This window comes from Chryseobacterium lineare, from assembly GCF_977014045.1.
Window position 1 is genome coordinate 3,712,672 of sequence record NZ_CDRNIQ010000001.1, and the last position, 57,260, is coordinate 3,769,931.

General features: G+C 35.5%; 60 protein-coding genes and 1 tRNA gene (1 of these 61 running past the window's edge). 27 read left to right on the plus strand and 34 right to left on the minus strand.

The genetic code is table 11. The features are described from left to right. The 10 genes from ACWNCI_RS16640 to pdxA form a co-directional block, all read right to left on the minus strand. Window positions 1-712, minus strand: the 5' portion of a protein-coding gene (locus ACWNCI_RS16640; RefSeq protein ID WP_449389148.1) for a glycosyltransferase. The gene continues 536 nt to the left of window position 1, outside the view; 712 of the gene's 1,248 nt are visible here — the first part of the coding sequence; its start codon is at window positions 710-712; its stop codon lies off the left edge, out of view. Window positions 713-714: 2 nt separating this feature from the next. Then, window positions 715-1,902, minus strand: coding sequence for a glycosyltransferase (locus ACWNCI_RS16645; protein ID WP_449389149.1), 1,188 nt, complete (start codon window positions 1,900-1,902; stop codon window positions 715-717). Between the two features lie 2 nt (window positions 1,903-1,904). Next, on the minus strand, window positions 1,905-2,894 hold the full coding sequence (locus tag ACWNCI_RS16650) for a glycosyltransferase family protein (protein ID WP_449389150.1): 990 nt from the start codon (window positions 2,892-2,894) through the stop codon (window positions 1,905-1,907). A gap of 4 nt (window positions 2,895-2,898) precedes the next feature. After that, complete coding sequence (locus ACWNCI_RS16655; RefSeq protein ID WP_449389151.1) at window positions 2,899-3,645, minus strand: glycosyltransferase family 2 protein; 747 nt, start codon at window positions 3,643-3,645, stop codon at window positions 2,899-2,901. Between the two features lie 191 nt (window positions 3,646-3,836). After that, window positions 3,837-5,084, minus strand: a complete 1,248-nt coding sequence (gene rocD / locus ACWNCI_RS16660; RefSeq protein WP_449389152.1) for an ornithine--oxo-acid transaminase — start codon at window positions 5,082-5,084, stop codon at window positions 3,837-3,839. Between the two features lie 288 nt (window positions 5,085-5,372). Further along, window positions 5,373-6,728, minus strand: coding sequence for an acetyl-CoA carboxylase biotin carboxylase subunit (accC, locus tag ACWNCI_RS16665; RefSeq protein WP_346983309.1), 1,356 nt, complete (start codon window positions 6,726-6,728; stop codon window positions 5,373-5,375). 104 nt (window positions 6,729-6,832) lie between these two features. Continuing rightward, complete coding sequence (gene accB, locus ACWNCI_RS16670) at window positions 6,833-7,315, minus strand: acetyl-CoA carboxylase biotin carboxyl carrier protein (RefSeq protein WP_449389153.1); 483 nt, start codon at window positions 7,313-7,315, stop codon at window positions 6,833-6,835. A gap of 127 nt (window positions 7,316-7,442) precedes the next feature. Further along, entirely contained in the window at window positions 7,443-7,646 is a 204-nt protein-coding gene (rpmF, locus tag ACWNCI_RS16675) for a 50S ribosomal protein L32 (protein WP_007843326.1), read from the minus strand. 59 nt (window positions 7,647-7,705) lie between these two features. Continuing rightward, window positions 7,706-8,230 (minus strand): YceD family protein, encoded by a 525-nt coding sequence (locus tag ACWNCI_RS16680; protein ID WP_449389154.1) that lies wholly within the window; start codon window positions 8,228-8,230, stop codon window positions 7,706-7,708. A gap of 72 nt (window positions 8,231-8,302) precedes the next feature. Next, entirely contained in the window at window positions 8,303-9,394 is a 1,092-nt protein-coding gene (pdxA, locus tag ACWNCI_RS16685; protein WP_042722584.1) for a 4-hydroxythreonine-4-phosphate dehydrogenase PdxA, read from the minus strand. Window positions 9,395-9,443: 49 nt separating this feature from the next. Here pdxA and ACWNCI_RS16690 point away from each other — a divergent pair, with 49 nt between their 5' ends. The 3 genes from ACWNCI_RS16690 to ACWNCI_RS16700 are packed head-to-tail and all read left to right on the plus strand — an operon-like array spanning window position 9,444 to window position 12,200. Beyond that, window positions 9,444-10,040, plus strand: a complete 597-nt coding sequence (locus ACWNCI_RS16690; protein WP_449389155.1) for a riboflavin synthase — start codon at window positions 9,444-9,446, stop codon at window positions 10,038-10,040. Then, window positions 10,030-11,484, plus strand: a complete 1,455-nt coding sequence (locus ACWNCI_RS16695) for a HAMP domain-containing sensor histidine kinase (protein ID WP_346983305.1) — start codon at window positions 10,030-10,032, stop codon at window positions 11,482-11,484. The genes ACWNCI_RS16690 and ACWNCI_RS16695 overlap by 11 nt, the downstream gene beginning before the upstream one ends. Beyond that, window positions 11,484-12,200 carry a tRNA1(Val) (adenine(37)-N6)-methyltransferase gene (locus ACWNCI_RS16700; protein ID WP_449389156.1) on the plus strand — a complete coding sequence of 239 codons (717 nt, stop codon included), beginning with the start codon at window positions 11,484-11,486 and terminating at the stop codon, window positions 12,198-12,200. The genes ACWNCI_RS16695 and ACWNCI_RS16700 overlap by 1 nt, the downstream gene beginning before the upstream one ends. Before the next feature lie 78 nt (window positions 12,201-12,278). Here the strand turns inward: ACWNCI_RS16700 and ACWNCI_RS16705 are convergent, their stop codons facing one another. Both ACWNCI_RS16705 and rpmH read right to left on the minus strand, forming a co-directional pair. After that, window positions 12,279-12,989, minus strand: coding sequence for a cell division ATP-binding protein FtsE (locus ACWNCI_RS16705; protein WP_346983303.1), 711 nt, complete (start codon window positions 12,987-12,989; stop codon window positions 12,279-12,281). A 154-nt stretch (window positions 12,990-13,143) separates the two neighbouring features. Then, window positions 13,144-13,302, minus strand: coding sequence for a 50S ribosomal protein L34 (gene rpmH / locus ACWNCI_RS16710; RefSeq protein ID WP_007843334.1), 159 nt, complete (start codon window positions 13,300-13,302; stop codon window positions 13,144-13,146). A 233-nt stretch (window positions 13,303-13,535) separates the two neighbouring features. Between rpmH and ACWNCI_RS16715 the strand changes: the two genes are divergently transcribed. After that, window positions 13,536-14,543 carry a DHH family phosphoesterase gene (locus ACWNCI_RS16715; RefSeq protein WP_449389157.1) on the plus strand — a complete coding sequence of 336 codons (1,008 nt, stop codon included), beginning with the start codon at window positions 13,536-13,538 and terminating at the stop codon, window positions 14,541-14,543. A 14-nt stretch (window positions 14,544-14,557) separates the two neighbouring features. Here the strand turns inward: ACWNCI_RS16715 and ACWNCI_RS16720 are convergent, their stop codons facing one another. From ACWNCI_RS16720 to tilS, 6 genes are all read right to left on the minus strand, one after another. Further along, a complete protein-coding gene (locus ACWNCI_RS16720) occupies window positions 14,558-15,349 on the minus strand; it encodes a patatin-like phospholipase family protein (RefSeq protein WP_449389158.1) in 792 nt (263 codons plus the stop codon). 1 nt (window position 15,350) lies between these two features. Beyond that, a complete protein-coding gene (locus ACWNCI_RS16725) occupies window positions 15,351-16,133 on the minus strand; it encodes an alpha/beta fold hydrolase (protein WP_449389159.1) in 783 nt (260 codons plus the stop codon). Between the two features lie 11 nt (window positions 16,134-16,144). Then, window positions 16,145-16,654: a hypothetical protein gene (locus tag ACWNCI_RS16730; RefSeq protein WP_449389160.1), complete on the minus strand. Its 510-nt coding sequence runs from the start codon at window positions 16,652-16,654 to the stop codon at window positions 16,145-16,147. Between the two features lie 60 nt (window positions 16,655-16,714). After that, complete coding sequence (locus ACWNCI_RS16735; RefSeq protein WP_449389161.1) at window positions 16,715-17,242, minus strand: biopolymer transporter ExbD; 528 nt, start codon at window positions 17,240-17,242, stop codon at window positions 16,715-16,717. A 214-nt stretch (window positions 17,243-17,456) separates the two neighbouring features. Continuing rightward, entirely contained in the window at window positions 17,457-19,520 is a 2,064-nt protein-coding gene (locus ACWNCI_RS16740) for a cytochrome c biogenesis protein CcdA (protein WP_449389162.1), read from the minus strand. 2 nt (window positions 19,521-19,522) lie between these two features. Further along, entirely contained in the window at window positions 19,523-20,851 is a 1,329-nt protein-coding gene (gene tilS / locus ACWNCI_RS16745; RefSeq protein WP_449389163.1) for a tRNA lysidine(34) synthetase TilS, read from the minus strand. An 85-nt stretch (window positions 20,852-20,936) separates the two neighbouring features. Between tilS and ACWNCI_RS16750 the strand changes: the two genes are divergently transcribed. Then, window positions 20,937-21,770, plus strand: a complete 834-nt coding sequence (locus ACWNCI_RS16750) for an OmpA family protein (RefSeq protein WP_346983295.1) — start codon at window positions 20,937-20,939, stop codon at window positions 21,768-21,770. 57 nt (window positions 21,771-21,827) lie between these two features. Here ACWNCI_RS16750 and ACWNCI_RS16755 read toward each other — a convergent pair whose 3' ends face one another. After that, window positions 21,828-21,980 carry a hypothetical protein gene (locus ACWNCI_RS16755; RefSeq protein ID WP_449389164.1) on the minus strand — a complete coding sequence of 51 codons (153 nt, stop codon included), beginning with the start codon at window positions 21,978-21,980 and terminating at the stop codon, window positions 21,828-21,830. A gap of 166 nt (window positions 21,981-22,146) precedes the next feature. On the opposite strand from ACWNCI_RS16755, the gene ACWNCI_RS16760 reads away from it, so the two are divergent. From ACWNCI_RS16760 to ACWNCI_RS16775, 4 genes are all read left to right on the plus strand, one after another. Beyond that, the gene (locus ACWNCI_RS16760; RefSeq protein WP_449389165.1) at window positions 22,147-22,794 is read left to right on the plus strand and encodes an O-methyltransferase; all 648 of its coding nucleotides are present in this window, start codon (window positions 22,147-22,149) and stop codon (window positions 22,792-22,794) included. A 90-nt stretch (window positions 22,795-22,884) separates the two neighbouring features. After that, window positions 22,885-23,601: a C40 family peptidase gene (locus ACWNCI_RS16765; RefSeq protein WP_449389166.1), complete on the plus strand. Its 717-nt coding sequence runs from the start codon at window positions 22,885-22,887 to the stop codon at window positions 23,599-23,601. A 16-nt stretch (window positions 23,602-23,617) separates the two neighbouring features. Beyond that, window positions 23,618-24,085: a DUF1648 domain-containing protein gene (locus ACWNCI_RS16770; protein ID WP_449389167.1), complete on the plus strand. Its 468-nt coding sequence runs from the start codon at window positions 23,618-23,620 to the stop codon at window positions 24,083-24,085. A gap of 25 nt (window positions 24,086-24,110) precedes the next feature. After that, on the plus strand, window positions 24,111-25,340 hold the full coding sequence (locus ACWNCI_RS16775; RefSeq protein WP_449389168.1) for a 3-deoxy-D-manno-octulosonic acid transferase: 1,230 nt from the start codon (window positions 24,111-24,113) through the stop codon (window positions 25,338-25,340). Here ACWNCI_RS16775 and ACWNCI_RS16780 read toward each other — a convergent pair. Genes ACWNCI_RS16780 through ACWNCI_RS16790 form a run of 3 tightly spaced genes read right to left on the minus strand, consistent with a single transcriptional unit; the run spans window position 25,332 to window position 27,715 of the window. Then, window positions 25,332-25,958 carry a deoxyuridine 5'-triphosphate nucleotidohydrolase gene (locus ACWNCI_RS16780; RefSeq protein WP_449389169.1) on the minus strand — a complete coding sequence of 209 codons (627 nt, stop codon included), beginning with the start codon at window positions 25,956-25,958 and terminating at the stop codon, window positions 25,332-25,334. The genes ACWNCI_RS16775 and ACWNCI_RS16780 overlap by 9 nt on opposite strands. A 9-nt stretch (window positions 25,959-25,967) precedes the next feature. Further along, window positions 25,968-26,726 (minus strand): glycosyltransferase family 2 protein, encoded by a 759-nt coding sequence (locus ACWNCI_RS16785; RefSeq protein ID WP_449389170.1) that lies wholly within the window; start codon window positions 26,724-26,726, stop codon window positions 25,968-25,970. 11 nt (window positions 26,727-26,737) lie between these two features. Next, window positions 26,738-27,715, minus strand: coding sequence for an acyltransferase family protein (locus ACWNCI_RS16790; RefSeq protein ID WP_449389171.1), 978 nt, complete (start codon window positions 27,713-27,715; stop codon window positions 26,738-26,740). Between the two features lie 198 nt (window positions 27,716-27,913). Between ACWNCI_RS16790 and ACWNCI_RS16795 the strand changes: the two genes are divergently transcribed. The 11 genes from ACWNCI_RS16795 (at window position 27,914) to ACWNCI_RS16845 (ending at window position 39,054) form a co-directional block, all read left to right on the plus strand. Next, a complete protein-coding gene (locus tag ACWNCI_RS16795; protein WP_346983290.1) occupies window positions 27,914-28,387 on the plus strand; it encodes a lipocalin-like domain-containing protein in 474 nt (157 codons plus the stop codon). 190 nt (window positions 28,388-28,577) lie between these two features. Beyond that, window positions 28,578-32,039, plus strand: a complete 3,462-nt coding sequence (locus tag ACWNCI_RS16800; protein ID WP_449389172.1) for a leucine--tRNA ligase — start codon at window positions 28,578-28,580, stop codon at window positions 32,037-32,039. 241 nt (window positions 32,040-32,280) lie between these two features. After that, the gene (locus ACWNCI_RS16805; protein WP_346983288.1) at window positions 32,281-33,144 is read left to right on the plus strand and encodes a MotA/TolQ/ExbB proton channel family protein; all 864 of its coding nucleotides are present in this window, start codon (window positions 32,281-32,283) and stop codon (window positions 33,142-33,144) included. 62 nt (window positions 33,145-33,206) lie between these two features. Further along, window positions 33,207-33,815 carry an ExbD/TolR family protein gene (locus ACWNCI_RS16810; protein WP_042721643.1) on the plus strand — a complete coding sequence of 203 codons (609 nt, stop codon included), beginning with the start codon at window positions 33,207-33,209 and terminating at the stop codon, window positions 33,813-33,815. A gap of 12 nt (window positions 33,816-33,827) precedes the next feature. Continuing rightward, complete coding sequence (locus ACWNCI_RS16815) at window positions 33,828-34,400, plus strand: ExbD/TolR family protein (protein ID WP_042721644.1); 573 nt, start codon at window positions 33,828-33,830, stop codon at window positions 34,398-34,400. 23 nt (window positions 34,401-34,423) lie between these two features. Then, complete coding sequence (locus tag ACWNCI_RS16820; protein ID WP_449389173.1) at window positions 34,424-35,263, plus strand: energy transducer TonB; 840 nt, start codon at window positions 34,424-34,426, stop codon at window positions 35,261-35,263. Between the two features lie 75 nt (window positions 35,264-35,338). Further along, window positions 35,339-35,536, plus strand: coding sequence for a DUF308 domain-containing protein (locus ACWNCI_RS16825; RefSeq protein ID WP_199897957.1), 198 nt, complete (start codon window positions 35,339-35,341; stop codon window positions 35,534-35,536). Next, on the plus strand, window positions 35,526-36,398 hold the full coding sequence (locus ACWNCI_RS16830; RefSeq protein ID WP_449389174.1) for a PstS family phosphate ABC transporter substrate-binding protein: 873 nt from the start codon (window positions 35,526-35,528) through the stop codon (window positions 36,396-36,398). Before ACWNCI_RS16825 ends, ACWNCI_RS16830 begins: the two co-directional genes overlap by 11 nt. A gap of 95 nt (window positions 36,399-36,493) precedes the next feature. Then, window positions 36,494-38,143, plus strand: a complete 1,650-nt coding sequence (locus ACWNCI_RS16835; protein WP_449389175.1) for a tetratricopeptide repeat protein — start codon at window positions 36,494-36,496, stop codon at window positions 38,141-38,143. An 80-nt stretch (window positions 38,144-38,223) separates the two neighbouring features. After that, window positions 38,224-38,943, plus strand: a complete 720-nt coding sequence (gene bshB1, locus ACWNCI_RS16840; RefSeq protein ID WP_449389176.1) for a bacillithiol biosynthesis deacetylase BshB1 — start codon at window positions 38,224-38,226, stop codon at window positions 38,941-38,943. Window positions 38,944-38,978: 35 nt separating this feature from the next. Further along, window positions 38,979-39,054: transfer RNA gene (locus tag ACWNCI_RS16845), tRNA-His, on the plus strand. A 98-nt stretch (window positions 39,055-39,152) separates the two neighbouring features. On the opposite strand, the gene ACWNCI_RS16850 is transcribed toward ACWNCI_RS16845, so the two are convergent. The 4 genes from ACWNCI_RS16850 to ACWNCI_RS16865 form a co-directional block, all read right to left on the minus strand. Beyond that, on the minus strand, window positions 39,153-40,250 hold the full coding sequence (locus ACWNCI_RS16850) for a hypothetical protein (protein ID WP_449389177.1): 1,098 nt from the start codon (window positions 40,248-40,250) through the stop codon (window positions 39,153-39,155). 73 nt (window positions 40,251-40,323) lie between these two features. Continuing rightward, the gene (locus tag ACWNCI_RS16855) at window positions 40,324-41,700 is read right to left on the minus strand and encodes a T9SS type A sorting domain-containing protein (protein WP_449389178.1); all 1,377 of its coding nucleotides are present in this window, start codon (window positions 41,698-41,700) and stop codon (window positions 40,324-40,326) included. Window positions 41,701-42,020: 320 nt separating this feature from the next. Then, a complete protein-coding gene (locus ACWNCI_RS16860) occupies window positions 42,021-42,356 on the minus strand; it encodes a DUF3276 family protein (RefSeq protein WP_002976288.1) in 336 nt (111 codons plus the stop codon). A 99-nt stretch (window positions 42,357-42,455) separates the two neighbouring features. Continuing rightward, window positions 42,456-44,117, minus strand: a complete 1,662-nt coding sequence (locus ACWNCI_RS16865; RefSeq protein ID WP_449389179.1) for an ABC transporter ATP-binding protein — start codon at window positions 44,115-44,117, stop codon at window positions 42,456-42,458. 89 nt (window positions 44,118-44,206) lie between these two features. Here ACWNCI_RS16865 and ACWNCI_RS16870 point away from each other — a divergent pair, with 89 nt between their 5' ends. The 4 genes from ACWNCI_RS16870 (at window position 44,207) to ACWNCI_RS16885 (ending at window position 46,922) form a co-directional block, all read left to right on the plus strand. Next, on the plus strand, window positions 44,207-45,112 hold the full coding sequence (locus ACWNCI_RS16870; protein WP_346983280.1) for a transcription antitermination protein NusB: 906 nt from the start codon (window positions 44,207-44,209) through the stop codon (window positions 45,110-45,112). A gap of 10 nt (window positions 45,113-45,122) precedes the next feature. Further along, a complete protein-coding gene (locus ACWNCI_RS16875; RefSeq protein ID WP_449389180.1) occupies window positions 45,123-45,638 on the plus strand; it encodes a DUF1573 domain-containing protein in 516 nt (171 codons plus the stop codon). A 4-nt stretch (window positions 45,639-45,642) separates the two neighbouring features. After that, complete coding sequence (gene yajC, locus ACWNCI_RS16880; protein WP_346983278.1) at window positions 45,643-46,014, plus strand: preprotein translocase subunit YajC; 372 nt, start codon at window positions 45,643-45,645, stop codon at window positions 46,012-46,014. Between the two features lie 176 nt (window positions 46,015-46,190). After that, window positions 46,191-46,922: an SDR family NAD(P)-dependent oxidoreductase gene (locus tag ACWNCI_RS16885; protein WP_449389181.1), complete on the plus strand. Its 732-nt coding sequence runs from the start codon at window positions 46,191-46,193 to the stop codon at window positions 46,920-46,922. Here ACWNCI_RS16885 and ACWNCI_RS16890 read toward each other — a convergent pair whose 3' ends face one another. From ACWNCI_RS16890 to ku, 4 genes are all read right to left on the minus strand, one after another. Next, entirely contained in the window at window positions 46,923-47,462 is a 540-nt protein-coding gene (locus ACWNCI_RS16890; RefSeq protein ID WP_449389182.1) for a hypothetical protein, read from the minus strand. It abuts the gene before it with no gap. A gap of 38 nt (window positions 47,463-47,500) precedes the next feature. Then, window positions 47,501-49,384: a DNA ligase D gene (ligD, locus tag ACWNCI_RS16895; protein WP_449389183.1), complete on the minus strand. Its 1,884-nt coding sequence runs from the start codon at window positions 49,382-49,384 to the stop codon at window positions 47,501-47,503. Between the two features lie 77 nt (window positions 49,385-49,461). Then, window positions 49,462-50,064 carry a DNA polymerase ligase N-terminal domain-containing protein gene (locus ACWNCI_RS16900; protein ID WP_449389184.1) on the minus strand — a complete coding sequence of 201 codons (603 nt, stop codon included), beginning with the start codon at window positions 50,062-50,064 and terminating at the stop codon, window positions 49,462-49,464. After that, window positions 50,064-50,849: a non-homologous end joining protein Ku gene (gene ku / locus ACWNCI_RS16905; RefSeq protein ID WP_346983273.1), complete on the minus strand. Its 786-nt coding sequence runs from the start codon at window positions 50,847-50,849 to the stop codon at window positions 50,064-50,066. Before ku ends, ACWNCI_RS16900 begins: the two co-directional genes overlap by 1 nt. A 695-nt stretch (window positions 50,850-51,544) precedes the next feature. Between ku and ACWNCI_RS16910 the strand changes: the two genes are divergently transcribed. Together ACWNCI_RS16910 and ACWNCI_RS16915 are read left to right on the plus strand one after the other, a co-directional pair. Next, entirely contained in the window at window positions 51,545-52,225 is a 681-nt protein-coding gene (locus ACWNCI_RS16910) for a hypothetical protein (protein ID WP_449389185.1), read from the plus strand. A gap of 6 nt (window positions 52,226-52,231) precedes the next feature. After that, window positions 52,232-52,696 carry a hypothetical protein gene (locus ACWNCI_RS16915; protein ID WP_449389186.1) on the plus strand — a complete coding sequence of 155 codons (465 nt, stop codon included), beginning with the start codon at window positions 52,232-52,234 and terminating at the stop codon, window positions 52,694-52,696. 67 nt (window positions 52,697-52,763) lie between these two features. Here ACWNCI_RS16915 and aspS read toward each other — a convergent pair whose 3' ends face one another. Together aspS and ACWNCI_RS16925 are read right to left on the minus strand one after the other, a co-directional pair. Next, window positions 52,764-54,518 carry an aspartate--tRNA ligase gene (gene aspS / locus ACWNCI_RS16920; RefSeq protein ID WP_449389187.1) on the minus strand — a complete coding sequence of 585 codons (1,755 nt, stop codon included), beginning with the start codon at window positions 54,516-54,518 and terminating at the stop codon, window positions 52,764-52,766. A 142-nt stretch (window positions 54,519-54,660) separates the two neighbouring features. Next, window positions 54,661-55,092 (minus strand): ankyrin repeat domain-containing protein, encoded by a 432-nt coding sequence (locus ACWNCI_RS16925; RefSeq protein WP_449389188.1) that lies wholly within the window; start codon window positions 55,090-55,092, stop codon window positions 54,661-54,663. Window positions 55,093-55,299: 207 nt separating this feature from the next. On the opposite strand from ACWNCI_RS16925, the gene ACWNCI_RS16930 reads away from it, so the two are divergent. After that, a complete protein-coding gene (locus ACWNCI_RS16930) occupies window positions 55,300-55,419 on the plus strand; it encodes a 30S ribosomal protein THX (protein ID WP_449389189.1) in 120 nt (39 codons plus the stop codon). 47 nt (window positions 55,420-55,466) lie between these two features. Here ACWNCI_RS16930 and ACWNCI_RS16935 read toward each other — a convergent pair whose 3' ends face one another. After that, the gene (locus ACWNCI_RS16935; RefSeq protein ID WP_449389190.1) at window positions 55,467-56,729 is read right to left on the minus strand and encodes a protein O-mannosyl-transferase family; all 1,263 of its coding nucleotides are present in this window, start codon (window positions 56,727-56,729) and stop codon (window positions 55,467-55,469) included. 3 nt (window positions 56,730-56,732) lie between these two features. Next, a complete protein-coding gene (locus tag ACWNCI_RS16940) occupies window positions 56,733-57,242 on the minus strand; it encodes a DUF2480 family protein (protein ID WP_449389191.1) in 510 nt (169 codons plus the stop codon). Window positions 57,243-57,260: the final 18 nt, after the last annotated feature.

Below are 57,260 nucleotides of genomic sequence, written 5' to 3' on the forward strand. Positions count from 1 at the left end.
GAATCAGAGAATGAAGTTTTTCTTTAGAAAAATGTTCATTGATAATGATAACATTCGGAATATTATTATATTTTTCCAAAACTTTTTGAGCATCTTTACTTCTTTCCAGGTTATGTGTTTTTACAATTAAAAAACTTTCTTTATCATCTTTAAAGACTGTTGTAAATGCTTCCAGGGTAGCTTCAGGATTCTTTCGGATCGTAGTACTCAAAGAATCAAAAATAGTAAGATAAATTTTTGACTGTTGAGGAATGTTATAATTTTTCAGATCAAAATCTTTAGAATTTTCAAGTTTCTGAATAGGATGCGAAAACCTTATCACCGGTATTCCTGTATATTTTGTAAAGATATTAACGCAAAAATCACTCGGTACCCAAAGTTCATCAAACATATTTAACAGCTCAGCTACTTTATCAGAAACCTCGGGGAATTCCCAGGCCCAATATATGATATTATAAAGGTTTTCAAGCTTAAGATCTTGGTTTTTTGAAAAAAAGTCATTTATGAAATTAATATTGATATGGAAAATATTAATTTGATTTTCGTTCTCTCTTAAAAAAAAATCTGTTAACCTTTCAAAATTTTCACTGGAGTAGTTGATTTTATGTACTTGTATTCCAGCTTTTTCTAATGCTAATGCATTTAATCGTGTGGCTTCAGAAATCCCGAAATTTCCATCAAAAAAGCCATGATAATTAACACTTAACTCCATGGTTATAAAGTTTTAATTTTTTCTCTTATTTCTTCAGGCGAGAAAGGAAGGAGACTGTCAACCGAATGTTCACAAAGTGCATTCCACAGCTCCTCATCATTGTTCAGGCGGATAATAGCTTCTGCAAAGGATTTTTCGTCATTGGCAATCAATACATTTTTTTCGTTTATAAGCTGCATGCCTTCTGCTCCAATGTCTGTAGTGACTACCGGCAGAAAATATTCAAAAGCCTGGCCTATTTTTCCTTTTACTCCGGCGCCAAATCGTAACGGAGCTACCATTATTTTTGATCTCATAAAATGATCTTCAATGCTTTCCACAAACCCCAGAAATTTAAAATTAGAATATTGTTTAAGATCAAGCTTGTCAGCTACATTCCCGATTACGCTTACTTCAAGTTCGGGGTTTATTTTCCAGACAAGAGGCATTATTTTATCATATAGGAACTTTACGGCATCAATGTTAGGCTCATGAATTGACCCGATGAAAATAATTCCCTCACTTGCTGTAAAATCTTTTCTTTCGGAAATATCAATTTTAGGCTCATGTATATTTGATATTGTGATGATCTTATTTTTATCCGCATACTGGCTCATAATTTCCTTTTCCTTATCAGAAATGGCAATAATATAATCAAGTTGAGGTGCGACAACCGTTTCAAGTCGGAAAAAATGCTTGTATTTTTTCTTTAACGAAATACGGTTTGGCTCTATTTCAATAGCCCTTTTATATCGTAAAAAATGAATGTCTACCATATCGTACATGAACTTTGCATGAGGTAAAATAGTTTTCATTTTTCTGTAAAATAAATTCAGCGCGAGTGGTCCGTTAAACCATACAAAATCTATTTTTTTAAAAGAAATAAGGAAATCATAAATGTTTTTGAATTTAATATTTTCTACAAATACAATAATGTTTTGTTGTTCATAAAACTTTACATATGTATCATCTTCAAATATATCAGGCGCAAACAAAATACAGTTATACCCAAGATTTTTGTAGATTAAAATGATTTCTTTGAGTCTGTTGGATCCAGAATCCTTATCGTGAGTGGGAAAATCTCTGGACGTAAATAAGATAGTTTTTTTAGATGGGTCGAAAGATGTAATGTTGATAATTTCCTGTGTGCCAAGAAGTTTAAGTTTTTCTTTTCTTCTGAAGTGTTTTTTTATTTTCTTTATAATTCCCATTATTAAGTTTTTTTATTGAGCCCGAAAACTTTATCCGTCCAGTGTTCCAGAGTATATCTATAATAAACCTCTTCCGGAACTTTCTCATAGGGTGTCTCAAAAAAAGATTTTTCAAGATTACTACAGGTTTCGTTTAAAACCAAAATATTCTGCGGACTATAAAAATCATAACTTTTAATAGACTCATTATCAGTAATGATTTTCTTTTCTAATGCCATGGCTTCAAAAACTCTGAAACTCAGTCCATATTGGTTTTCACGTGTAAGATCAAGCAAAGCTCGCGAATTTTTGTAATATTTGGGAAGCTTTTTATGACTTATTTTTTTTATACTGAAAATAATGTGCAGGTTTTCCGGGATTTTAATGAAAACATTTCTCAGCTGATGTTTCCAGCCTTTCTTTCCGATGACAATGATCTGGAATTTCAACTTCAATTCCAATAATCTTTTGGTTAAAAGCTTAATGAATTCCACTCGTTTGTTGTCATAAGAAGTGATGTAAAACAAGTCTATTTCCGGTTTTTGTTTCTCGCATCGGGTGAGCGGTAGATAAATGTAATTTGTTAATTTTTCGAAACCGTAACTTTCCACATCGGCAATATCGAATGAGAAAATTTTGTCGAAAAGGTTAAGTTTTTCCTTGTCAACCGAAACCCTTTCAAGACTGTCATAAAGATAAGTAATAAGACGGCCGGTATATTTTCTGATTTCCTGGAGCGTAGAAAGATCAAAAGTATCAGGATTCATTACAAGAATCTGATCCTGATATCGCAATTGCTCAAGGGAATCCGTTACAAATCTTTGTCTTTTTTCTGTCTTCAGGTTTTTATTAAGAAATATTTTGCTCACAGCATTAGTTGCCCTTTCACTAAAATTGGAGTGTGTGATATCACCTATTTTAATGTGGTGGGTATCTATGTTTCTAGAACGCAGATTTTCAACGATATATTGATCGTATCCCCAGAAATCGAAACTAATTACACAAATTTTCATCCAGTTAATGCTGCTCCTTTTTTAATGATTCATAAGTCTCAAAAACGCTTAATGACTGTAAATAAGAAAGCTGATAGCCTTCTTTTCCATCAAGGATACCTAAACGCAAAATGTATGCCTTAAAAAATTTAAAAGCTGTTTTGGAATATTGATTAATACGATTATACTTTTTTCCTTTGGCTGCCAGCTCCTGGCCTTTTAAAACTCCGTAATGGATCATTTTTGCTTTATAAGACTCATAATCATTAACAGAAAAGTGCAGAAGCTTATTTTTCATCTCGCCGATAGTTCCGTCTACGTGTAATGTTTCATGAACCTTCTTTCCGCTGATATATCTTGCTTTAGATTTTCTGAAAAATCTGAAATTCTTGTCAGTTTGAGTCCCTGAATAATGAATCGGCTTTTCTGCAAAATAAAATTTCCGGTAAAAATAATAGGCGTCTTTCTGTACGGGTTTTTCTAATTCTTCTATAATTTCTTTCTTTAAAGCCTCAGTAATCCTTTCATCACCGTCAAGAAATAAAACCCAATCGTTGGCTGCTGCATCAAGTGCCAGGTTTCTTTGTTTTGTAAAATCTTCAAATGTATTCTGAATTACCTTTACTTTAGAAAGTTTTTGCGCAATTTCTACCGTTTTGTCTGTGCTGAATGAATCTACAATGATGATTTCATCACAAAAATCAAAACATTCAAGAACTTCCCGGATGTTTTTTTCTTCATTATATGTTATGATTAAGCCACTTACCTTCATCAGCTTGTTGAGAGTATAATTATAAAATTTATCTTCAAAGATAAGTTTAATTTAAATTTTTTGCGAATCTTGATCTGTTTATTCTTAAAATTAAAAAGAATTTTATTTCATGATATTGATTTACAGTCAAAAAATAAGGGTATAACTTTGTTAGCTATACCCAATATTTGGTTTTGAAACAATATTCCAAATTATTTGCATTCCAATATGGTTTTTTCAATAATCTTCACACAGTCCAACAGCTGCTCTTCCGTGATAACCAATGGCGGGGCCAGTCTGATAATATTTCCGTGAGTTGGTTTGGCTAAAAGTCCGTTTTCTTTTAATTGTAAACAGATATTCCATGCTGTAGAGCTATCCGGAGTATCGTTGATCAAAATAGCATTCAGAAGACCTTTTCCTCTTACTTTCGTGATCAGGCCGGTCTTTTCCATTACTTTTTCAATTTCAGATCTGAATAATTTTCCAAGTTCTTCAGCTCTTTCAGATAGTTTTTCTTCCTCTACAACGTCAAGAGCCGCTACCGCTACTGCACAGGCAATAGGATTCCCACCGAATGTAGAACCGTGTTGTCCTGGTTTTATAACGGTCATAATCTCATTATTCGCTAAAACGGCCGAAACAGGATACATACCGCCGGATAATGCTTTTCCTAAAATTAAAATATCAGGCTGTACATCTTCATGATAACAGGCAATCAGTTTTCCTGTTCTCGCAATACCGGTCTGAACTTCATCAGCAATGAAAAGGACATTGTGCTTTTTGCATAATTGAGAAGCGCTTTTCAGAAAACCGTCATTCGGAACGTAGACACCGGCTTCTCCTTGAATAGGCTCAACTAAAAACGCAGCAATATTTCCCGCTTCTTTGTTAAGAACTTCTTCCAATGCAACAATATCATTATAAGGGATTTTAATAAAACCGGGTGTAAAAGGACCGTAATTCTGGTTGGCATCCGGATCGTTTGAGAACGAAACAATTGTCGTAGTTCTTCCGTGGAAATTATTTTCACAGACAATTATTTTCGCTGCGTTTTCAGAAATACCTTTTACTTCGTAGCTCCATTTTCTGGCTAATTTTACCGCTGTTTCCACAGCTTCAGCCCCGGAGTTCATGGGTAAAACTTTATCAAAACCGAAAAGAGTGGTAATTTTTTGTTCGTATTCTCCCAGTTTTGAATTGTAGAAAGCTCTTGATGTTAAAGCCAGTTTTTTAGCCTGTTCTACTAAAGCATTTACAATTTTTGGGTGCGAATGTCCCTGGTTAACAGCGGAATAAGCAGAAAGAAAATCATAATACTTCTTGCCTTCCACGTCCCATACAAAAACACCTTCTCCTTTGTCTAAAACTACAGGAAGCGGATGATAATTGTGAGCGCCGTGCTTGTCTTCAAGGTCAATAAAATATTGTGAATCTTTAAGTGTTTCTGCTGTTGACATAAATTTTGATTTATCGCAAATGTAAACATTAAAAACGAGATTGCTAAACAGAAGCCTCTTGTTGAAAAAGAATTGAATTCAGGAACTTTTAAGCATATTGGGAAAGCGAATCAGAAAATATTTCTTACTCAAATAATCTGTTATAGTTATTCTATCTTTAAAAAAGCGGATTTTAATGTTTGTTAATTTATAATATTGGGATCAACTTTGTCAAAATTCTGAACTTTGACAAAGTTTATAAAAAAACCGCTCAAAAAGAGCGGTTTACAAATTATATATAAAATCATCTTAATGATTGTCATATTTTCTGTCCATCACAAAATCTTCCATGAATTTTGTTGTATAGTTTCCTGAAAGATAATCTTCATTATCCATCAGTTGTCTGTGGAAAGGAATGGTGGTTTTTACTCCTTCAATATAAAATTCTTCCAACGCTCTTCTCATTTTTGCAATCGCTTCTTCACGCGTTTGAGCCGTAGTGATTAATTTTGCAATCATTGAGTCGTAGTTAGAAGGAATGGTATATCCTGAATAAACATGTGTATCAACTCTTACACCGTGACCGCCAGGAATATTTAATCCAGTGATTTTTCCAGGAGACGGTCGGAAATCTGCGTAAGGATCTTCCGCATTGATTCTACATTCGATGGAATGTAATTTAGGATAATAATTGATTCCTGAAATTGGTGTTCCGGCTGCCAAAAGAATCTGTTCTCTGATCAGGTCATAATCAATCACCTGTTCAGTAATAGGGTGTTCTACCTGGATTCTCGTGTTCATTTCCATGAAATAGAAATTTCTGTGCTTGTCAACCAAGAATTCGATAGTTCCTACTCCTTCGTATCCGATGAATTCTGCAGCTTTTACAGCAGCTTCACCCATTTTCTCGCGAAGTTCGTCTGTCATGAAAGGAGAAGGAGTTTCTTCCGTTAGTTTTTGATTTCTTCTCTGTACCGAACAGTCTCTTTCAGACAGGTGGCAGGCTTTACCGAATTGGTCACCCGCAACCTGGATTTCAATATGTCTAGGCTCTTCAATCAGTTTTTCCATATACATACCTCCGTTCCCGAATGCTGCTACAGCTTCCTGAATTGCAGATTCCCAATGATCTTTAAGATCTTCAGCTTTCCAAACGGCTCTCATTCCTTTTCCACCACCACCTGCAGTCGCTTTGATCATTACAGGATATCCTGTTTCTTCAGCTACTTTTACAGCATGCTCGTAGGATTCGATCAAACCGTCAGAACCAGGTACACAAGGTACGCCGGCAGCTTTCATCGTAGCTTTAGCGTTTGCTTTATCTCCCATTTTTTCAATCTGTTCAGGAGAAGCACCGATAAATTTGATACCGTTTTTCTGGCAGATTCTTGAGAAATTGGCATTTTCAGATAAGAATCCGTAACCCGGGTGGATAGCATCTGCGTTTGTAATTTCCGCAGCGGCAATAATGTTAGGAATTTTAAGGTATGAATCTTTACTCATTGCAGGACCTATACAAACCGCTTCATCAGCAAATCTTACGTGAAGACTGTCTTTATCCGCAGTTGAATAAACCGCAACAGTTTTGATCCCCATTTCTTTGCAAGTACGTAAAATACGCATTGCAATTTCGCCACGATTGGCTATTAATATTTTTTTGAACATCTTCTTTAATTTGAAAATTAGATAATTTGAAAATTAGACATGAGTACGAAACTTAAAAGTTAGCTATCTAACTTCTATCTTCTAACTTCTAACTTCTAACTAAATTATGATGGATCTACTAAGAATAAAGGTTGGTCGTATTCTACAGGCGTAGCATCATCAACTAAAATCTTAACGATTTTTCCGCTTACTTCAGATTCAATCTGGTTGAATAATTTCATGGCTTCAATAACGCAAACTACTTTTCCGTTAGAAACTTCGTCACCTACATTTACAAACACGTCTTTATCCGGAGATGGCTTTCTGTAGAAAGTGCCGATCATTGGAGATTTGATTGTTACATATTTACTATCATCAGATGCTGCTTCAGTACTTTGTGCAGGCACAGCCAGAGTTGCAGCCGGTGCTGGCGCAGCAGCCATCTGTTGAGGCGCAGTGTGATAAACTGCAGGTTGTGCATAAGCAACTTCACTACCAGCTAATGGAGTTTTAATAGTGATTTCGAAATCTTTAGTTTTGTACTTTACCTCAGAAACTTCTGCTTTAGACACAAACTTGATAAGATTTTGTATGTCTTTAATGTCCATAAATTTGATATTTGATTTTGGGTCAAAGATACCAAAAAATCGTAAAAAACAACAAAAAACCGCCAAATTTTATCAAAATCGGGCGGTTTTTGTATGAAAACGAGTGTTTTTCAGTGAAAAGCGACTCTTAATTTTCTTCAGTAGTTGCTACTTCTTTTTCCAATACTACTTTACCTCTGTAGTAAAGTTTTCCTTCATGCCAGTGAGCTCTGTGGTATAGGTGAAGCTCTCCTGTTGTTGCATCTTTAGCCAATTGAGGAACTACAGCTTTATAGTGAGTTCTTCTCTTATCTCTTCTTGTAGACGACTGTCTTCTCTTTGGATGTGCCATTTTCTAATAACTTTTTTAATTGATGAGCGATGAGATTCATCATCTCATCATTAAACTATTTAATTTTTATTCTTTAAATTTTTTAATGCGTCCCATCTCGGGTCGCTTTCAGGTTCTTCTTCTTCCTTATTTTCTTTAGGGCTGAACTTTTCAAGAATGGCAAGATCTTCATCGCTGACATTCGGCGATATTTTTTTCATCGGAATAGAAAGTGCAACGTTTTCATAAATCAGCTGTGCTATGTTGAAAGCGTGATCATTGGAAGGAATGGTAATAACGTCTTCCTCGCTGTCGTCATATTCTTCTCCGAATTTTACCAAAACCCTGATTTCATTTTCGATGGGATGGTCGAAATTTTCGGTTGTGATATCACAAACCAATTCTACCGTGCCATTTACTTTGATCTCAAACTCCAGAAACGTAGTGTGTTTATCTAAAAAAACATCTACTGAAATTCTGGGATTCGTAAATTCCTGTTCAGTATCAAATAATTGAAAGAACTCCTTATCTATCTCAAACCTGAACTCGTGCTTGCCGGTTTTTAGTCCGGAAAAGCTTACGTCATAGTTTCTTAACTTGTCCATAAAATGAGTGTGCAAAAATATGCAATTTTTTTATAATAACAAAAAATTCTAAAACAAATTAATTTAAAATCTTTATGCCTCAGATTCGTCCGGCAAATCTTCATCTATTCCGTTGTCTACAACCATTCTTTTAGGTTGCAGTCGGTTGGTCATCAAATCGTTGTATTCACTTCTGTTCCTGAAAATGGCAATAGCTGTGAATATGGCTTCTGTAAAACTCTGCTCATCAGCAATATTTTTACCTGCAATATCATATGCCGTTCCGTGATCGGGGGACGTTCTTATGAAAGGAAGTCCTGCTGTATAATTTACACCTTCTTCATAAGCTAAAGTTTTAAAAGGAGCTAAGCCCTGATCGTGGTACATGGCTAAAACGGCATCAAAACTTTTATATTTTCCCGGCTGGAAAAAACTGTCGGCAGGGAAAGGTCCGAACGCCAGAATTCCATTGTCTGAAAGTTCCTTGATGGCCGGTGCGATAATCTCAATTTCTTCTTTTCCGATTACACCGCCGTCACCTGCGTGTGGATTTAGCCCTAAAACGGCGATCTTTGGTCTTGAAATGTTAAAATCTTCAATTAAAGTTTGATTTAAAACCCGGATCTGCTTCTTAATTTTTTCTTTAGAAATATTTTCGGCAACTTGAGCAATAGGGATATGATGTGTCAATACAGCAACTTTTAAATCCTCCGTTACCAGAAACATCAGCCCTTTTTTGTTGAATTTTTCTTCAAAATATCCGGTATGACCTGCATGCTTAAATCCCATTTTTACCATTTCATCTTTATTGATGGGTGCGGTAACGAGAACGTCGATTTCTCCTTTTAGCAAAGCTTCCGTCGCTGCCTCAAGAGAATCAATAGCCATTTTAGTAGATTCTTCCGTTGGTGTACCAAGCTCCACAGTAGAGTTTTCCTTTACCAGATTCACCATATTTAGCTTGCCGGCCTGCGCCTGTGATGCTTCATTAATATAATTGAAGTTTACATTCAGTTTCAGAATGTTTTTCTGATAAGTAAATAATTTTCCCGAACCAAAAATGACAGGAGTGAAAAAATCTGTAATTGTTTTCTCTGAAAGGGATTTCATGATGATTTCGGGACCGATGCCGTTGAAATCTCCTATTGAAATTCCTACTCGTACTTTATGGTTTTTTGGGTTCATTTTGATTATCTTTGAAGATTAATAAACTACAAATTTAGCAAAAAATAATATGTTCACAGGAATTATTGAAGCAGTTGGAACAATTGAAAAAATAGAGACATCCGGAAGTAACATTGATTTTACCCTGACGTGTCCTTTTACCCAGGAACTTAAAATTGATCAGAGTCTTGCTCATAACGGCTGCTGTCTGACTGTTGTGAAAACAGAAGGCGACCGATACGTTGTGACAGCCATTAATGAAACCCTTGAAAAAACAAATCTTGGGAAATGGGAAGTAGGAACGGTTGTCAATCTGGAGCGTTGCATGAAAATGGACGGAAGGCTGGACGGACACATCGTTCAGGGACACGTTGATAAAACAGGTGAAGTTGTGAGCATTGAAAATAAAGACGGAAGTTATTTTATTACCATGTCGTATGAAAATGACGGAAATTTTGTAACCGTTCCTCAGGGATCTATCACTGTAAACGGTATCAGCCTTACTGTTGCAAAAAGCGAAGACAATCTGTTTTCTGTTGCCATTATCCCTTATACATGGGAATTTACCAACATGAAATATTTAAAAAAAGGAGATAAAGTTAATTTAGAATTCGATATAATTGGTAAGTATATTGCTAGGTTAATTAAAAAACAGAATGTCAATTAGTATGTATAAAGGATATAGCTTAAGAAACCGTGTCTTTTTCGGATTCTTACTGGTATGTCTTTTGAGTGTAGTGGCTTCTTCTCTGGTTCCTTATTTTGTTTTAAGGGAAAATTCTGTGACTAAAAGCAGGATTGATATGCAGGAGAAAACGGGTGCGGTCATACGTTTTTTGGATTATGCCGTGAGTATGAAACATACGGAAACCAAAGATCTCCCCATACTTTTGGACAATAAGATTTTTGAAATTGCAGATATCAACCAGCATGATATTATTTTATATGATTTAAAAGGGAATTATTTACTTTCAAATAAAGAGGAAAGCCTTGTTGAGCAGAAAAAGGTTCCTATCAATATCATCAATAAAATACTTTCTACGAAAGCCAGAGTAGATATCAAGGGATATGATGCGTCCAAAGATGCTGTATTTACGTCTTCCTATCTGTTGTTGAAAAATAATGATCTTGAGCCGATCGCTATTGTCTATATTCCATTGTATCACAACGAATCGGCTTATTTTGACGTTCTTAATATTTATGTGAAATATATCATTCTGGTCGATATTTTTCTTATTTTATTCAGTGTGTGGTTCAGCTGGGTGATGTCTAATAATCTGGCCAAAAATATTACCAAGTTCTCTGATATGATTACCCGTATCACCTTATTTGAAAATGAAATGAGGCCAATCAGGTATTATAAAAATGATGAATTAAATGCACTTGCGAGAGCTTACAACAGAATGATTCTTCAGATTCAGGATCAGAAAGAACGGTTGCGCTTCAAAGCATCTGAGGAGGCGTGGAGAGAAATGGCCAAACAGGTAGCCCATGAAGTGAAAAATCCGCTTACGCCCATGAAATTGACGATTCAGAATTTTGAACGAAAATTTGATCCGGAAGATCCGAATATAAGGGAAAAAGTAAAACAGATGAGCAAAACGGTGGTCGATCAGATTGATCTTATTGCCACTGTCGCTTCGGCTTTTTCCGAGTTTGCCAAACTACCTGAGAAGAATAATGAAATCATCAATCTGAATAACGAAGTCGAGGATATTCTCCGTGTATTCAATGATGAAAGTGTTTTTATGCATTCCAACAAAAGCAATATTATGATTAATATGGACAAAATTTATCTGTCCAGAATTATCACAAATCTTGTTACCAATGCAAAACAGGCGGAAAGTGAGGAAAGAAAACTGATTGTCAATGTAGATGTAGAGCAGCATCAGAGAAGGGTAATGATTTCCGTTCAGGATAACGGGGTAGGTATTCCTGAAAACATTTACGAGAGAATTTTTGAGCCTAATTTTACTTCTAAAAACAGCGGGATGGGACTTGGCTTATCAATGGTAAGAAAAATGGTAGAAGATTATAAAGGAGAAATCAACGTAAAATCTGAAGTCGGAAAAGGATCAACATTTACGATTACGTTACCGACAAATTTATAGTGAAGCCTTTTACATTTAAACAGTTTAATATTCAGCAGTCGAAAGATGTTTTTCGGGTGGGAACTGATGGGGTCCTTTTGGGCGCTTTGGCCAATGTTGATCATGCTCTTAATATTCTGGAAATAGGAACGGGAACGGGTTTGATATCCTTGATGCTGGCTCAGAGAAATGATAATGCCTGTTTTTTGGGAATTGATATCAATGAAGAAGCTGTACGGCTTACAAGAATTAATTTTGATCACTCTTCATTCAGGTCAAGATTAAAAAACACACAATCCGATTTTAAAGATTTTGTAACAGAAAAAAGATTTGATCTCATTGTATCTAATCCTCCTTATTTCGAGGTGTCAGATTCTGAAAAAGATAAGATCGCAAGACAGAATGTAGAGCTGAATTTCCAGCAGTTGATTTCAAAATCCTCACAACTTCTTTCTGAAAAAGGACTTTTCTCTGTCATAATTCCTGCTGAAGCCGGCAATGATTTTGTTAAAATTGCCGATGAAAATAATCTGTCTCTTATCCGGAAAATTAACATTAAAGGCATTGAAAATTCAAAAGTAAGAAGGCTTATCCTGGAATTTTCTTTAATTGAAAGCTTTCTGGAAGAATCTGAATTTATCATAGAAAAAAGTCCGAGACAATACTCGGACCAATATCTTGAACTCACCAAAGAGTTTCATGTTTTTCGTAAAGAAAACATTTATTTGAAAAATTGAGTTAAATCAGCCTTAATTAAAATCCTATTTTATTTTAAAGTAACTCTTAACTTCTTAAATGTTCTTAATGGTTAAAAATTACTCAAATAATTCAGCAGTATCCAAAACGGAAACTTTTCCGTCTTCACATCTGATCGCTTCTCCCGGAAAGTTCTGAATCATATGATAATCATGAGTTGCCATTACTACGGCTGCTCCGTTTTCTAAAGCAACCTGTTTTAATAAAGTCATAATTTCATTGGATGTTTCAGGATCGAGATTTCCTGTGGGCTCATCTGCTAAAATTAAGTCAGGATGATTAAGTAAAGCTCTTGCAATAGCAATACGCTGTTGCTCTCCACCGGAAAGTTCATGAGGCATTTTATGTTTCTTGCTTTTCATGTTTACACTTCCCAAAACTTCATTGATGCGGTCTTCCATTTTTGCCTTGTCATTCCATCCTGTTGCTTCAAGTACGAATTTCAGATTTTTTTCAACTGTTCTGTCGGAAAGCAGCTGGAAATCCTGGAAAACAATTCCTAATTTTCTTCTCAGGTTCGGAACGTCGGAAGCTCTCAATTTGTCAAGTTCAAAGCCGACAACAGCTCCATGCCCTGATGCTAAAGGAATATGCCCGTACAAGGTTTTCAGTAATGAACTTTTTCCGGAACCTGTTTTTCCGATAAGATAGCAGAATCTTCCTTTCTTGATATTTAGATTTACATCAGAAAGTACAGTGAAGTTTTTCTGTGCAATCTTGGCATGCTGCAGGCTGATGATGTTGTCTCCGGCAATATTTGTATGTGGCATAATTCGGTTTTAAAGTACTTTTTCTAAAAAAATATTTCAGATTTTAAAAATAGGAAAAAGAAGAGTAAAGAACCTAAATTTTAGGAAATTTTAACAACAAAAAATGCCTGAAAAACTTCTTTTCAAGCATGATTCGTATATGATAATAAAAAGATTATCTCTTAGCGCGTGATGCACTTACAGTTAAACTCTTTCTGCCTTTAGCTCTTCTCGCAGCCAAAACTCTTCTTCCATTTGGCGTAGACATTCTTTCTCTGAAACCGTGTTTGTTTCTTCTTTTTCTTTCTGATGGCTGGAATGTTCTTTTACTCATTACTATATGTTTAAATCGTAATTATCTATTAATTTTCAGGTTGCAAAGATATGCAATTTTTTAAAAGCTACAAACTTTAGTGCTTTTTTTTTGATTTTTTTACGTGCTTTTTGATGGATAACAGTAAAGCCTGATCGCATCAGAGTTTATCCGGATACAAAAATAATACTTAATGATTTATTTAAAAGCTCTATCTTTGGAAACTTAATTTTAAAGAAAAAAATAAACATCTCATGTTTACATCAGCGGAACTTTTAGAAATCAATACATTACTGTCTCCAGAAAACAAAATCGTAATACTTACCCATTACAATCCCGATGGAGATGCTATTGGTTCCAGCTTAGGTTTAAAGCATTATTTAAAAGCCAAAGGTATTTTCGCTGAAGTCATCGTGCCGAACGATTTTCCCAAGTTCCTTAAGTGGATGCCGGAAGCAAAAAAAGTTTTGATTGCTGAATATAAAAGAAAAGTTGCTTTTGATCTGATCAACGAAGCAGATGTTATTTTTTGTCTTGATTTCAATGCGCCTTCAAGAATAGGTTTATTGGGCGACTGGCTTACGAAAGCTACTGCTAAAAAAATTCTTATTGACCATCACCAGCAACCGGAGGAATTCGATTTTGTATATTCAGAAACGGTTATTCCTGCAACATGCCAGATGGTTTATCATTTCATTGAAGCGCTTGGAGATGAAAAGCTTGTTGATAAAGACGTTGCAGAATGTCTTTACACGGGAATTATGACGGATACAGGAGGTTTCCGTTTCCGGTCTACGAGTGCTACAACGCATAGAATCATTGCTAATCTTATCGAGCAGGGAGCGGATCCTGCTATGATCACTTCGAATACCTGGGACACCAATACGGTTTCACGTCTTCACTTGTTAGCTTTGATTCTGGGAAGGATAGAAGTGGTGAAGGACGGTAAAGTTGCTGTGCTTTATCTGACAAGGGAAGAGCTGAAGAAATATGGCTTTCAGAAAGGTGATACGGAAGGTTTTGTAAACTACGGACTAAGTATTCTGGGAGTGAAGATGGCAGCTTTCTTTATGGAAGATTTATATGAAAATTTCATTAAAATTTCTTTCAGAAGCAAAGATGGTATGGATGTAAATCAATTTTCAAGAAAATATTTCAATGGAGGAGGTCACATCAATGCAGCAGGAGGAAAATCCGATGAATCCCTTCACGAAACGATCGAAACTTTTAAAAATAGAATAGAAGCTGAGGAAAGTTTGTAATTAATAAAATACTCTCAAATTCGCGAATATCCCTTTTCCTCAAGCTCTTTGCAGGTGTATTCATAAACTTCCTGAAACATGATGTCTAGAAATTTTTTGTTGAATAAACTAAACTTTGTCATTTTGGGCGGATCTAAGAAAATATCACAGGATTTTGCTTTAGAATAAACTGATTTTGCAATAGCAAGGTGAAGGATTCGGTCAAATTCTTTCATTAAGCTCATTTTCTCAAGACTGTCATAGCTGATGGAATTGACGTGAGAAGCAATTAAAAAATCACATTTGTCAATAATTGGCTCAATCGGAAGATTGTCTAAAACGCCGCCATCCACATATATTTTTTCGCCGATTTTCACAGGGGGCAAAACAAAAGGAACGCTCGATGAAGCGAGCAACGGACCAAAAAGTTCTCCTTCCGAAAAGAAATCTACAATGCCGTGCGTCATTTCGGTTGCGGCAACATACACCGGAATTTTTAAGACTTTAAAATCATCTTCCGGAAAGTGATCCATGAATAATTTCAAGATAAATTTTGAACTGAAAATTCCGTTTTTGGAAAGCTTTAAATAAGATCTTGAAAAAAAAGTGGTCTGTCTTACGATTTCCATCATTTCTTCCGGCGATTTTCCTAGAGAATAAAAAGCGCCTACGATAGATCCAGCGCTCGTTCCTGAAATGATATCGGGTTTAAGGTTATATTCTTCCAAAGCTTTCAGGACTGCTATATGTGCAATTCCGCGCATTCCTCCACCAGAAAGTGTCAAGCCGATGACCGGTTTCTTTTTTTTTAACAAGAAATCCAGCATATCAGAAAACTAAATGTTTCGGTAAATTATGAAGAAGCTCCATATTGATGATCTCTGCGCAGATAGACGGTTTTTCCCAATGTCCGTTGTGTCCGCAGTCGAGAATATACGATTTGATGTTTGTGCGATCCGGAAGATGCTTAATCATTGTTTCAGTTTTTACAGCATTGTCGTGCTTACCGGCCAAAACTAAAATTTTGACATCAAGATTTTCAAGAACGTGTTTTTTATCAGTTCTTTCTACCATGCCTTTTACCGAGGCAAGTGCGCCCATATTGTTGGTAGATAATGCTACTTCAAGGGCAGTTTCTATCTTGCCTTCCAGGATATCTCTTTCATTCGGATTAAAAAGATTCGGAATTCCGGCTCTGACATAATGCGGAAAAGCATCTTTAATGATTCTGTAGCTTTTAATGCGCTGTTCTTTTTTTTCTGTATCATCTGCAAGGTAAGATGAGAAAAATAATGTCAAACTTTTCAGGTATTCCGGATATTTTTCTGCAAAACCTAAAGAAATATAACCGCCCATTGAATGTCCCAGAAGATGAACTTTTTGAAGGTTCTGATGGTCGAGTACCTTTTTTACTTCTTCTGCCATTAATTCCATCGTCTGAACTTCAGCAATAATATCTGATTGTCCGTGACCGGGAAGATCGATTTTTAATAATGAAAAATTTTCAGAAAGATGAGGTTCCATGTCGCTCCAGATGGAAAGGTTTTCCATAAAGCCGTGCAGCAGAACCAGCGTTTCTTTTCCGTTTCCTTTGATTTGGTAATTCAACATAATTTCAATGATTAAAAATGGATGTCAATATAATCAACAAATCCCGAACCATTTACCATATCCTGAAGCCTGTATGTTTTTCCGCCGTCTTTAGACATGAAGGTTTTTGGCTTATTCCGTACATAAGGTTTGCCATTATCATTTTCAGAAATACTTTGCGTTAATGTTCCTGAAAAATTCACATGCTTATCCGAAACAACATTTGCGGTACCGTCAATAGTAACATAGTCTTTTCCGGATCTTATTTCTCCCGAAACTTTATAACGGTCTCTTTCTCCTTCAACTTTTGTGAAATTGATAGAGCCTTTATTGTTAATTAAATTATGAGTAAATATATGTTTTCCGCTAAAATCTCTGAAACGGTTTTGAGACTTTATGCTGTCATTAATTTTTGTTCTTGCGGCATTAATGGAATCTACAATTTTTGTGCTGTCTGTTTTGGTGGAAGTAGGAGCTACCTCTTTTTTAGAACATGAAATAAATAATGCTGTAATAGCTATTGCGGCTAGAAAGTTTTTCATTGAATAAAATTATACTCAAAAGTAAATAAAAAAGAGCATTCTGAAAATGCCCTTTAATGTTTATTTGGTTAATTCATCATAAACTTTCTTTTCCCACGGTTTGATGTCGGTAACTCCGTAACGTTCTTTTTTGGAAATTGCGATGTTGTCTAATATATCTACGAAATTCTTGTAGTTGGCATCATCTGTGGGTTCAATAATGATAGTGAAATTTTCTTTTTCAGGAGCTTTGTTATAAGCTTCGGAAATAATTTTAGTAATATTAATTCCGCTGAAATCGGTTTCTTTTAAATTACTTTTATTTAAATCTTCCTTGCTCTTTTGATGGTAAAATACCCGGTTGTCTTTACCTAAAATAAATGTTACCTGATTATTAACATCAATTAGAGGCGTAGGTTTTGGAATTGGGTTCGGATCTTTCGCCGGCAATCCCAAATCCATTACATTAGGTCTTGTGAAATTTGTGGTAAACATAAAGAATGTGATCAATAGAAATCCTAAATCCACCATTGGAGTCATGTCAACGCGGATCATTTTTTTTCTTTGTTTGCTTCCTCCTTGCTTCTCTTGTGCAATTACTTCAGCCATAATTAATAGTTTTTAAATGTTAAACAATTTTTAAATAAGAGTATTAATTTTGTAATTATTATTAAAATTCAATACAAATTATATACCTATTGATGAATTTATATGATGAATTTGTATTGTTTGAATAATATTTGAGATATTTCTCTGTGGGTCAGTAGAATAAAAAAACCTTTCCAGATTTCTGAAAAGGTTTTTAGTTATATGGGATATGTGTTTATTTATTCTTTTTGTAATAATTCACTCCACATTCGAGGAATTTTTTGAAATCTTCTTTAGGCATATATCCTGAAACCGGCGTGTTAATGACTTTTCCGTCGGGAGTTATTAATACATAATGTGGCTGAGAATTATTATTAAAATTCACCTGCTGGAATAAGCTCCACCTGTCGCCGATGGTTTTTACTTTTTTTACCTGTCCGTCGCCCAGATCGATTTTTGTTTTCTGATCTTCAGGGAGTTCTTCTTTGTCGTCTACATAAAGAGAGGCTAAAACAACATCATTCTGAAGAATAGGCAGGATATCGTTTTCGCTCCATACAAATTCTTCCATTTTTCGACAATTTTCACAGCCGTACCCTGTGAAGTCAATTAAGATCGGTTTGTCTTCTTTTTTAGCGAGTTCCACTGCTTTAAAGAAATCATGTTCGGGATGCATTCCTAGAATTCCGTCTTTTTCATCGTGGAAATAGCTGACGTTCAGCGGAGGTAAAATTCCGCTTAGCAACTGCAGTTTCGGACGCTCTGAAGGAATTAAACCCTGAACAAGATAAATTACAAATCCAAATCCTAAAGCTCCAAGAATTTTTCGGGTAATAGAAATTTTAGGCTTTTTATCATCGTGCGGGAATCTGATTAATCCAAATAGATATAATGCTAAACCGAGTGCAACAAGGATCCAGATGACAATGAAAAGTTCTCTTTTCAATAAGAATGTTTTGGAAACCAAGTCTGCCTTTGATAAAAATTTTAATGCTAAAGCCAATTCTACGAAACCTAAAACAACTTTTACGGTATTCATCCAGCCTCCTGATTTAGGAAGACTTTGTAATGCCTGCGGGAATAAAGCCAACAATCCGAAGATGATCGCCCATGCCAGTCCGAAACCTGCCAGAGCAAATGTCAGCAGCATAGGAACATTCGCAGAACCAGTTACGGCGCTTCCTAATAAACTTCCTAAAATAGGACCTGTACAGGAAAATGAAACAATTACCAACGTCAAAGCCATGAAGAAAATTCCTATAATTCCGCCGGCCTCTTCTGCTTTTGATGATTTGTTTGCAATAGAGCTCGGTAAAGTAATGTCATAATATCCGAAGAAACTTCCCGCAAAGAAAATGAATATGATGAAGAATGCGATATTCAGCCATACGCTCGTAGATATTTCGTTGAAAATATTACCCGCAATTCCGTCAATAATATGAAAAGGAACACTTAGCAAAACAAAAATCAGCAGGATAAAAAATCCGTAGATAAAAGCATCTCTTTTTCCTTTCGCCTTATTCATGCTACCTTTTGTAAAGAAGGAAACAGTTAACGGAATCATAGGGAAAACGCATGGTGTGAGTAATGCAATCAGCCCGCCGATAAACCCTAGGAACAGATAAGTCCAGTAATTTTCAGCTACTTTTGTTGTGGCAGTCCCACAATCAGTAAGGGGTTTCTGAAAGTCAATTGATTCTATTTTCAGCTGTTTGGGATCCAGTTTTGATGTTTCTGTAACCGTAACAGTTCCCTTTGCCGGATTTTCTACTACCGTTTCTACTTTTGCAGAGTCTTTTGCCGGCTCAATTGTAGTAGTTGCAGTTTCTTCTGGTATGCCTTTGGGTGTTACCTGTTTGTTGAATTCTAACGTATTTGGCGCGAGACAAACTCTGTCATCGCAAGTCTGGTAGGTTATTTCTGCAACGACATCTCCAGGTTTTGCAGTGTCTTTTAACTTGAATTTTTGCTTAAAGCCCGCAGAATTTGAATAAAAAATAATTTTTCCTCCAAAAGCTTCAGAAAATTCTTCATGCTTTTTACCAACTTCAGTGAATTTGCCGATCAGTTCAATATTCTTCCCCGAAACTTTATAATCAGTCGGAATTCCTGTGTCTTCCGGAATGTCTTTGGAATAAATGTGCCATCCACTTTCCATGGTCGCATTCAGTACGGCTTCGTATTGATTATCTCCTAACTCGTTGATTGTAAATTTAAATTTTACAGGATTTTTGATTTGTGCATTAATTCCTGTTGCTAAAAACAGCAGAACTAATAAAAACCAGTTTCTAAATTTCATTTTTACTTCTTATTAAAAATTTTGAGAACGTATCCGGACTTCTCATTTCCTGCATTTCTCCGGTCTTGTCTGTAAGGAATCACTCCGAGTACGGAATTTTTACTATCGGTAAGAAGCCAGATTTTTTGCCTTGCTAAAATAGATATTTTTTCGTCCCTAAAAAACTTAGAAACTTTCTTTTTTCCTGAAAATCCTATGGGATAAAACTCGTCTCCTTCTTTTTGCCTTCTCAGCCGCAACGGGAATCTTAGTTTTTCGGCGTCAAACTCCCATTCGAATTCATTATTGATTCCCTCAATTCCTCTTATATTTTCGAGATTAAGCGTGATTTGGTTTTTAGAAAAGTCAAATTTTTCAATTAAAAGAATCTCTTCGGGATCGTTCGTTTCAGATTTTCCAGCTTCCGTCTTTATTTCCGTAAAAACCAATTCGTCATAATTTACCATCAACTGATATTCTTTGGAAAAAAATGAACTGCCGTTTTCAGCTTTAAAAATTTTCGGAATTTCCTCTTCCTGATTAAAGCCGTATTTTTTCAATATTTCAAATTTCACGAAATCACTTTCCAAACCAAGCTGCTCTTTTGATAAAATTTTGTGGTAAGGGTTAAATATGGTAAGGCGGTTTTCAATTTCCTGAATCTGTTGCTGTACAAAATCTTTTGTCTGGTTTAAGTATAACGAACTTTTTTTGAAGTTTCCAAGAAAATGGTCATTCGTCTCTAATAATTTAGGAACGATCTCATGGCGTATTTTATTCCTTAAATAATCATTTTTTTGATTGGAAAGATCTTCGCGGTATTCAATATGATTTTCCTTCGCAAAAGTATAAATCTCTTCTTTTGTATAAGATAATAGCGGGCGTAGAATGTTGTTTTCGTTAGCTGGAATTCCACTTAAACCGTTTATTCCGGCTGCTTTTGAAAGATTGATGATAAAAGTTTCCAGCTGGTCGTTCAGATGATGAGCGGTAACTAAAAAATCCAGATTTTCCTTTTCCTGAATTTGGCTAAAAAAATGATACCTCAATTCCCTTGCCCACAGCTGGATGGAATTTTCAGGTTTTTTGTCCTTACCGGAAACTTCATATAAATGAAATTTAATATTGTTTTTTTTACAAAAATCCTGTACAACTTTCTGATCCAGATCAGAGTCTTTTCCACGCAGTTTATAATTAATGTGGGCTACCTGAAATTGTAATCTCAAATCATTAAAACAATGCGCTAAAACCATAGAATCTACACCACCACTTACCGCCAGAAGGTAAGTCTTCATCGCGGAATACCGAACGAGGTTCTCTAATTGATTTTTGAAGTCGGAGGCTTTCAACATGTATGCTGAGAATTTCTTTGTGCAAAGATAATCGATATAATTAAAATGAATTTTGCTACCTTTGGTCGTCTAAAAATGATTATTTATGAAAATTTTTAAAATCTTAGCAGTATCTGCAATGGTGTTGGGAATGACATCTTGTATCAGCAAAAAACAGTATGATGCACTGAGTTCAAATTACAAGCAATGTATTGAAAACGTGGGTGAAAGACAGAGGGAAATTCAGGATCTGAAATCTCAGAACTCTGCTTTGGCAAGCGAAAATGGCTTATTAAAAAGTCAGCATGATGCTTTGAAATCTTCATTGGATGCATGTCTTTCCAATACAGGGAAAAGCTCTGCCAATATTGATAAACTGGTAGGTGAGATCAACTCTTCAAACTCTTACATCAAGCAATTGATTTCAAATAATGCTAAAAATGACAGCTTGAATTTAGCTTTGTCAAACAAGCTTAAAAGATCTTTGGATAACGTAGCAGACAGCGATGTTCAGGTGAAAGTTTTGAAAGGCGTGGTAATGATCTCGCTTTCAGACAAAATGTTATACAAAACCGGAGATTATAATGTTTTACCTGCGGCACAGGAAGTTTTGGGAAAGGTTGCTAAAGTAATCAATGACTACGACAAATATTCTGTATTGATCGAAGGTAATACGGATAATGCTCCTTTAAATTCTCCAAACCTGCCTAAAGACAACTGGGATCTTTCTGCCCTGAGAGGTACTGCAGTTGCTAAGGTTTTACAGAGTCAATTCGGAGTTGATCCCGCAAGAATTACTGCCGGAGGACGTTCTGAATACAATCCTAAAGCAACCAATATGAGTGTTTCCGGAAGAGCTGAAAACAGAAGAACGGAAATCATCATCATGCCTAAACTTGATGAATTCATGAAATTAATGGACATTGCGCCTAAGAAATAATTACAACAACATTCAATCAATAAAAAATCCCGAATCTAATTCGGGATTTTTTTTCAATCAAATTAATTCTTCTTTTTTCAATAATGAAATAATTCGCTGCAAAAATGAATTGGATGTTTCCGGTTTAGTTTTTTTTACAGAATCGGTCTTACTCTTTGGCAATTCTTTTCTGATGCTCTCTTGGTTAATTTGTTTTGCTCCTGCATCCATTTTAGTTAGTGTTTTTACCCTGATCCAAATGTACAGCTAATTCAAAAGGTACAACATCCGTGTTTTCACGGTAATTTTCCGGGGATATTTACGATGCCGAATGTTTAAAGATTCTTTATGCTTTTTGTTTATATTTAAGTAAATTTGAATCAACAAAATTTGTAGAATGAGCTTTTTTGAAGAAAAGAATCCCGAAATGGACCGATACCTGGAAACGCACGCTTCCTCGGAGCCTGAAATCCTGAAAAAATTAAGAAGGGAAACTTACCAGAAAACAACGCAGCCTCATATGATTTCCGGCTACCAGCAAGGAAGATTATTAACGATCATCTCAAAAATGTTACAGCCAAAAAATATCCTTGAAATCGGAACTTTTACAGGATATGCAACGCTTTGTCTGGCTTCCGGTCTGGGTGAAAACGGTAAAATTACTACTCTTGATGTCAATGAAGATCTCGCATATCTTCCAAGAAAATATTTTTCGGAAAGCGGATTTTCTTCTCAGATTGATTTCAAACTTCAGGACGCTAAAGAATTTTTAAAAGAAACCGACGAATTCTTTGATCTTATCTTTATTGATGCTGACAAAGAGTATTACGCAGAATATTTCAGGCTGATTAAGCCGCGTACAAAATCCGGATCTGTTGTTATGTTTGATAATGTACTCTGGTACGGTAAAGTGCTGGAAGAGAATCCAAAGCAAAAGTCTACACAGATTATTAAGGAATTAAATGATTTGATCGCAAATGACGATGATTTTGAAAATCTTATTTTACCTTTGCGGGACGGAGTTAATTTTCTGAGAAGAAAATAAAATTAAAAGATTTAAAAATTAAATTCTTAAAGGATTAAGCAGTCTCTAATTTTTTAATCTTTAAATCATTCAATCTTTTAATGAAAACAAATGAATAAAGGAATTTGTATTGTTACGGTAGCACCCGTTCGTGCAGAAAGTTCTGACAAAGCGGAAATTGTCACGGAAATACTGTTTGGTGAAAGCGCTGATATTCTTGAAGTGAATAAAAACTGGACCAGAATAAAAATGCACTACGACGGCTATGAAGGATGGATGGATACAAAACAGCTGAAACCTGTGACAGATGAAGAACTGGCTAATCGTAAAGTAACGGTGGTGACTGAAGATTTTTCTTCCGTTCTGATGCATGACGGAAAAACTTTACTTTCCATGGGCTCCGAAGTTGAGTTTCCTGTGGTGGCGTCGAGAAGAAGTCATGATGTGCGGGAAAGTATCGCTTTAACAGCCAAAGAATTTCTGAATGTTCCCTATTTATGGGGCGGCAAAAGCTTTTTTGCAGTAGACTGTTCCGGATTTACCCAGCTTGTGTACAAAGTTCACAATATAAAATTACCACGGGATACTTCGCAGCAGGTTGAGGTAGGAGAATCATTAACATTTGTCGAAGAAAGTCAACCCGGTGATCTTGCCTTTTTCGAAAATCCTGAAGGGAAAATCATTCATGTCGGGATTATGCTGGACAACCAGAAAATCATTCACGCTTCCGGGAAAGTACGAATCGATACGCTGGATTCTACCGGAATTTTTAACAAAGAAATCAATAAGCATACTCATAAACTGAGAGTTATAAAAAGTATTATTTAAATTAAAATGATTTGAAATGGAAAATATCTTTCTACTGATTTTTGATTTTTTTAATTTTGGATTGCTGGTGTTTTTATGGTGGTTTACTGTAAAATATTATAAGACTTTACCCGACACAATTCCTGTTCATTTTGATTTTGAGGGCAAAGCAGATAGCTTCGGAAGTAAGAAATATGCATTTTTAATGCCTGTCATTTTATCGGCTTTATATTTTTTATTTGCATTTATTGTCAGAAGTCCAGAATCTGCCAATTTTCCGGTACAAATTACCGAAGAAAATGAACACGCTCAATTTCTTATTATGGAAACTTTTTTAAGATGGCTGTTTATTTTAATCTCATTGATTTTTTTGAATAGCCAGGATTATATGTTCAGATATTCCTTTGATGAAAGTGCGAAGCCAAAAGTTGCGCTGTCGACATCGCTATTTTCTATCATTGGAAGTTTAGTTGTTTTATTCATTTTTGTGGGTATTTTTAAATGATATAATTAAATACATCTTCAGTTAAATGGCTTTTTTCTACAATATATTTATCAATCTGCTGATCTTCGGGATGAAGGTTTTTTCTTTATTTAATGATAAAGCAAAAATGGGAATTCAGGGAAGAAAAGAATCTTTACAAAAAATAAAATCCGGATTTTCAAAATCTGATAAAGTAATCTGGATGCACGCAGCAAGTCTTGGTGAATATGAACAGGGATTACCGGTTCTGGAACAGTTAAAGGGAAGATTATCAGACCATAAAATCCTTATAACCTTCTTTTCGCCATCAGGATATGAAAACGTGATCAGAAAAAAAAATATTGCGGATGTCATCTGCTATCTTCCTTTCGACAAAAAATCTCATGTAAAAGAATTTGTGTCTGAAATTAATGTTGATCTATTTTTTACGGTAAAATATGATTACTGGTATAATCTTTTGGAAGTTCTGAAACAAAAAGGAACAAAAACATATGTGATTTCTGCACTTTTTTATGAAGCACAGTCATTCTTTACCTCATACGGCAAATGGTTTGTAGCGGAATTGCAGAAAAATATCGATTGGTTTTTTCATCAGACGGATATGTCGTATGCGCTGGCAAAAAGCGTAGGTCTTACAAAATCTTCCGTTACCGGAGATACAAGGTTTGACCGTGTAAAACAGCTTCAGAATCAGGATAATCATATTGAATTTATCACAGATTTTATTGGTCGTGATAAAGCGGTAGTTTTTGGAAGTTCCTGGCAGGCAGAAGAAAAAATTGCTGAAGAAATTTTTCAGGTAAGTCCTTACGCAAAACTGATTCTCGCTCCGCATGATCTAAAAAGAGTTCAGCATTTAAAACAGATTTTTCCGGATGCCATTTTATACAGTAAAATTAAAGAGTCGATGCCGGATTTCCGGTCAAGGGTTTTAATTATAGACAGTATCGGCTTGCTTTCGAAATTATATTCTTATACAGATATTGCTGTTGTAGGGGGTGGATTTCACGATGCCGGGCTACATAATATTCTGGAGGCAGCTACTTTTGGTGTTCCCGTAATTTTTGGAAATCATTACCGTAAAAATCCCGAAGCCGATGAGCTGATCTCCGCCGATGGAGGGAAATCTTTTGAAAACACCGGTTTGGCCGCAGATTTTGTAATGTTTCTTATTAATAACGAAGAAACGCTTCGCGTGATGTCAGCAAATGCAAAGAAATTTGTCGCTGAAAAACCCAACTCAACAGCTTTGATTATCAACAAAATCTTATCTTAAAAATCCCTGATTTTTTATTTCTTTAATAATAAGATCGAAGTTATCCGGAATTTTATCACTCGTAAGCCAGTTGAAATCTATTCCGTTATTGATGAAAAGTTTTGATAGATAATTGTTTTGGAGAATTTTTCCATGCAATTCGTCGAGATGTTCATCAATTTCCATCCAGTAATCTGCGTCCAGTTTTTTAGTCAGGAGCAAAGATTTTACAGTTTTATTGATGATATAAAGATAAAGTTTGTAAACATTATCAAATCTTAACCGGCTGAGGTCTTCATTATAGTCAAGAATTTTGTTAATAAGCAGAAGATTCAGCGAAACCTCTCCGAATTTATCGGTCGTGATTTTCACGTGTTCCGTGATTTCAGCGCTAATTTTTCTTATGATGCTCAGGAAATACTTTTGATTGCTGATGTACTTTGAGGCAAGTAAAACTTTTTCGGCGACGATTTCTTCCATAGCATCGCGTTTATTGTCAGTAGTCTCAGGATCAATGAGTTCGAAGTATAATTTTTTGGATAAAAGCTTATCTTTTTTTAATAATCTGAAAATCAGACGATCTTTTTCTACGGAAGAAAAATTACTGATAGCAGCCTTAAAATCTTTTGAATATTCCATTTTTTAAAATTAATTAAAAAATTTCGAATATTTTAAAAATCCGTTGACTGCCCAGTTTGCTGTATAATACAAAGATTTGATTGTAGAAAATCCCATGAAATCTTTATAGACTAAATATTGATCTTTAATGATATTCTTTTTCTTCCTCGAAACACTGTTTTCACGCATTCTGTATTTGGCGAGAGTTTGTTGCAGAGGATATCCTTTCGGGATTTCTTTTAAAAGATTCAGCCACATGACGTGGTCTTCACGTTTGCTTTTTACCGGGAAGAAAAATTTGCCGGTTCTTTTCGTATCATACATCGTGGAAACCGGAGCTAGTCTGCATGTTTTCAGTAAATTTGAAAAAGTAACGATGGTATCTGCTTCAAAATCTTTAAGAACGGGTTCCATGGTGTATTCGCTGCATCTTGAATAATTGCAATAAACAAGTTCTGCATTATTCTCCTTCATATAATTAATCATGGTTTCAAGATATTCAGGATGCCACAGATCATCGGAATCAAGAAAGGCAATGTATCGTCCTTTGGCTCTTTCGAGACTTTTATTTCGTGCGTTTCCGGCACCACCGTTCTGTTCCAGAACCTGAAGTTTTATTCTCGGATCCGTATATTTCTGTAGGATCTCAACGGTATTATCCTTGGAAAGATCATCTGTAATCAGCCATTCCCAGTTTTCGTAAGTCTGGTTAAATACAGAATGTATGGTTTCCTCAATGAATTCTGCGGAATTGTATGAAGGAGTAATAATGGAAACGAGTTCTTTCATTTGTGTGGATGTTATAAAAATTTTTTCTCATAAAAATGCCATGAACATATCCCTACCGAGACGACAATAATCATACATATAAAGGCCATTAAGTAAGGATTATAATCCCGGAAAAGCCCCAATGTGGTAAAAACCCGGATAATCGGGAAATGAAAAATATAAATCCCATAAGTGAAATCTCCGTACTTTCCGAAATTATTTAAAAACTTAAAAGAATAAGCAATATACAATACGATAATGCCAATCATAACGGGCGAGAATAATATGATATTGAAGATAAGATCTATCCAGACCGTGATTATTGCAATGATAAAAAGTGTGTTTTTGTTCTTAATAAATTGATCAAAATTAAAGTAAATCAGCATTCCCGGAATAAAATAAGATAAAGTCCCCGGAAGCTGTTTGGCTGCTGAAATCTTATCTGCTGATTCAAAATAATTAAGATAGGTAAGAGAAAGAAAATAAAGTATGACAAGACTGATGTTCCGGTATTTATTATTTTTTCCAAACAATAAAAAAAGCAATGGAAGACAGAAATAATAAGACATTTCTATTTTCAGGGTCCATAATGCGCCATTTACCGCCTGATTTCCAAAAACTCCCGGAAGCCAGGGTGCTTTAAAATTCAAAAATAGAGAATTCCAGAAAAGATATTTATAAACCTGCGGATTACTGAAATATTCTGTGAAAGAATAAGTGCTTACTAGGCTTAATAAGATTGCACAAAGAAATATAACCAACAAATAGGCGGGAACAATTCTTCTGATTCTTTTGCTTAAATAACTTTTCAGGCTGGACGATCTTTCATAGCTTCTTGCGATGAGAAAACCGCTTATCACAAAGAAGCCAAAAACTGCCATTTCTATGGGGCTGTATTTTAAGATTTTAAGCTCATCGGAGGCGCTTAAAGTTCCCAGATGACCTAAAAATACAATAAAGGCAAGGAGAACACGCAGGAAATCAAAATTATTTTTCGTTATGTCACACATTTGTATTTGTTTTGTACAAAAATAGTTTTTTCGAAGAATATATATGAATCTCAACCTTAATATTTTGCTAAAAACTACCATTATACTGCTCAAACAGCTTGATATTATTGAAAATATGCAAGTTTATAATAATTTCTTGCAAAAAATTATTAAATAATTCAAAAAAATTATAATTTTAGCCCTTGAAAAATTTGATACATGAAGAAATTAGCATTACTCTTTGCAGGTCTATCATTATTCGTAGCGACAGGATGTAATAACGACGACGATAATACAATAGAATATCCTATTGTAGGAACATGGCAACCCATAAAAAAAGTTGTTACCACTGTTGCGATAGGAGAAGATCCTGTTTCGGACGGGATTTCTTTTGACACCGACTGTCAGAAAACATCAAGATGGGTGTTTGTAGCAGGAGGTTCAGGAAAAAGAACGGATAACGGCGATGGGACGTCACCAGGAACATGCCAGCCGACTTTCGACAGAAACTTTACCTTTACGTATGACAAAGACAGTAAGGCTATTCAGATAAAATATCAGGGAATCGTTGAAGCAGACAAGGGAAGTGTTGTTACTCTTAATGACACAACTTTAAACATTAAAATTGAAGATACTTCAGACCCTACTGAATACCAATCTACAACTTATACTCTAAGAAGAATCCCTCAATAATAGAGAGCTTTTCCTCATTAAAAATTTAAGATCTCATCTCCGGATGGGATTTTTGTTTTGATATATTTAATTTAAAATTAAATTCTATTTCTATTAAAATCATTATTTTTGTGAATCTTGATTTTTTAGAGTTAAAAGAAATTTAATCTAAATATATCGAAGTCTAACATCTAATATCTAAATATAAAAAGTGTTTTACGATCATCAGCAGATAGAAAAAAAGTGGCAGAAATACTGGGAAGACAATCAAACTTATAAAACTTCCGACAGCACAGACAAACCTAAATTTTATGTTCTCGACATGTTTCCGTATCCATCAGGCGCCGGGCTTCACGTGGGGCATCCTCTGGGATATATTGCATCAGATATTTATGCAAGATACAAAAGACATCAGGGTTTCAATGTGCTTCATCCGGTAGGCTACGACAGCTTTGGGCTTCCTGCTGAGCAGTATGCGATCCAGACGGGTCAGCATCCTGCTGTTACCACAGAGCAGAATATTACAAGATATGAAGAGCAGCTTAGAAAAATAGGTTTCTCTTTCGACTGGAGCAGGGAAGTGAGAACTTCCGATCCCTCTTATTATAAATGGACCCAATGGATTTTCATTGAATTGTTCCATTCGTGGTATAATAAAGATACCGACAAGGCGGAATCTATTTCCACTTTGATCAGGCATTTTGAAACGAAAGGCACAAAAGATTTAAATGCCAATCAAAATGACGAATTACATTTCACAGCAGAAGAATGGAAAGAAGCTTCTGAAATTGATAAAGAAGATATTCTTCTAAACTACCGTTTGGCCTACAGAGCGGAAACTACCGTAAACTGGTGTCCTGCTTTGGGAACCGTATTGGCAAACGATGAGGTTAAGGACGGCAAATCCGAAAGAGGAGGTTTTCCTGTTTTCCAAAAGAAAATGATGCAGTGGAGCATGAGGATTTCCGCATATTCTGAAAGATTATTGCAAGGTTTAAAAACTCTTGACTGGCCGCAGCCATTGAAAGATTCCCAGGAATACTGGATCGGAAAATCTCAGGGAGCGCAGGTGAGTTTTGAAATCCTCACCCCAACCCTCTCCAAAGAAGAAGGAGCTGACAGCTTGGAAAATAAAAAACCGGGTTATTTGACAGGAGGTCAAAATTCTAAAGTTTTGTTACAGCATGCCAAGAATATGCGCCATGAAGCAACGGAGGGAGAAGATACGCTTTGGCAAATGCTTAGGAATAGAAAGCTCGAAAGTAAATTTAGAAGACAACATTTAATAAAAGACTACATTGTTGATTTTGTTAGTCTTGAAAATAAATTGGTGATTGAAGTAGATGGAGGTTATCATTCTGAAAAAGAACAGGTTGAATACGATAATTTAAGAACGCAATATCTTAACTCCTTTGGCTATGACGTTTTGCGATTCTCTAATGAAGAAGTTCTTAATAATAAAGAGAATGTTGTAGAAGAAATAAAGCGAAAATTAGAAGAAAATAAACAACAATTTTCAGAATCTGAAAAGTCCCTCTCCTCGGGAGAGGGATTTAGGGAGAGGATTGAAGTTTTCACCACAAGACCAGATACGATTTTCGGAGCAACTTTCATGGTATTGGCACCGGAGAATCCTTTGGTTGAAACAATTACGACGCCTGAGCAGAAAGCAGAAGTAGACAGTTATATCGAAGAAACTTCCAAAAAAACGGAAAGAGACCGTATGGCGGATGTGAAAAATGTTTCTGGAGCTTTCACGGGAAGTTATGCGATCAACCCGTTTAGTAACGAAAAAATGCCGGTCTACATTTCAGATTATGTGTTGATGGGCTATGGAACAGGTGCTGTTATGGCCGTTCCGGCTCATGATGAACGTGATCACAGATTTGCAAAGAAATTTAATTTAGAAATTAAAAAGGTTGTAGAAACCGGCGAAGATATCCAGGAGAAATCTTTTGATTCTAAAGATTCCGTTTGTGTAAACTCAGATTTTTTAAACGGTTTGAAATATGACGAAGCAAAAGCGCTGATTATTTCTGCGATCGAAAAAAGAGGAATCGGACACGGAACAACGAATTACAGACAGCGCGACGCGATTTTCTCCAGACAAAGATATTGGGGCGAACCTGTTCCTATATATTATAAGGATGGAATGCCATACACATTGCCGACTTCTGCATTACCATTGGAACTTCCTGAAGTTGAAAAATATTTACCTACAGAAGACGGAGATCCGCCATTAGGAAATGCCAAGACTTTTGCCTGGGATGAAGTAAATCAAAAAGTAGTTGATACCAATTTGATTGATGAAAAAACAATTTTCCCTTTAGAATTATCTACGATGCCGGGCTGGGCGGGAAGTTCATGGTATTTCTTACGATACATGGATCCGCATGACGAGAATGTTTTCGTTAAAAAAGATCTGGCAGATTATTGGGGACAAGTTGACCTTTATATAGGAGGAAGCGAACACGCAACCGGTCACTTATTATATTCCCGTTTCTGGAATATGTTTTTAAAGGACAGAGGATATATTAATCATAATGAGCCTTTCCAAAAGTTGATTAATCAGGGGATGATTTTGGGGATGAGTGCTTTTGTTAATTGGCAAAAAGTAGAATTTGAGTTTGATATTAATTATAAGAATATTGATGGAGAAATTATTTCAACAGAAAATATTAGTATTGATAAAATATTTGTAATTGAAACAGACTTAATTCACGACGAAGTTTCCTTTGATAAAGAATTGAGAAATTTTAATTCTGAAGTTACAGAGAAATTAATTTCTTCCCGAGAGAATAGTTCTTTTGATTTAGTTTGTACTAAGCAAATTAATGGTGATATAATGACAACTCACGTAGATATTTCTCTATTAAAAGGAACTACAAATGAGTTGGATATTGAAAAATTTAAGAATTGGAGAGGAATGTTTGATGATGCTTCTTTCGTTACTGAAGAAGAAGGAAAATACATTACCGATCGTGAAGTCGAAAAAATGTCCAAATCAAAATACAATGTCGTAAACCCAGACGATATCTGTGAAGAATACGGAGCAGATGGTTTGAGATTGTATGAAATGTTCCTTGGTCCATTGGAACAATCCAAGCCTTGGAACACTCAAGGACTGAGCGGAGTTTACGGTTTCCTTAAGAAATTCTGGAATTTATATTTCAATGGCGAAGTTTTTGAAGTGTCAGATGAAGAGCCGACAAAAGCAGAATATAAAGTATTACATACCTTAATAAAGAAGGTGGTTTATGATATTGAAAATTTCTCTTTCAATACGTCTGTATCATCATTTATGATTGCTGTAAATGAACTGCAAAAAATAAAATGCAAAAAACGCAATATTTTGGAACCATTGGCCGTTATCATTTCTCCTTATGCGCCACACATCTGTGAAGAGCTTTGGAGTCTGCTTGGTCATACAGCTTCTATTGAGTTTGAAAAATTCCCGGTTCTGAACGAAGATTATCTGGTAGAGGAAGAGATTGAATATCCTATCAGCATCAACGGAAAAACAAAACATAAGTTGGCATTATCGGCACAGCTTTCAGCAAAAGAAGTAGAAGATATGGTACTTCAGGACGAAAAAGTACAGCATTTTCTGGAAGGTGAAACACCGAAAAAAATCATTGTGGTGCCTCACAGAATAGTGAATATAGTAATTTAAATAAAAATTAACATTGGCAAATTAAAAAAAATGGGGGCTTATATTTTTTAACTTTTTAACGTAAACGTTAAAATTAGGGATTATTGCCAAAAAAAGAGAAAATAATTATAATATCGAAATCGTATTAAAATTTCGTTGTCAAAAAAAACAGAAATGTTTATTTGAGACTCTTGCATTTTAATTAATTTTGCCTTTAATTTACAAACTGTAAAATTTTTAAAACAATATAATTTAGTTAAATATGGAAATGAATGTTTCAAAAAATGATGAGCAAGTAGTTGCTAGAAAGGCAGGAGGTCTTAACCCGGCTTTAATTATTCCTATTCTTTTCGTAATAGGAGTTTGTATTTATTTATTCGTTCTTGGTAACCCAGGAAACTTCAAAGACGCAGAAAAACTAGGAGGTGGGTCTGTTGCTTTCTCAAGTGTTGAAGGAAAAGACATTCACCCAGAATCGTTTTTGGGAATTATCTACAAAGGAGGGGTAATCGTACCTATCTTGATCACTTTCATGATCACGGTAATCGTTTTCTCTTTCGAAAGATATTTCGTTCTTAGCAAAGCTGCAGGAAAAGGAAACTTAGACAACTTCGTTGTACAGGTGAGAAGTTTGCTAAACCAAAACAAAATTGATGAGGCTTTAGAAGAGTGCGACAGACAACAAGGTTCTGTTGGTAACGTAGTAAAAGAAGGCCTTACCACTTACAAAGCTTTATCTCACGACACTACGCTTAACAAAGAGCAGAAAATGGTAGCGCTTAACAAAGCAATCGAAGAAGCGACTACTCTTGAAATGCCAATGCTTGAGAAAAACATGATGATCCTTTCTACTTTAGGTACTGTTGCAACGTTAGTAGCACTTTTAGGTACGGTAATCGGGATGATCAAGGCGTTCTTCGCATTAGGTTCAGGAGGTGGTACTCCGGATGCAGCTGCACTATCTACAGGTATTTCTGAAGCATTGATTAATACGGCTTTAGGTATCGGTACTTCAGCTATCGCTATCATCCTTTATAACTTCTTTACTTCTAAAATTGATGGATTAACTTATAAGATCGACGAGATCGCAATGAGTATCCAACAGTCTTTCGCTGAATTCAACTAAGAATTTTTAGCAAAGAATTTGCAGTAAGTAAAAAGAAGTCTAATTAAAAATCATTAATAATAATGGCGAGAGTCAAACCAAAAAGACATGGAGTAATTACGGACATGACGGCAATGTGTGACGTTGCGTTCCTACTACTTACATTCTTTATCTTGACCACTCAGTTTAAAAAACCTGACGTGGAGCAGATCAAACCGCCATCTTCAATATCAGAGAAGTTACTTCCTGATGCAAGTTTGATGACTATCAATGCTACTCCGGACGGAAAATTCTATTTCCAGCCTGTAGAAAATGCATCAGAAAGATTACAGCTTTTGGATAATATGGGTAAAAAGTACGGAGTTACTTTTGACAATAAAGAAAAAGCTGCATTCCAAAAAGTACAGGCTATCGGCGTTCCTATGAACCAGCTGAAAAGCTATCTTGATTTGCCAGATGACGAGCAGAAGAATTTCAAGAGTCCTACAGGGATTCCTATGGATAGTACAAATAAGCAATTAGTAGACTGGGTGAAAGAAAGTCTTAACGTAAATCCTGAATACAAATTAGCGATTAAAGGAGACGTTACCACTGAATATCCGAAAGTTAAAAGCTTATTTGAAGGTTTAAGAGATATCGATTTTCTTAAATTTTGGTTGATTACATCACAAGAAGGTAAACCTAACGAATAATATCGATTAGAAATGGCAGAAGTACAAGTACAGGAAAAAGGCGCCAAAGGCGGCAAGGTACGTTCCAAGAAACAGAGTACCAGAGTCGATATGACTCCGATGGTGGACTTGGGTTTTCTATTGATTACCTTCTTTATGTTCACAACCACATTCTCTAAACCGAATGTAATGGATTTGGGTCTTCCGGCAAAACCGAAAGATGATACACAAAAACCACCTCCAACAGAAATTAAACTTTCTAACTCTATTTCTTTGTTATTAGGAAAAGACAATAAGATTTTCTGGCATCAACAGGATAATACATCCTTAACAGATCAGAATCTTAATGAAACTACTTTCGACAGAGAAGGAATCAGAAAAGTAATTGAGCAGGCAAAAGCAAATGCGGCTGATAAATCTAAGTTTACTGTAATTATCAAACCGACTGACGATGCTGTATATAAAAACTTTGTAGATATTCTTGATGAAATGGCCATCACTAAAAGCGAGCAGTACGGGGTTACTGATCTTAAGCCTTGGGAAAAAGCTATTTATGACAGAAAGGTTGGAAACTCTGGGGCTGCAGCAGCACCGGCTACAAAGTAAGTTAACCATAAAATTGTATATCTATGGCAAATGAAAATGTGTACGATCCGAATCTTACTTTAGATGAGATTGTATTTGAAAATAGAAACAAGGAATATGGTGCATACGATTTAAGACATCAGTACCCAAAACTTCTGACAAAATCTTTCATCGTTGGAACAGCATTATTCCTTATTGCGGCCCTGTCTCCTTTTATTTATCTTACTATTAAGAGATTAACCGAACCTCCTAAACAAGAAGTGAAGGCAGATTTGGTCGAAATTCTTCAGGAAGATAAAATTATCGAGCAACCGAAAGAAGAAGAACCACCACCACCTCCACCTCCAAAAGAGGAAGAGAAAATTGAAATTATTCAAAATGTGGTTCCTGAGCCAGTTAAAGCTCCGAAATTTGAAACTCCACCACCACCGATTTCTAAGCAGTTGGAAACAACTACAGGTCTTACCAATCAGGAAGGGGTAAAAGCTCCGGCTTATACGCCACCGCCACCGCCACCATCAACTGGTACAAGAACTTCTACAGCTGAAGTTAAGCCTCAGGTTAATGAAAACCAGGTGTACACTGAAGTAGAGCAGACAGCGGAATTCCCAGGAGGTATTAACGCTTTCAGAAATAAAGTATCAAGTAACTTTGACGGTTCTGCAATGAACGGAGATGAAGGTACTGTAAAAGCTGAAGTGACTTTCGTGGTTGAAAGAGATGGAAGTATCACTGATGTTAAGGCAAGTGGAGGAAATTCAGACTTCAATGCTGAGGCAATCAGAACGGTTAAGTCTATTAAAAATAAATGGACTCCTGCCAAAATCAACGGACAATCTGTACGTTACAGATTCAGATTACCTCTGACGATGAATTTTGAGTGATAATTTATCTTTAAATAATAATTAAAAAAGAGAAGCATATGCTTCTCTTTTTATTTTTTTTGGTATTTTTGTTATATGATGTTCAATTGGTTATCCCTTGTGACGGGATTGTTCTATATCGTTTTGGGAATTGTAGTGATTCTTTACAAATTCTTTTTCACAGTTCTGGAACCGGGAGTTGCTTACGCATTAGGAGCTTTGCTTATCCTGTACGGTATTTTCAGAATTTACAGAGCAATTTCAAAAATTAAAAATTCAGACAATGAAAAGTAGTATTAAAATCATAATGCTATTTTTTATTAGTATTATGGCTGTTAACTGTAAAAAGGAAGAGAAATCTCCATCTTATCACAAGGGAGAAATGACGATTCTTACCGATGAATCTTTTAAAAGTGTTACAGAAGCTTTGGCAGAAGGGTACATGATCAATTATCCAGATACCAAAATAAAAGTTGTCACTAAAAAAGAAGATCTTGGTTTTCTTGATCTTTTGCATGATAAGGCAAGAATTATTGTAATGTCCAGAGATTTATCACCTGAAGAAGTTAAAACTTATGAAGAACAGGTAGATCTTAAGTTTTTGCCGGCAAGATTTGCTGCCGATGCGGTAGTTTTTGTTGTTCCGAAAGATTCTCCAAAAGAAAGCATTTCAATGGAAGAAATAACTCAGGGGATGCAGTCGGACGATAAAAAATTTATTTTTGACGGAGCCAACTCAAGTAATCTGAATTTTGTTGCTCAAAAACTTAAAAAACAGCCTAAGGATTTACAATATTCTATTATTCCCGGTGATAAAAATATTATTGAAGAATTAAAAAAATATCCTGACAAAATTGGCGTTATAGGTCTTAATACTTTCAGTCGTCCTTACGATAAAGAATCTGAAAACTTAAGAAATATGGTGAAAATACTTCCCGTGGAAAACAAAGGCGTACAATATAATACAGATTTTGAATATCTGCGCAAAATGAATTATCCGTTCACCAGAGTTTTGTATTTTTTAACAAATGAAGGGAACTTTAATATTGCCAACGGCTTTATCAGATATTCCTGTACCCAGCTGGGACAGATGATTGTTCAGAAAGAAGGTTTGCAGCCCTATAATCTGTACAGAAGAGAAGTGCAGATGCGTTAAAATATATTAAATTAACACTTTACCCCAAAATAAATCATTATTTTGGTCTGAAAATTGTCTACAATATAAATCGAATTTAGATTAGAAAATAAAAAATGAGAGATATAATGAATATGAATGTAAAGAAGATTGCTTTTGGAGCAGCAGTGGTATTTTTTACCAATTTTGTGTTTGCGCAAACTGTACAGGATGGTATCAACAGTATGGACAGCGACAAATTTGCTCAGGCAAAAACTAATTTTACCAATATGATTGCATCGGCACCCACTGCCGAGAATTATTTCTACCTTGGAAATACATATTTAAAACAAGGTGAACCTGATTTTGCAGCGGCAACAGAAAATTTTAACAAAGGTCTTGCTGCAGATAAAAAAAGTTATTTAAACAAATTAGGCTTGGCTACAGTGAAGCTTGGAAAAGGAGATAAAAGTGCTGTTGCTGAAATTCAAAGCATTGTATCTGATTCAAGAGAGAAAGATGCTGAAGTATTATTCAGGGCTGCGGAAGCTTTAACATTATTTGAAAAAAACAATTCTCCTGATCTTGCGATCCAATTCCTGAATAAAGCAATTGAAAGAGCCTCAAGAAAAGAAGTTCCTGCACACTATTATTATACTTTAGGTGATGCATACAGACTGAAAAGAATGCCGGGAGATGCTATGAGTGCTTATGACAAAGCTCTTCCTTTAGCTAAAAATAAAGCATCTGTCTATACAAGAATCGGAACATTATGGATGGCGGCACAACAGTGGCAACAGGCGAAAACAAGTATAGATAAAGCTATCACTACCGATCCGACTTATGCTCCTGCCTATAAAGCGTTGGCGGCTTATGATATCAGATATCAACAGAATGCTAAAGCAACACAAGATCTGATTAACTATACAAAATACGCAGATGAAGATCCATATACTCAGCTGGAAATTGCTAAACTTTATTTTACGAATGAAGATTATGCTAATTCTAAGCAGGTTTTAGATAAAATTTTTGATAAAATTAACGATCCGATCAAGTTTAAGCTAAGAGCTTATCAATTGTACGCTGACGGGAAATATCCAGAAGCAAAACAAAATATGGATAATTTTGTTTCACAGGCAGATAAATCGAGAGTACAACCTGCCGATCAGGGCTTACAAGGTCTTATTGCTGCCGGTTTAGCTAAAACAGAGACAGATCCTGCTAAGAAAACGGCATTGACTACAGAAGCACAGCAAAAGATTGCTATTGCCAAAGCTGCTAAAGATGAAACGTTGAAATGGGATATGGAATTGGCAAAAATCGCAGGAGGAGGAGCTTCTCAGGCAAGTGTTGATGCTGGTCCTACAAATCCTGTAATTGAAGGTTTAAAACAAAAGGTAGCAGCTAACGCTCAGGATACGGATTCTTTATTTAAATTGGCAACAGCTTATCAGGAAGCAAAAAACTGGAATGGAGCAATACAGACATGGCAGAAAATGAATACACTTCTTCCAGACTGGGCACCTGGTTACTATAGTTTAGGATATTCTTACCAGCAGGCAGGAAACAATGAAGCCGCTAAAATTGCTTACGAAAAATTCATTACAACCGTGAAACCTGCAGAACAGGAGGCAAACAAGCAAACTCTTGCTTATGCATATTTCGCAGTAGCATATATGAGCAAAGATTCTGATATGGCTAAGGCTAAAGATTATGTAGCTAAATCTGTACAGTTGGATCCTAATTATCAGGATGCCGTTAAGCTGAATGCTGAAATCAATAAATAATTTAAATTTTAAATTATAGATATATAGCTTCCCATTCGTAATGTTTGGGAAGTTTTTCTTTTAATAGTATCTTTGAAGATATGAAAACAGATATATTAGCTTTTGGGGCTCATCCCGACGATGTAGAGCTTGGTTGTGGAGGAACGATCATTAAAATGGTTGCTGAAGGAAAAATATGTGCTATTGTAGATCTTACAAAAGGAGAGCTTGGTACGAGAGGGACTGAAGAGACCAGAAAGGCAGAAGCTACAGATTCAGCAAAAATATTAGGTGTTATTGCCAGAGAAAATCTTGGAATGAAAGATGGTTTTCTGGAGAATTCTGAAGAGTATCAGATGAGAATTGTAAAAATGATTCGTAAATACCGTCCGGAAATCGTTTTGGCCAATGCGATCGATGACCGGCATCCAGATCATGCAAAAGGGGCGAAATTAGTATCAGATGCGTGTTTTTTGGCAGGATTAAGAAAGATCGAAACTGTTTTGGACGGAGAAAATCAGGAAATATGGAGACCAAAGCATATTTTTCATTATATCCAGTGGAAAAATATTGAGCCTGAATTTGTCATTGATATTTCTGAGCATCTGGATAAAAAAATTGAAGCGTGTATGGCTTTTAAAACCCAGTTTTATGATCCCACTTCCAAAGAACCCGAAACACCAATTACCTCTAAAGACTTTTATCAGAGTTTAACCTACCGCGCTCAGGATTTAGGAAGGTTATCGGGAGTGACTTATGCTGAGGGATTTACGTCTGAGAAGCTGATTGCGATGAAAAATTTTGACGGAATTGTTTGGTAGTTAAAAAATCTTTCCTATATTTGCACTCACAAAACGGTGATTGTAGCTCAGTTGGTTAGAGCGTCGGATTGTGGTTCCGAAGGTCGTGGGTTCGAGACCCATCATTCACCCAAAATACTTATCCCGCTTATTTATTAAGCGGGATTTTTTATTCCTTATTTACTTCTGTAAATAATTAAGATTTATAACTATTTTCAATTCGTATAATCTTAATTTGTTCTGAAATTTAGTACTTTAGCAATATCTTTTGTATATGATTTCTTTATTTTTGTAGTTTCAAATGGTTTTATAATGCCATTACCGGAAGGATCAGAGACATATTTATTGAAAATTAAAGTGTATTTTTTTTCTGTCCACGGTTTGTCAGGTACAAAATACCATTCCATGTCATCCGATCCGGAGATAAATTTTCCTTGAATGTTAATATCCGTATTGTAGATGTTGATAGAAATTCCGCCAAGAATAGTATAGAGATCCATAGGTTTATCAAAGGCTATTTTTAATTTTTCTTTACTGTTTCTCCGTGGAATACTCAGTTTGTTTTGTAACACTTTTGGACAGCTTGCTGTCGGCTCAACAATTTCAAATTCTTTTATAAAAGGTTTTACTTTTGAATTTTTATGTAATGGTTTTAATTTGTCGGTAATCTCCAAATGATATTTTTTCCCAACATAAAAAACGTCGCCTAAATTGTCATAATATTTAATCCCGCTTTTTACTCTTCCGGGATGGATCATAAGCATTAATATCCTATCGCTGATCCACCTGCTTTTGTTAAGCCAGACATGAGGTACGACTTCTTTATTTTCATTATATAAATTCACATATCTGAAAGCGGATTCATCCTCCAGCATCGGTTCTGAAAATTCAACGTAAAAAGTCAGTATATTCTTTGGAATTTTATTATTTCGGGGATATATTTCCCTTACTGCAATTTCTTTATTGATATTAAAATCAATGGGTTGAGTTTTGTATAAAACTTTTACCGTATCATTTTTATAATAAAAGTGAGCATTAAATGAAAGTCCATCTCCCAATTCAAACTGAGGCTCAAAGAAGATTGTATCTTCCGCTTTGGAATAAGTACCCAAGAGCGGTGTCTTAGATTCCTTTCCTTCCTGGATCATAAAAACTTTCAATAAGTCTGAGGGTTGTTTATCATTTTCGTGAGCAGGGAAAGCTTTAAATAAAGGCTTATTGGATCTTTTTACATCAACTTGTATTTCCTGTGAATAACTGAAATTATACGAAAAGATAAAAAAAAGCATAAACAGATGCTTTAGATTAACTGTTGTTTTTCCTTTCATAATTAAAATTTTATAGTAAAGAATAATGTGCGAACTTTTGATCCGCACATTTATTTAGAAGATTCTTTATTAGTTATTTTTTAATGAAAGATTTAGAATCCAGATCTATCCCTTTATTGCTGATTTTTAACAGATAATTTCCTGTCTGTAAATCTGAAATTGAGATTTTTTTGTTGTTTGAATCAATTGTCTGCTTTTTGATTAGCTTTCCATCGTAGCTGTAAACTGAGGCTTCTATATTTTTATAAAGCCTATCATCGTAGAAAATATGCAAAACATCGGATGCCGGATTTGGAGAGATCTCAAATTTTATATGTTTAGCATTTTGTTCTTCAACATTCAATGCTGCTGTACAAACAGTTAGCTTTCCTAATGTTTGATAATCTGATGATAATGTAAGAAGTTCACAAGGCGAGTAGTAGGCCATTGAAGAGAAACTGCCGGGGAAACTTGTCATTTCTTCTGTAGTAAGACCTGGATTGACGTTGCCACTATAATCTCTCAGCTCAACAGCATTGCTATTATAAGTATTATTGGTAAAAGGGGTTCCGTCAAGAAACTTTTTCCCTATTCTGTAAATTGTATTATAGCTCCAGTTATTATGCAAGTCTAATAGATATGCTTCGGTCCCGTTATTGATGGGTATTGTTTTCACGGAATAATCAAAAACAACATCAAATGATTCTCGTACCGTAAACAGACCTGTGTTATCGACTAATGAAGATACGGTTTCCGAAAAGCCCGGTGCACAGGTTGTTGTGCCACATAAGTACTCGGTATTATTAATTTTTATATAATTCAACTTTTCTAACGGAGCACTTGTATAATATGTATTCCCCAAATTTGATTTAAACATTGTGGTGGCTCTTTTCGTAATTGTCGCATTATGAGTAAATGGAGCTGGTATATAGCCCAGCTCTCCTTTTAAAGTGCTGTGATTACTTGATACATAAAGTTTATTACCGCCCCATGCAATATCCTGAAAAACGCAGTTCGCATTCGTGAAGTTTAACGTACAATAGGGCATTGTGTTAAAGTTCAGCGCTGTAATTGTATTCCCTGAATTTGTAAGCTTAACAAAATATGGCGTTGTATTTACCATAGCCATGATATAAACAGAATTTGTGATAGGATTTACTTCAATATTTTTAATAGAAGTAATAGTTTGTCCGATTGCGGCTTCTATTCTTGTTTTTACATTGTTAGAAGTGGTTGCGATAGTATTTGCTGCCTTGTCTGCGGGATTATTGTCATTGACGTCAACGATGAATACTTTACCGGTAGCATTATTGGTAGCAACCAACGCAACACTGTTCCCGTCACTAATAAGTTTAAAATTTGTAATTGTTCCCGAAGTAATCATCGTTCCTGTTTGAGGAGATACCATTAGGGAATTTTGGGCAAAGCAGAATGCAGATGCCAGAATAAAAAGGAATAAATTTTTTTTCATGTATTTATATTTAAAAGGTTAAAATTATTTCATAGATAATCGTTTTTGGTTTATTTTGTTAATGGATTTCATATTATAAAGTTTGTGTTTTACTGTTTTTTGCTTACTTTAATAAAAATTATTTAATGATTAAATTATAATATTAAATAATTAATAACAATTTTACTTATTATTTTTCAATATTGTATAAGTGTAATAACTAAAAAATATGCATAGCATTGTATTTTTACGATTTAATAGCAAGTGAAAATGTTAAATTTCAGAAATAAAAAAAAGCATCTTTTTCCAGATGCTTGTGTTTTTAAATGTTTTTAGATATTTTAAACTTCGTCGTCAGAATCAATTGTGTATGATCTGCTTTTGAAGTCTTTATCATGCTTTTCTGATATTACATCCTCACCCTTTTCGTTAATGATGAAATCTGTGGATTCATTAAACATCTCCTGAAAACTTTTGAAATCTTCTTTATAAAGATAGATTTTGTGCTTCTCAAATGTTGCTTCTCCGTTCTCTCCGAAATTCTTTTTACTTTCCGTAATTGTAAGATAATAATCTCCTGCTTTCGTCTCGCGCACATCAAAGAAATAAGTTCTTCTCCCTGCTTTTAACACCTTAGTGAAAATTTCATTTTCATGGCGTTCCTTGTATTCACTCATTGTTAGATATTTTTTAATCTTGTTAGGAACAAATATAAAAGTTTTCTTTTAATCACAAAATTTTTTTTATGATTTATTTAACATTTGTGAACGAATGTGCTATGCGGTTACGGAATTGCTAATTTCTGTGAGGTTAATAATTTTATCTGCTCTTTGAGCGCTAGACTCTCTGTGTGTGATGATTATAGAAGTAGCGTTATGTATTTTTTTCTCTATATTTTCCAGTATATTTTGTTCTGTTTCGGTATCTAATGCTGATAGCGAATCATCGAAAATAATAATATTAGGATCTTTAATTAATGCTCTTGCAATACATATTCTTTGCTTCTGACCTCCCGAAAGCATGACGCCACGTTCGCCCACCATTGTTTTATACTGCTCTTTAAAATCTACGATGTTTTTATCCACATCAGCGATTTTAGCATATTCAACAACTTTTTCATGGGTAGGATGATCAATGGCAAAACCAATATTATTTTCAATGGAATCTGAAAAAAGATAACTCTCCTGAGGAATATATCCGATGGAATTTCTGTAATTATCTAAATTGTGTTCCTTTAAATTTTTTCCGTCAATTAAAATTTCTCCTTCGGTAGGGTCAATCAATCTGCAGAGCAACAATGCGATGGTCGATTTTCCGCTTCCTGTTTTTCCCATGATCGCCAGAGATTCTCCTGCATTTACTTTAAAGCTAAGATTTTCCAGTGCTTTAATGCCTGTATTTGGGTAAGTATAAGATACATTCTTGAACTCAATATCTCCTTTAATAGGATAATTTTCAAAATTTTTGTTAATGATTTCGGACTTCTTATCCATAAATTCATTAATTCTCTGCATCGATGCTTCCGCACGCTGATTCACTGAAGTTACCCATCCCACCATCGAAAAAGGAAATATGAGGGTATTGATATACATAAAGAAATCCGCAATTTTACCGATGCTTAATTCTCCCGCAATATATTTCTGACCGCCGACCCAGATGATAGCTACATTCAGAAGTCCGATGACAAAGAGAATGATGGTGAAAAAATAGGCTTCCGTCTTGGCCAGATCAAGAGCTTTATCCTGATAATCGGTAACTTTTACCCCATAATTTTTTTCAATGTACTTTTCACGGGCGAAAAATTTAACCACACGGATTCCGGAAAAACTATCCTGTACAAAAGTGGAAATCGCAGACTGGCTTTTCTGCATAATTTTCGACTTTTTATTAATAATAGAACTTACTTTATAGATAGCGTAAGATAAAATAGGTAAAGGAAGCAACGTCCATAAAGTCATGGAAGCGTCAGTCTTTATCATATAAATAGCCGTAATGATAACGAGTACCAGCAAATTGGCAACGTACATTACACCCGGTCCCAGATACATTCTTACCGCAACAACATCTTCACTCAGTCTGTTCATAAGATCACCAATCGTTGTCTGTTTGTAATCTGTTAAAGATAAATCCTGATAGTGTCTGTAGATTTTATTTTTCAATTCATATTCAATTCTTCTTGAAGCAACAATAATAGTCTGTCGCATCATAAAGGTGAAAAATCCGGTCAGCAATGAACATCCTACAATAATGGCAACATAGATCAGGACCTGTTTATTGAAGCCGAGGTTACCGTTTTTCGTAAGTTCATCCACCGATTTTCCTACGAATTGTACCTTATATATATTGAAAAAATTACTGGCGATGATGAATAATACCCCCCAAAATAATAATATTTTGTGTTTCCAGAAGTAAGGGTTTAACGTTTTTAAAGCTTTCATAAAGTTTACAAATTTACAAAAATGTCATCACACTGCGAATTTCATAAAGTTTAAATTTCGTATCTTTGCACCCATAAAAAGCTCTTTGAATGTTAGGAAGACGACAAATCCGTGAAAAAGTAGTACAGACTGTGTATTCATATTACCAGAATCCTGTAAAGTTTGATGTGTTAGAGAAAAATATGTTTACCGGAATAGAGAAAATCTATCATCTCTACATCTATGAGTTAAACTTTTTGGTAGCTCTGAAAGAATTAGCCGAAAATCAGATTGAGATCGGTAAGAATAAGTTCATTAAAACTGATGCCAATATTAATCCTAACCAAAAATTCATCAATAATCAAATTTTAATAAAACTGGAGGAAAATCCTGAAAGACTTTTCTTTACAGGTCAGCATAAACAATTAAAATGGGATATGCACGATGATCTTTTGGTAAAAACTTTCCAGAGAATCACAGCCGGAAAACGATATCAGGACTTCATGAAAGAAGAAGGATATTCTTTTGCAGAAGATCAGAAATTCATCGGAAAATTGTTTTTAAGATATATCGCTGAAAATGAGGATTTTCAAGATTATCTGGGAGATAAAGAACTTTCATGGTATGATGATATTCACATTGCCAACTCCATGGTTCAGAAAACAATCGGTTTCCTGAAAGAAGATGAAGAAAGCAGAACTTTAATTAAAATGATTAAAGATGATGAAGACAAAACTTTCGCCATGAAACTCTTGAGAAATACATTAGACAGCTGGGAAAACAATGAAAAGAAGCTGGGGGAAAGACTGGAAAACTGGGATCTGGAGAGAGTTTCACTAATGGATAAAGTGATTTTATCAACGGCTATTTCAGAACTTGATAATTTTCCTTTTACACCTTCAAGAGTAATCATTAATGAATATATCGAGATTGCAAAAGTATTCGCTACAGACCGATCCAACATTTTCATTAACGGGATTTTAGATAAATACTGCAAAGATTTAAATAGAATATAAATATTTCAATATGAAAAAGACATTATCAATTATCGCTTTATCAGTAATAGGTTTTGGTTTGGTTTCTTGTAAAAAAGAAAATAAAGCAGAGGCGGTACCAGGTACAGAAACTTCTGTTAGTACAGATTCTACTGCAGCTCCTGCAACAGTTGCCGGTGATTCTGCAATGGCACCGGTTTCAACAGAAACGGCTACCCCTGCTTCCAATCAGCCATTGACGACTATCGCTCTTTCCGAAAATAACTTCGATTTTGGAAAAATCAAAAAGGGTGATAAAGTAGAGCATGTATATGAAGTTACAAACACAGGTAAAAACCCTTTAGTAATTTCAGAAGTAAAACCAGGATGCGGATGTACAGCTCCGGATTTTACAAAAGAACCGATCATGCCGGGTAAAAAAGGAAAAATCACCTTACATTTCGACTCAACAAACTTTGACGGTAACGTAAGTAAATTTGCAGATGTTTTTGCAAACGTAGAAAAAACTCCTGTTAAATTAACATTCACTGCGAATATTCAACCATAATATCATGAATTTATTATCAATATTTTTACAGGCACCTGCTCAGGGAGGAAACTCTTCCATGATGTTGATCATGATGGGGGCGATGTTTGTAGGGTTTTATTTCTTAATGATAAGACCACAAATGAGAAAGCAGAAGCAGGAAAAAAACTTCCAGGAAACCCTTAAAGTAGGAACAAGAGTAGTGCTTACTTCGGGTCTTCACGGAAGAATTGCCCAGGTTCAGGACGATGGTTTTATCATCGAAACTTTATCAGGGAAATTAAAATTTGAAAAAGCGGCTGTTTCGAGAGAATTTACAGAAGCGCGTTTTGGCGATAAAGCTAAAGCTGCGGAAAAGACGACAGAGAAAAAAGAAATCGAAACTGAGAAAAAATAATTTTCAGATTTAAAATATTCCGTTTCGGCGGGGTGAGCTTTGCTCACCCCGCCGAAACTTTTTTAGAAGGTATTTACGTATTAATTTCCAGAGACTTTGTCTTCCGTAAGAAGCTATTTGTGCTTATTGATTAGAAACATTCGTGAAATTAGTGTTTAAACAAATATCTTTGTCCCATGAATCAAAACACAAACAAAACCGTTCTCATTCTCGGTGCTAATTCAGACGTGGCTAAGCAATGTATTCTGCAATATGTACAAAAAGATTTCTCCGTTATTGCGGCTTCAAGAAATACACTTTCTTTAGATAATTTCGTTCAGGAAAATAAGCTGCACTCAAACGTTTCGGTATTGTATTTTGATGCTGTAGATTTTAATGCTCACCAAAAGTTTTATGATGAACTTCCCGTAAAGCCTCATATTGTTGTTTATGCCGCAGGATTTTTAGTTGAAAATGAAAAAGCATTAACAGATTTCAAAGAAACGCAACAGATGATGATGGTCAATTATATGGGAGCAGTTTCTATTCTCAATATTATTTCATCAGATACAAGCAATAAAAATCTGGAAAGAATTATCGGATTATCATCACTTTCAGGCGTTCGGGGAAGGAAAAGTAATTTTGTGTATGGAAGTACAAAAGCCGCTTTTACCACGTACTTAGCGGGCTTACGGCAGGAGTTGGCTTCAAGAAATATCAAAGTCAATGCTTTAGTAATCGGTTATATAAGAACAAAAATCAATGAAGGGTTACAATTAAATGAATCCTTAATAATGGAACCGGATTACGTTGCAAACTTCATCGTAAATGCCGGAAACTTGTTTACCATTGTTCCGAACTTTAAATGGAAAATGATTTATTTTATTTTGAAAATGTTGCCGGAAAGTTTGGTGGCAAGGTTACCTTGATTATTTTTGATGTTTAGCATATTTTTCAAGATAATCTAAGATTGTTCCAAATTCATCATTTGTAAATTCTGATTTATTAATAATAAAATGTAGATTATTAATAACATTAATTAAAATAAAATTATCAATTTTTACAAATGAAACTTTCTCCCAAATAGAACTAAAGGTATTAACAGGATTTTTGAATTCAATTTTCTCCTCATTCATACTAACATATGAAGGTTTATCTATGGTTTTAAATTCACTAATAAGGTCTTCAACTTGTTTTTTAAATTTCTTCTTTGAGATAAAATATTGATAAATGACAGTTAATAATAAGCCGAAAAGAAAAATTCCACCATATCTAAAAAGATAAAATAGTAAGTTGGTGTCGAAATTTTTTATAGGATAAAAACCTAAAAAAAGGAAAACAAAAGTGATTACAATAATTTTTTTCCACTCTTTAAAAGTTTTACTCCAGACATATTTGAAGTAGAAGTTTTGATTTTCACGTTCAATTTCTTCGTTAAAAGTAATTTCAATTGTAATATTTTCTTTCATTGTTATTAGTCATACATTTCTGCACCAAAAATAACCAATTACTCCAAGTCCTGCAACCTCTCCAAAGCCTTCATCATATCAATTCCTTTCCCCAGAATAGGCTTAAACAGATCACCTTTCTCTTTTATCCTTTGCAATGCATTGTGAATATTAAAATCGGTAGGCTTCAGTCCCTTTTTCAATTCATTCCATTCTAAAGGCATAGAAACGGAAGCACCTTGTTTTGGACGCAAGCTGTAGGCACTCGCTAACGTCTGTCCCGTTCTGTTCTGAAGATAATCAAGGTAAATTTTATTGTTATCTCTTTTCTGAAGACTTCTTTCCAACGTAGTAATTTCCGGAAGCTTATCATGAACCTGCTTCATCAGAATATGTGCAAAATCTTTTACCTGGTCAAAATCATACTTTCCACCCATAGGAATATAAATGTGAATTCCCGTACTGCCGGAAGTTTTACAATAGCCTTCTGTTTTAATGGATTCTAAAACCTCATGCACCTGAAGCGCGGTTTCTATCACGTCATCAAAAGTGTTTTTCTTGGATGGGTCCAAGTCCAGCACCATAAAATTGGGGTGATCAAGATCGGGTAGGGAAGAATTCCATGGATTCATGTCTATGCAGCCCAAATTATTCAGATAAGCAAGCGTAGCTTTGTCATTACAATATATGTAGTCGATGTATTTATCGTTCGATTCAGAGTAGACCTGTGTTGTTTTTACCCAGTCCGGGATATTGTCGCTGGCATCTTTCTGGTAAAAGTTCTGTTCTTCAATACCATTTGGAAAACGGTTCAGAGAAAGTGGGCGATTTTTTAAATGTGGCAGAATATAGTCAGCCACCGACTGATAATAATCAATCACATCACCTTTGGTTACATCATCCTTGGGAAAATATACTTTATCCTGATTGGTCAGTTTCACTTTATGTCTGTTCAGTGTTACTTCTTTATCGGTTTCAGAAAGTTTTGTTTTTTTAGGAGTTGTAGATGCTTTCATATCTTTTGTATTTTCGTTGACTTCATCTATTTCACCGGCAGAATTCTTTACTTCCTCCGGCTCTTTATCTTCACGGATGGCCACAAAAACCGGATGCCTAAAGATACCGTCTTTTGTGATTTCAGAATACTTAATCTCGCATACCAGTTCAGGTTTTATCCATGTTACGGGCATGTTGGTTTTAGGTTTGGTCTCAAAAGGAGAGCTCTTTACAATTATTTTCTTTAATCTTTCATGAAGTTCTTTAATCGATTCACGGTTAAAACCTGTTCCCGTATGTCCGGAATAGGTAAGCTTTCCGTCAATATATTTCCCCAAAATCAGCGCTCCGAAACCTTCCCTTGATCCGCGTGGTTCTGTAAATCCGCAGATGATCGCTTCTTCCGTATTCGTGAATTTTATTTTAAGCCAATCGGAAGTTCTGTGATTTTCAATATACAGACTATCTGCTTTTTTGGCGATCATTCCTTCCAGCTGCATCTTTTTCATCTGCTTAAAGAACGCAATGCCTTTTTCCTGGATATGATCACAATATTTGATAACATCGGTTTCTATTAAAGCTTCTTTGAGAAGTTCTTTTCTCTGAATCAACGGCAGCTCTTCCGTAGAATGTCCGTTTAGCCAAAGAATATCAAAAACCTGATAGACGAGGGCGAGGTCAGGATTATCACCGATTTGCTGCAGCAGCTGAAAATTGGGTCTGCCATTTTCATCGTAGGCAACGATCTCGCCATCCAGGATCATTTTGTGTTTCTGATGACTGAAATCCTGTGATACTTTTTTAAATTTGGATAAAAAGGAAATCCCGTTCCGGGAATAGAATAAAGGTTCTTCCCTGAGATCAGCAACAGCACGGTAGCCGTCCCATTTGATTTCAAAAACCCAGTCTTCATCGTCAAAAGCTTCACCATGGGGTTTTGCTAGCATAGGCTTGATGAAATGTTCTAATTTTTTCTCATCAACTAAATCATTAAATCTTTGAAACCGTGGTTTTGTATTATCGTTTACTTCTTTTTTCCGGCGACTTTTGGGCTTTTTTTTTCCTCTAAAAATTTTGTGACCAAAGAATTCTTAGCTGTGTTCTCTTCAGCGTCGTAATCACTTTCTGCGAAATCATCTTTATGTTTAATCAGCAACCATGAATTTTCTTCCGTATTTTTCATTTTAACCAAAGCAAATTCGCCTTTCAGTTTTTTTCCGTGGAGGATAAACTTTAAAGAGCCTGCATGAAGTTCTTTCAGCAGTTCTTTCTCATCAGAAAGCTTTGAATTTTGATCCAAAGGTTCATACGTTCCGCTGTCCCAGATTTCTACCTGTCCGGCACCGTAATTTCCTTCCGGAATATTTCCCTCAAAGTCTTTATAGTCGTAAGGATGATCTTCCACCATCATCGCGAGGCGTTTATCTTTCGGATCCAAAGATGGTCCCTTTGGTACGGCCCAGCTTTTCAGTACGCCATCCATCTCCAGCCTGAAATCATAATGCAGTCGCGATGCAGCATGGCGCTGAATCACGAAAATCAGCTTGTCTTTGCTCTTTTTGCTTTTTCCTTCAGGCTCGGTCGTTTCGTCAAACTTTCTCTTTGCATTGTAATCTTTTAAAGCCATTATGATGCGTTTTTAGATTTGGGACTTTGTAAACTGGCCTTCAGCTGCGCCATAAGGTCGATTACTTTACCTTCCTTAGCCGGTTCAGCTTTTTTAGCTTTAATATTTTTTCCTTTGGCCTTCTGTTTAATAATCTTCATTAAAGATTCAGAATAGGTGTCTTTATACATTTCCGGATCAAATTCCTGGGAAAGCTGCTCAATCAGGTTGATAGCCATTTTAAGCTCAGCAGGCTTGGGTGGTTTTTTAGCAGGAATCTTCAGGTCGCTGTAATCTCTTATTTCCTGGGCAAATCTCAGGCGGTTCAGCACAAGAACCTCATCGTTGTAGGGACGGATCATCCCGATTGCCTCGCTTTCACGAAGTACAAATGTTCCTACGCCTACCATTTCTGTTTTGGCTAAAGCTTTCAGGAGAAGCCGGTACGCATTCTCCCCGTTCTTCTGCGGTTCGAGGTAATAGGGATTTTCAAAATAAACGGAATCTACTTCAGACTCCTTCACAAACTGGTCAATAGAAAGTATTTTTGATTTTTCCGGGCTTGCTGCCTCATAATCTTCTTCATCAAGAATGATGTACTTATCGTCCATGAGATAACCTTTTACAATGTTTTCCCATTTTACTTCTTTCCCTGTATTTTCATTTACCCTTTTAAACCGGATATTCGAAAAATCAGATTTATCCAGCATATCCAGATCCAGCTTGGTGGTTTCTGTTGCCGAATAAATTTTTACGGGAATATTCACTAAGCCAAAGCCAATGGCGCCATTCCAGATTGCTTTCATTGTAATTTGATTTAACAAAAATCTACAATGATTGTGCCGTGCAGAATACTTGTGAAGGATTGTGGTATATGTTAATGATTTCGTAGGCAGTATTTTGTCTTAGACACATTTGCCATCATCCATTAATTCACCTTAGTCTTACCGCTTTATTCATTTATATTGCATAATTCTTTTTTAATCCCATGCAAAGCCGCATTTACTTTGGAAAATTGATTTTAACCCACTGCAAAGAGTCATTTTCCTAATGTAAATTCATTTTAACCATATGTAAAACAATATTTATCTTTAAGAATCAGCTTTTACCTACTGCAAAGAGTCATTTTCCTAATGTAAATTCATTTTAATCATATGCAAAGCAATATTTATCTTCTATAATCAGCTTTTACCTATTGCAAAGCCGCATTTACTTTGGAAAATTGATTTTAACCTACTGCAAAATACTATTTACTACATTTGAAGTCATTTTACAAATCTAAAGGAGTGTTTTTTCGTAGTAAAGCGGAGAAAACATGTATCGAGAACGGTATTTATCCTCAAAATCACAGACTTCTCGATATGATTTTTTCAAATCTAATCGAAAGGACGAAATAACTCAAATAAACTAAAGGTGCTTCTTACTGAGAAATATTTTATCTTTTTGAATTAAAGATGAATCTAAAATATTTTCTATATTTGTTCTACTAAAACAAATGCAAATGTATGTAAAACAAGAAGAGTGCCTTCCATTGGCGAAGGACTTATACCAAAGTTTCCAAAGAGATTTCAACGATTTCATGGCCGAAGATCACAACTATACTCAGGCTTACAAAGATCTTTTCAGCGCAAAAATAGACGAAGTTGAACAGCAGGAGTTTAATAATTCTGTGTTGACTCGGCAAAAGCAGGCTACCCGGGAATTGTATCTCTTGGGAGATCAAATCAGGCTTCCGCTTAAAAAGCTCAATGTAAGAATAAAAAGAGCAAAGTTACCCACCGATCTGGCAACAGATATCTCATTAGACATCCGCAACCGGAATTTTGAGGGTGTTGCCGATAAGCTCCAGAGGCTGATCCAAATTTTATCAGACAATGCAGAGACAATGCAGACTGCGGGAATGAAAGATGATACGATTGTTTTGCTTAAACAAGCACGGGTAGAGATTGCGCAGAAGGCAGACGAGCAAACACAAATGATGAAGGAAGTATCAGGGAAATCCGACGAAACCCGTCATTTGTACAAAGAACTTGAAGCTTTTATAAGACACATCTGTGAAGACGGAAAATTAATATATGAACGTACCCAGAAGGCAGATGAATACACCATCAAAAAAATGATCAGCCGTCTGCATAAAAAAGGAGGGGAAGGTAACGACGAAAATGTGGAATCACAAAAATAAGTAGAGATGATTGCGAAAATTGAAGAGATCAGTGATCTGGAAGAATTCGGAATTGATCTGATCAAGTTCCAGATTTATGTAAGAAAACCAGACGGAGCAGATGTTAGTGTACCTATGACCGTTTATATGTGGGAAATCAGAAAGTTTATAAACATCCATGACCATGAAGCTGCAGCCTATGTGAATAAAATAAGTGAAGGCCTTCGTTGCCAAGGTGCAAAAGACGGGAAAATTCTGAAAGTGCTTCATGAAGATTGTTTTCCTATCTATTCTTATGTGGAGAAGTATGTGAAAAGCCTTCCCCGGGAAAAAATCAACAAGCATATTACCTGGGCCGAAAACAGAGAAACCGTTTCTGCCGAAAATTATGCAAAAAAGTTTTACCAACTCCGTGAGTTTAACATACCAGCCTATAATCAGAAATTTGCCTATTTGCCAAAGCTTTGGATGAGGTTGTGCGGGAAGAAGTGAAAGGATTTTAGCCTGATAAAAAAACAGGAATAAATAACAAAGGCGGAGAAATTTTCTCCGCCTTTGTTTATGCTTTTAAATTTAGTTTAAGTTCAAGCTCATCCAGCTGTTCATCTGCAATGGCAGCCGGCGCATCGATCATTACATCTCGTCCGGAATTATTTTTCGGGAATGCGATATAATCTCTGATCACTTCATTTCCGTCGAGAATTGCAACCAGACGGTCAAACCCGAACGCTAAACCTCCGTGTGGCGGAGCACCGTATTTAAAGGCGTTCATTAAGAAACCAAACTGCGCTTCAGCTTCTTCTTTGGTGAAGCCTAACAGATCAAACATTTTAGACTGAAGATCTCTATCAAATATTCGGATGGAACCTCCACCGATTTCGTTTCCGTTCAGGACCATATCGTAGGCGTTGGCTCTTGCTTTCCCCGGATCTGTTTCCAGTAAATGAATATCTTCAGGTTTCGGAGAGGTGAAAGGGTGGTGCATCGCGTGGTAACGGCCGCTTTCTTCATCAAATTCCAGTAATGGGAAATCAACTACCCAAAGTGGGGCGAATTCATTTCCTTTTCTTAACCCCAAACGGTTACCAAGCTCCATTCTCAACGCTGAAAGCTGGGTTCTTACCTTATTTTCGTTTCCTGAAAGGATCAACATTAAGTCTCCTTCTTTAGCCCCGAACTTTTCGATGATTTTAGCTAAATCTTCCTCGTTGTAAAATTTATTAACCGAAGAAGTCTTCACCCCATCATTCTGGAATTTCACCCACACCATTCCTGAAGCGCCGATCTGTGGTCTTTTTACCCACTCAACAAGCTCATCGATTTGCTTTCTTGTATAATCTGCACAGCCTTCTACATTGATTCCGACAACAAGCTCTGCATCATCAAATATTTTGAAATCTTTTCCTTTAACCAAATCATTCAGTTCCACGAATTCCATTCCGAAACGGATATCTGGTTTGTCATTTCCGTATTTCTGCATCGCATCGGCAAACGTCATTCTTGGGAAATCTCCGAATTCCTGGCCGGTAATATCTTTCAGTAAGGTTTTGGTCATTCCTTCAACAACATTCATTACATCTTCCTGCTCTACAAAAGCCATTTCACAATCGATCTGTGTAAATTCCGGCTGTCTGTCGGCTCTTAAATCTTCATCACGGAAACATTTTACGATCTGGAAATATTTGTCCATTCCACCCACCATCAACAATTGTTTGAACGTCTGTGGAGATTGTGGCAACGCATAAAACTGTCCCGGGTTCATTCTGCTTGGCACCACAAAATCCCTGGCGCCTTCCGGAGTAGATTTAATCAAAACCGGAGTTTCCACTTCGATGAATCCGTTGTCCGAAAGATAGTTTCTTACTTTCTGCGCCATGTTGTGACGGAAGATCAGCTTATCCTTTACCGGGTTTCTTCTGATATCAAGATAACGGTATTTCATTCTTAATTCTTCACCGCCATCCGTTTCATCTTCAATCGTGAAAGGCGGAAGCTGGGATTCGTTCAGAACTGTTAGTTTCTCAACAAGAATTTCAATTTCTCCTGTTGGAATATTAGGGTTTTTGCTTACTCTTTCAATGACTTTACCGGTCACCTGAATCACAAATTCACGACCCAGTCTTTTGGCGTTTTCCATCAGTTCTGCGGTAGAACGCTCCTGATCGAAAACCAATTGTGTAATCCCGTAACGATCCCGGAGATCTATCCAAATCATAAATCCTTTATCACGGATGGTCTGTACCCATCCTGAAAGGGTTACTTCTTCATTAAGATTTTTGAGAGACAATTCTCCGTTGGTGTGCGATCGAAACATTGTTTTTAGATGTTAGATATTAGACTTTAGAAATTAGACTTTTATACGTCTGATTTTTCGTTGGCAAAGATAAGGTTTTTAGAGGTTTTTAAAACAAAAAAAACTTCCCGAAGGAAGTTTAAACTATTTATTTCTAAAAAAATTAAAGAACTGATACCATTGCAGACTGTTTGCTTTTAGCAGCATAGTCTTTTGCCGTCTTACCTTTGTTGTCCTTTATATCCTTTTTTGCTCCGAATTTCATTAAGATTTTTGCTGCATCCATGTTTCCGGATGTTGCTGCGTACATCAAAGGCGTTACATCGCTGCAGGATTTATTTACGTCAACCTTATTTACCAGATAATTGAATGTGTTCTTTTTATTTTCTTTTACACTTAAAGAAAGCAGATTTGTTTTTGTGCCGTTTACGGTATAACATTTTGAAAAATCTTCCTGATTGAAAACTTTCTGAAAACTTTCCGGATTATCTGTCGTAAAAGCTTTCAATTGTTCTGCGGATAATTCCTGTGCAAATAACCCGTTTGCAAAAATAGAAAGCCCGAATAGTAATGTTGCTGTAATTATTTTTTTCATAAAACTTGATTTATTTAAATAATATACAAAGCTAAATAATTTTTTTGATCAATGTTGCTAATTATTAATCCAATTCATTGCTTTTTCCAAACTTCTTTCCTGCTATATTTAATTGGGCTAGTAGTGTTTTATAATAATTTTAACAGCTGAACTTTTGATTTTAAGAGAGTATTTTCTAATTTCGTACGACAACTAAATTATATTACTATGGGAAAAGGAGACAAAAAATCCAGAAGAGGCAAGATCAACAATGGAAGTTATGGTAAAAGAAGGCCAAGAAAATCTTCAAAATCAGTTGCTTCTTCAGAAGAGAAATCAAAAAGTTAAAATAAAACAGGCTGTCCAAACTTTTCGGACAGCCTGTTTTTTGTTTGTTAAAGCTTTTTAATTTGTTCTTCAGTATATCCTTTACTTTTTAATAGTTCTATGTATTCTAAGGCACTGTAGGTCATCCAGTTTACCGGCTCAGGTGCTTTTTTCTTTTCAATAGTAAATTCCAGAATTCCGGAATTGTTGTTCATCCATGGAAGCATATAGTAATTTAACCCGCCTTTATAGCTTTTAAAATCATGAAACTGTTTTCCTTTGTCTGTATTATAAGCGATCTTAAAGGCTGAAAAGTAAAATGCGGGAATCAGTAAACACACCCAGGACATATTTTTTAAATAAGGCTTTTTAATAGCGGATATTCCATAACCAATGGATAAAGCGAAAATAATATTAAACGGAATAAAAAATACATAATTATCCGAAACAGCATAGAACGTTGCGAAGCCATATACAAATAATGAAGCTGTAAAGAATACAAAAAACATTTTTCGTTCAGATTTGTATAAAGCAATGATACCAACGATGCCAAATACAGTAAACAGGTTAAAATTATAAAGCAAGTACACCACCGATTTTACCAAATCCTGAGCATATTGTGTGGCAGACTTTTTAAATGAATCCTGAACCCACGTTCCCTGATCGGAACTATAAGGGGAATTAAGAGGTAATCCCTGAGATACGTTTAATATGAATAGGGAAAGAAATATTATTGTAAAAATTAACAGAGAAGAATAAGCATATTTTTTTTCCGACCTGAAATAAAAAATAAAAAGCAGAAAAGCAGGAACAAGCATAATATTTTGAATATGAATCCATAAGCTAATTCCTAAAAAAATACTTCCCCAAATAATATATTGTTTCTTATGATCGGTAAACGATTTAATGATGCAATAGAAAAAGAGGCTTATCCATAGAGAATTATAGGTGTAAACTTCTACTATTTCAGCGTTTCTCCAAAACGAAAAACTAAAACCAAATACAAAGGCTGAGGTTATTGAGATCCATTCTGTTTTTGTAATGGTTTTCACTGTAGCATAAACCACGGAAACCGTTGCCGCAGCAGATATAATGACTAAAAGCCGGCTGGCTTCTATTGCACTAATACCAAATATGTTTTTGATGAGTATGGCTGTGTTTATATAAAGAAAATGGCTGGTCGCTGTAGCAACCGACATAAATTTGCCCTTTTCTACTAAAAAAACAAATCCTACACAATCTGCAAAAGGAATCTTCGTAAAACTTCCGGCATAATAAATTAAGAAAAACAGTAAGAATAAAATAAAAGGATAGTAAATCTTTTTTGACATTCATTAATTCTTTAAAATAGGGACATTGGAGCAGGCTTCCCCGAACATGAGAGACTTTACAACAGGTTTTAGCTGTTCTACCAATTCTATATATGCATTTTCCGGAATTTCTTTATCGGAACATCCTTTTACCAATACTCTTTTTCCGCGCATTCCGTCAAAATCATGACTTTTTATAGCATTGTGCATCAGGATTACCTCAAGGTCCTCGCGGTCACCATAGACTATTTTTTTGGTAACATCAGTTAGCTTAGCTGTAATTAAAAAATAAGCCCAGAGCGGAACAATTGCATCTGCAGAATTGTAGATGTAAACATAAGCATCACGGTATTCTTCTACGTTAATATTCTCAACTTTTTCACGGAAATCTTTCTCCTTTAAGATTATTTCCATGAAGAGGAAATCTTTTAGGTCAATACCTTTTCGTATCCCTTTGGGAACGAGGTCGGTGAGATCAAAATTGATGAGGCCGCTTTCCGCAACTTTATTTCGGATTTCAAATTCTTCTGACATTTTTTATCATTATCTTTG

Bases quoted from the DNA above. Each gene is read 5' to 3' on its own strand.
- ACWNCI_RS16645 (WP_449389149.1), bottom strand. From the start codon at position 1,902: ATGGGAATTATAAAGAAAATAAAAAAACACTTCAGAAGAAAAGAAAAA.
- ACWNCI_RS16650 (WP_449389150.1), bottom strand. From the start codon at position 2,894: ATGAAAATTTGTGTAATTAGTTTCGATTTCTGGGGATACGATCAATAT.
- ACWNCI_RS16655 (WP_449389151.1), bottom strand. From the start codon at position 3,645: ATGAAGGTAAGTGGCTTAATCATAACATATAATGAAGAAAAAAACATC.
- rocD (WP_449389152.1), bottom strand. From the start codon at position 5,084: ATGTCAACAGCAGAAACACTTAAAGATTCACAATATTTTATTGACCTT.
- accC (WP_346983309.1), bottom strand. From the start codon at position 6,728: ATGTTCAAAAAAATATTAATAGCCAATCGTGGCGAAATTGCAATGCGT.
- accB (WP_449389153.1), bottom strand. From the start codon at position 7,315: ATGGACATTAAAGACATACAAAATCTTATCAAGTTTGTGTCTAAAGCA.
- rpmF (WP_007843326.1), bottom strand. From the start codon at position 7,646: ATGGCACATCCAAAGAGAAGACAGTCGTCTACAAGAAGAGATAAGAGA.
- ACWNCI_RS16680 (WP_449389154.1), bottom strand. From the start codon at position 8,230: ATGGACAAGTTAAGAAACTATGACGTAAGCTTTTCCGGACTAAAAACC.
- pdxA (WP_042722584.1), bottom strand. From the start codon at position 9,394: ATGAACCCAAAAAACCATAAAGTACGAGTAGGAATTTCAATAGGAGAT.
- ACWNCI_RS16690 (WP_449389155.1), top strand. From the start codon at position 9,444: ATGTTCACAGGAATTATTGAAGCAGTTGGAACAATTGAAAAAATAGAG.
- ACWNCI_RS16695 (WP_346983305.1), top strand. From the start codon at position 10,030: ATGTCAATTAGTATGTATAAAGGATATAGCTTAAGAAACCGTGTCTTT.
- ACWNCI_RS16705 (WP_346983303.1), bottom strand. From the start codon at position 12,989: ATGCCACATACAAATATTGCCGGAGACAACATCATCAGCCTGCAGCAT.
- rpmH (WP_007843334.1), bottom strand. From the start codon at position 13,302: ATGAGTAAAAGAACATTCCAGCCATCAGAAAGAAAAAGAAGAAACAAA.
- ACWNCI_RS16715 (WP_449389157.1), top strand. From the start codon at position 13,536: ATGTTTACATCAGCGGAACTTTTAGAAATCAATACATTACTGTCTCCA.
- ACWNCI_RS16720 (WP_449389158.1), bottom strand. From the start codon at position 15,349: ATGCTGGATTTCTTGTTAAAAAAAAAGAAACCGGTCATCGGCTTGACA.
- ACWNCI_RS16725 (WP_449389159.1), bottom strand. From the start codon at position 16,133: ATGTTGAATTACCAAATCAAAGGAAACGGAAAAGAAACGCTGGTTCTG.
- ACWNCI_RS16730 (WP_449389160.1), bottom strand. From the start codon at position 16,654: ATGAAAAACTTTCTAGCCGCAATAGCTATTACAGCATTATTTATTTCA.
- ACWNCI_RS16735 (WP_449389161.1), bottom strand. From the start codon at position 17,242: ATGGCTGAAGTAATTGCACAAGAGAAGCAAGGAGGAAGCAAACAAAGA.
- ACWNCI_RS16740 (WP_449389162.1), bottom strand. From the start codon at position 19,520: ATGAAATTTAGAAACTGGTTTTTATTAGTTCTGCTGTTTTTAGCAACA.
- tilS (WP_449389163.1), bottom strand. From the start codon at position 20,851: ATGTTGAAAGCCTCCGACTTCAAAAATCAATTAGAGAACCTCGTTCGG.
- ACWNCI_RS16750 (WP_346983295.1), top strand. From the start codon at position 20,937: ATGAAAATTTTTAAAATCTTAGCAGTATCTGCAATGGTGTTGGGAATG.
- ACWNCI_RS16755 (WP_449389164.1), bottom strand. From the start codon at position 21,980: ATGGATGCAGGAGCAAAACAAATTAACCAAGAGAGCATCAGAAAAGAA.
- ACWNCI_RS16760 (WP_449389165.1), top strand. From the start codon at position 22,147: ATGAGCTTTTTTGAAGAAAAGAATCCCGAAATGGACCGATACCTGGAA.
- ACWNCI_RS16765 (WP_449389166.1), top strand. From the start codon at position 22,885: ATGAATAAAGGAATTTGTATTGTTACGGTAGCACCCGTTCGTGCAGAA.
- ACWNCI_RS16770 (WP_449389167.1), top strand. From the start codon at position 23,618: ATGGAAAATATCTTTCTACTGATTTTTGATTTTTTTAATTTTGGATTG.
- ACWNCI_RS16775 (WP_449389168.1), top strand. From the start codon at position 24,111: ATGGCTTTTTTCTACAATATATTTATCAATCTGCTGATCTTCGGGATG.
- ACWNCI_RS16780 (WP_449389169.1), bottom strand. From the start codon at position 25,958: ATGGAATATTCAAAAGATTTTAAGGCTGCTATCAGTAATTTTTCTTCC.
- ACWNCI_RS16785 (WP_449389170.1), bottom strand. From the start codon at position 26,726: ATGAAAGAACTCGTTTCCATTATTACTCCTTCATACAATTCCGCAGAA.
- ACWNCI_RS16790 (WP_449389171.1), bottom strand. From the start codon at position 27,715: ATGTGTGACATAACGAAAAATAATTTTGATTTCCTGCGTGTTCTCCTT.
- ACWNCI_RS16795 (WP_346983290.1), top strand. From the start codon at position 27,914: ATGAAGAAATTAGCATTACTCTTTGCAGGTCTATCATTATTCGTAGCG.
- ACWNCI_RS16805 (WP_346983288.1), top strand. From the start codon at position 32,281: ATGGAAATGAATGTTTCAAAAAATGATGAGCAAGTAGTTGCTAGAAAG.
- ACWNCI_RS16810 (WP_042721643.1), top strand. From the start codon at position 33,207: ATGGCGAGAGTCAAACCAAAAAGACATGGAGTAATTACGGACATGACG.
- ACWNCI_RS16815 (WP_042721644.1), top strand. From the start codon at position 33,828: ATGGCAGAAGTACAAGTACAGGAAAAAGGCGCCAAAGGCGGCAAGGTA.
- ACWNCI_RS16820 (WP_449389173.1), top strand. From the start codon at position 34,424: ATGGCAAATGAAAATGTGTACGATCCGAATCTTACTTTAGATGAGATT.
- ACWNCI_RS16825 (WP_199897957.1), top strand. From the start codon at position 35,339: ATGATGTTCAATTGGTTATCCCTTGTGACGGGATTGTTCTATATCGTT.
- ACWNCI_RS16830 (WP_449389174.1), top strand. From the start codon at position 35,526: ATGAAAAGTAGTATTAAAATCATAATGCTATTTTTTATTAGTATTATG.
- ACWNCI_RS16835 (WP_449389175.1), top strand. From the start codon at position 36,494: ATGAGAGATATAATGAATATGAATGTAAAGAAGATTGCTTTTGGAGCA.
- bshB1 (WP_449389176.1), top strand. From the start codon at position 38,224: ATGAAAACAGATATATTAGCTTTTGGGGCTCATCCCGACGATGTAGAG.
- ACWNCI_RS16850 (WP_449389177.1), bottom strand. From the start codon at position 40,250: ATGAAAGGAAAAACAACAGTTAATCTAAAGCATCTGTTTATGCTTTTT.
- ACWNCI_RS16855 (WP_449389178.1), bottom strand. From the start codon at position 41,700: ATGAAAAAAAATTTATTCCTTTTTATTCTGGCATCTGCATTCTGCTTT.
- ACWNCI_RS16860 (WP_002976288.1), bottom strand. From the start codon at position 42,356: ATGAGTGAATACAAGGAACGCCATGAAAATGAAATTTTCACTAAGGTG.
- ACWNCI_RS16865 (WP_449389179.1), bottom strand. From the start codon at position 44,117: ATGAAAGCTTTAAAAACGTTAAACCCTTACTTCTGGAAACACAAAATA.
- ACWNCI_RS16870 (WP_346983280.1), top strand. From the start codon at position 44,207: ATGTTAGGAAGACGACAAATCCGTGAAAAAGTAGTACAGACTGTGTAT.
- ACWNCI_RS16875 (WP_449389180.1), top strand. From the start codon at position 45,123: ATGAAAAAGACATTATCAATTATCGCTTTATCAGTAATAGGTTTTGGT.
- yajC (WP_346983278.1), top strand. From the start codon at position 45,643: ATGAATTTATTATCAATATTTTTACAGGCACCTGCTCAGGGAGGAAAC.
- ACWNCI_RS16885 (WP_449389181.1), top strand. From the start codon at position 46,191: ATGAATCAAAACACAAACAAAACCGTTCTCATTCTCGGTGCTAATTCA.
- ACWNCI_RS16890 (WP_449389182.1), bottom strand. From the start codon at position 47,462: ATGAAAGAAAATATTACAATTGAAATTACTTTTAACGAAGAAATTGAA.
- ligD (WP_449389183.1), bottom strand. From the start codon at position 49,384: ATGCTAGCAAAACCCCATGGTGAAGCTTTTGACGATGAAGACTGGGTT.
- ACWNCI_RS16900 (WP_449389184.1), bottom strand. From the start codon at position 50,064: ATGGCTTTAAAAGATTACAATGCAAAGAGAAAGTTTGACGAAACGACC.
- ku (WP_346983273.1), bottom strand. From the start codon at position 50,849: ATGAAAGCAATCTGGAATGGCGCCATTGGCTTTGGCTTAGTGAATATT.
- ACWNCI_RS16910 (WP_449389185.1), top strand. From the start codon at position 51,545: ATGTATGTAAAACAAGAAGAGTGCCTTCCATTGGCGAAGGACTTATAC.
- ACWNCI_RS16915 (WP_449389186.1), top strand. From the start codon at position 52,232: ATGATTGCGAAAATTGAAGAGATCAGTGATCTGGAAGAATTCGGAATT.
- aspS (WP_449389187.1), bottom strand. From the start codon at position 54,518: ATGTTTCGATCGCACACCAACGGAGAATTGTCTCTCAAAAATCTTAAT.
- ACWNCI_RS16925 (WP_449389188.1), bottom strand. From the start codon at position 55,092: ATGAAAAAAATAATTACAGCAACATTACTATTCGGGCTTTCTATTTTT.
- ACWNCI_RS16930 (WP_449389189.1), top strand. From the start codon at position 55,300: ATGGGAAAAGGAGACAAAAAATCCAGAAGAGGCAAGATCAACAATGGA.
- ACWNCI_RS16935 (WP_449389190.1), bottom strand. From the start codon at position 56,729: ATGTCAAAAAAGATTTACTATCCTTTTATTTTATTCTTACTGTTTTTC.
- ACWNCI_RS16940 (WP_449389191.1), bottom strand. From the start codon at position 57,242: ATGTCAGAAGAATTTGAAATCCGAAATAAAGTTGCGGAAAGCGGCCTC.